Genomic DNA, 56583 nt, shown 5'->3' with positions numbered 1-56583 from the left:
GATGCCCACCGAATACGGCGTGTCGAAGGCGCGCTGCTCGAAGCCCTTGCCGGTGACGACCACGGGCTCCAGCGTGGTCATGGAGGGGCCTTCGGCATCCTGGCCCAGGGCCGCCGTGCCCGGCAGGCCCGCGATCAGCGCCATTCCCAGGGCTTTGCGCATGCGTGCTCCTCGATCTTGTTCTCGATGATGAGAAGCACTCTAGCGAGGCCTCGACGCCGCACCGCTACAGAAAATCTGCAAAGCGCGGGCGGGTAAGCCCGGGCTTGAGCCAGCGCAAGCTCAGGGCTCGCGCGCCTCGAGCTTGATCGAGGCGTACCACGCCGCGAGGTTGGCGATGTCCTCGTCGCTCAGGCCCTTGGCGATCACGCCCATCACCTCGTGGCGGCGCGCGCCGCTGCGGTAGGCGCGCAGCTGCGCAGCGAGGTAGATCTCGGGCTGGCCGGCGAGGTTGGGGGCATCGGGCGCCGTCGCCAGGCCGAGCGGGCCGTGGCAGGTGGCGCACATCGCCGCCTTCGCGCGCCCGGCCGCCGGCGAGGCGGCCTGCGCGAAGGCGCCGGCGGCGCCGCCCGCGAGCAGCGCCGCCAGCACGAAGGCACGGCTACTTCGCGTCGGCCGCATAGGTGACGCGGTAGATCGCGCCGGCGTAGTCGTCCGAGATCAGCAGCGAGCCGTCCTTCATCACGGCCACGTCGACCGGGCGGCCGCGGAAGGTGCCGGTCTCGCCGTCGAGCCAGCCGCTGGCGAAGACCTCGGTCTTGTCGGCCGTGCCGTCGGACTTGAGCGAGGTGAAGAGGACCTGGGCGCCGTTGGGCTTGGTGCGGTTCCACGAGCCGTGCTGCGCCGAGAAGATGCCGCCCTGGTACTTCTGCGGGAACTGCCGGCCCGTGTAGAACGTCATGCCCAGGTCGGCCGCGTGCGCTTCGGTGAGCACCTGCGCGGCGACGATGCTCGCCGGCAGCGGGTCCTTGTCGTAGCCGTTCTCGGTGATGCGGGTCTTGCCCTGGATCCACGGGTAGCCGAAGAACTGTCCCGCCTTGGTGATGCGGTTGATTTCGCCGTTGGGGATGTCGTCGCCCATGCCGTCGGTCTGGTTGTCGGTGAACCAGAGCGTGCCGTCCTTGGGGTTGAAATCGTGGCCGACCGAGTTGCGGATGCCGCGCGCGTAGACCTCGCGCTTGCTGCCGTCGAAGGCATTCATGCGCACGATGCCGCCGATGCCGACCTCGTCGTAGAGCTTGAGCTTTTCGCGCGGGGGTACGTTGAAGGGCTGGCCGAGCGACACGTAGAGCATGCCGTCCGGGCCGATCCTGCACACGCGTGCGCCATGGTTGAACGACTCCTCCTCGGGCGGGATCAGCTTGCCCTGCGGCACGACCTCGATCACCGCGACGTCCGGGCCCTCGTAGAAGAACTCGGCAGCCGGGAAGTTGAGCACGCGGTTGTGCTCGGCGACGATCAGGAAGCCGTCTTTCGTCCAGCAGACGCCGTTGGGCACCTTGAAGTTCAGGCTCGGCGCGAAGGGCTTGACCTCGTCGGCCACGCCGTCGGAGTTGCGGTCGGTCACCGCCCACACCGTGGTCTTGCGCGTGCCGACGAACAGCATGTTGGTGCTGGGCGCCACCGCCATGTGGCGTGCGTCGGGCACCACGGCGAACAGCTCGATCCGAAAGCCCGGCGGCAGCTTCACGCGCTCGAGGTTCTTGCGAATCGCGTCGGCGTTCTTGCCGCTTTGCGGCACGGGCGGAATGTTGAGATCGGTTCCCGAGACCTTGAACTGCTTGAGCTTCTCGATGTTCTGCTGGGCTGCAGTGGTGCCAGCCAGGGTCGCCATGGCGGCGGCCGCGACGAGCGTGACCGCCCGACGCACGTAGGTGCTGCGCATTGCTTGTCTCCTGGAGTCGTTGGTGTGCGCCCGGCCGCGCGACGCGCGGTCGAACTATCCGACTCTAGGACCGGCGCGGCGCGCCGCGCAATAGGGGCACGACAGGAGCGCCAGGGCGATCGGACCCTTGGCCTCGGATCAACCCGCCCGGCCGATGATCGACGCGGTGGCGATCAGCTCCTCGAGCAGCGCCAGCGAGACGCGTCCCGAGACGGAGAACGGGTCGAGCACCGGGCGCTCGCTGTACTTGAGCAGGATGGACTGGTTGATCTTCGCCAGGTTGACCTGGCCCATGGTCCAGCCGGCGAAGCGGCGCTCGTTGACCTCTTCGTAGTCGAGCAGCACCACGTCGCGGTGACGTGCGTCGCAGACGATCTTGCGGTAGAGGTGGTTGACGGGTTCGCGCCCGCCCTCGATCACCTGCATGAAGGTGTCGCCGCCGTGGCACAGGATGCCGGTGATGCCGTGCGCCGAGTTGTGCACGCGGCACTGGGCAAGGATGGTCTCGATCACCGCCGGCGTCACCGCCTCGGCGGCACGGCTGGCGTAGAGCAGGCGCACGAGCATTGCGGACTCCCGGTCACGACTTCTTGTTGTTGACCAGCGCGAGGAATTCGCGGCGCAGGTTCGGGTCCTTGAGGAAGCTGCCGCGCATCACGCTGTTGATCATCTTGGAGTCGAGGTCGCGCACGCCGCGCCACTGCATGCAGAAGTGGTCGGCCTCCATCACGATCGCCAGCCCGTCGGGGCTCATCTTGTCTTGCAGCAGGTCGGCGACCTGGGTCACGGCCTCTTCCTGGATCTGCGGGCGGCTCATGATCCATTCGGTCAGGCGCGCGTACTTGGACAGGCCGATCAGGTTGGAGTGTTCGTTGGGCATCACGCCGATCCACACCCGGCCCAGGATCGGGCAGAAGTGGTGCGAGCAGGCGCTGCGCACGGTGATCGGGCCGATGATCATCAGCTCGTTGAGGTGCTCGACGTTCGGGAACTCGGTCACCGCGGGCTGGCGCACGTAGCGGCCCTTGAACACCTCGGTGAGGTACATCTTCGCGACGCGGCGCGCGGTGTCCTGGGTGTTGTGGTCGCTGTCGGTGTCGATCACCAGCGCGTCGAGCACGCCGCTCATCTTGCCGGCCACCTCGTCGAGCAGGGCCTCGAGCTCGCCCGGCTCGATGAAGTCGGCGATGTTGTCGTTGGCGTGGAACCGCTGCCGCGCCGCCAGCACCCGCTCGCGGATGCGCTGCGACACCGGCACGCCGACGTCGTCTTCCTTCGCGGCCTCGGCAACCGCCACGGGCTTGGGCAGGGGGGTCACGGTCATGGGACGGAAAGGAAATCGCGCTGCGGGCCAATCATGGTATCAGCGGCCCCCAAGGCCACCTGCGCTTCAGGGTCGGTGGCCGCCGAGCAATGCCTCCAGCGAAGCCAGCGTGTCGGCCTCGGCGAGCGGCTTGTCGTCGCGGATGCGCAGCATGCGCGGAAAGCGCACCGAGATGCCGCTCTTGTGCCGCGGGCTGCGCGCGATGCCCTCGAAGCCCAGCTCGAGCACGAGGCTGGGCACGACGCTGCGCACCGGGCCGAACTTCTCGACCGTGCTGGCGCGGATCGCGCGGTCGACGCGGGCGAACTCGGCGTCGGTCAGCCCCGAGTAGGCCTTCGCGAAGGTCACCAGCTGCAGCGGCTGCGGCTCGGCCTCGCTCGGCGCCGGCGGCGCCTCGCGGCGGCCGATCGCCTCGCGCACCGCCTGCACCTCGGCGTCGTCGCGCGGCGTGCGGTTCCACACCGCGAAGGTGTAGTCGGTGTAGACGCTCGCGCGCCGCCCGTGGCCGGCCTGCGCGTAGACCAGCACCGCGTCGACCGTCATCGGCTCGATCTTCCACTTCCACCAGGTGCCGCCGGCCAGTGCTTCCTGCTTGCGCCGGCCGACGCCGTAGGCCACCTCCTGGTGCTTGAGCATGAAGCCCTCGACGCCTCGTTCGCGGCTTTGCGCGCGCAGCGCAGCCAGCGCCGCCCAGTCGGCGCCCTCGACGCGCGGAGACAGCGCGATCGCCTCGGGCACCGACGCGCCGGCTCTCGCCAGCAAGGCCTCGAGACGCGCGCGCCGCTCGCGCTGCGGCAGGCCGCGGCGGTCGACACCGTCGCTTTCCAGCAGGTCGTAGGCGATGAAGCGCGCCGGCAGCTCGGCCAGCAGCTTCTTCGTGAGCGTCTTGCGGCCGATGCGCTGCTGCAGCAGCGCAAACGGCGCCGGGCGACCGTCGCGCCAGACGACGATCTCGCCGTCGAGCACGGTGCCGTCGGGCAGCGCGCGTGCCGCTTCGGCCAGCTCGGGAAAGCGCTCGGTCACCAGTTCCTCGCCGCGCGTCCACAGCCAGGTCTCGCCGGCGCGGCGCACCAGCTGGGCGCGCACGCCGTCGTACTTCCACTCGACGAGCCAGCCGGCGCTGGCGCCGAGCCGCGCCTCGAACTCGCCGGGCGCCAAGTCGATGGGGTGCGCGAGGAAGAACGGATAAGGCTGTCCCGAAGGCGCGCTGCCTTCATGCGCCGGCGCGACGAGGCCGCGAAAGCGCGCCGCGTCGACGGTGGCGCGGATGTCGGTGTAGCCCATCATGCGCTGCGCGACGAGCTTGGCGTCCAGGCCCGCATGCTCGGCCAGCGCACGCTGCACCAGCAGCTTGCTGACGCCGACGCGAAAGCCGCCGCCGATCAGCTTGACGAACAGGAAGCGCTCGCTCGCGTCGAGATCGTCCCAGGCCTCGCGCAGCGCCTTCGCCTGCGCCTCGGGCGGCTGGCCGCGCAACGGCCGCAGCCGTTCGACGACCCAGTGCGCGAGGCCGGCGTCGCTGTGCCGCAGCGGTGGCGGCAGCACCAGCGCGATGGTTTCAGCCAAGTCGCCCGCGGCCTGGTAGCAGGCCTCGAACAGCCAGTCGGAAATACCGGCGGCCTCGCTGGCGGCGCGGCGCAGCACCGCGCTTGGCACCGCCTGGCGCGGCCTGCCGCCCGCGAGGAAATAGACGGCCCAGGCCGCGTCCTCGGCGTCGGCCTCGGCCAGGTAGCGGCGCAGCGCGGCGACCTTGTCGTCGATGCCGGTGCTGGCGTCGAGCTCGGCGTACAGGCGGGCGAAGGCGCGCATTGCCCAAGGTTAAGCGCCCTCTTCCTACAATCGCCGCCCATGAGCCTCACCCGACTCCCGCGCCGCGCGTTGATCGCGGCCCTGCTCGCGCTGGCGGCCGGCGCGCATGCGCAGGACGGCAAGCCGCGCATCGACCAGCCCTGGATCCGCGCGACGCCCGCCGTGGGCGCCGGCTACCTCTCGATCACCGGCGGCGCCGCGGCCGACAAGCTGGTCGGCGCGAGCAGCGATGCGGCCGCGTCGGTCGAGCTTCACACGCACAAGGTCGAAGGCGGCGTCGCGCGCATGCGCCAGGTCGACGACGTGCCGGTGCCGGCCGGCCAGAAGGTCGAGTTCCGGCCCGGCGGCCTGCACCTGATGCTGGTCGGCCTGAAGCGCCCGCTCAAGGACGGTGAGCAGGTCGCGGTGACGCTCCGCTTCGAGAAGGCCGGGGCGATGCCGGTGAACTTCGTCGTCGACAACCAGCGCGCCGCGCAGCCGACCGCCGCGGCCGACCCGCACGGCGGACACAAGCATTGAGTCAAGGAGCAGTGTCGAACTGCTCGTTGCCGTACTCGGTTCGCAACGAGTCCGCATCGAGCCCCTGCTCTCGCAGCCAGCGCACCATCACGGCTTCGTAGCCGTGAGTCACGATCACGCGCTCGGCGCCGCAGGCGGCAATCGCGGCCTGCAGGCCGGGCCAGTCGGCGTGGTCCGAGAGCACGAAGCCGCGGTCCACGCCCTGGCGGCGCCGCGCGCCGCGCAGCTGCATCCAGCCGCTCGCGAACGCGTCGCTCGCGTCGTCGAGGCGGCGCGCCCAGGTGCTGCCCGAAAGCGCCGGCGGCGCGACGATCAGGGCGCCGGCGAGCGCGGCGCGCTCGGTGCGATCGTCGAGCAGCCGCGTCGGCGGCAACACGATGCCGGCCTCCCGGTAGGCGCGGTTCACGAGCTCGACCGCCGGGTGCACGACGATCGGCCCGATCGACGCATCCACGCCCGCCAGCAGGCGCTGCGCCTTGCCGAAGCTGTAGCCCATCAGCAGGCTCGGGCGGCCGGCAGCGGCGTTGGCGCCCCACCAGGCGTCGATCTCGTCGAACACCTCGCGCTGCGGCCGCCAGCGGTAGATCGGCAGGCCGAAGGTCGATTCGGTGACGAAGCAGTCGCAGCGCTGCGGCTGGAACGGCGCACAGGTCGGATCGGCTGGTTCGCCGGGCGCGAAGCGGTAGTCGCCTGACACGACCCACACGCGTGCGGCATGTTCGATGCGGACCTGCGCCGAGCCGAGCACGTGGCCGGCCGGATGCAGGCTCAGCCTCACGCCGCGGTGCTCGATGACCTCGTCCCAGGCCAGCGGCTGCAGGCGGATGTCGCCCAGCCGCGCGCGCAGCACGCCGGCGCCCTGCGCGCTGGAGAGGTAGTGGGCATGGCCGGCGCGTGCGTGGTCGGCGTGGGCATGCGTGATCACGGCACGCGACACCGGCCGCCATGGGTCGATGAAAAAGTCACCGGCCGGGCAGTACAGGCCCTCGGGACGCGCGATCACGAGGTCGCCCTCGCGTGGGCCTTGGGTATGCTGGTCGGACATCAAGTCACGCGAGGGAGTCTGGAATGAACGATGCAGCCGGCGGCGCCCAAGGCCGCTTCGACGCGCCGATGACGGTGCCTCAGATCCTGTTCGGATTCAAGGGCCGCATTCCGCGCAAGACCTACTGGATCTGGGGCGTCGTCGTGCTGGTCGCGTTCAGCGTGTTCGCCTCGCTGTTGCTGGGGATCCTGGGCATCGACGAATGGGCCGCCAGCGTCCTGGTGAACCTGGCCATCCTATGGCCGGCGTTTGCCGTGTCGGTCAAGCGCTGGCACGACCGCGACAAGTCCGGCTGGTGGTTGCTGATCAACTTCATTCCGCTCGTCGGCTGGATCTGGGCGCTGGTCGAGAACGGCTTCCTGCGCGGCACGGCCGGCGCGAACCGCTTCGGCGACGACCTGACCGAACGGTTCTGATTCAGTAGCGCACCGCCGCGCCGGCGACGCGCAGGTACACGCTCGCCACCCACGCCACGAAACCTCGGCGCAGCCACTTGCGCCAGCCGGCCAGCGGCCGCGGCGCGAGCACTTCCTGCGCGCCTTCGAAGTCGCGCTCGAGCTCGCGCGCCAGCGTCGCGACAAAGCCGCGGTCGCGCACGACGACGTTGGCCTCCAGGTTCACCAGCAGCGACAGCGGATCGATGTTGGAGCTGCCGATCGTGGCCCAGTCGCGGTCCACGCGCGCGACCTTGGCGTGCAGGAAGGCCGCCTGGTACTCGAAGATGCGCACGCCACGCGCGAGCAGCTCGTCGTAGAGCACGCTCGCGGCCAGTGCGGCGAAGCGGTAGTCGACGCGCCCTTGCAGCAGCAGGCGCACGCGCACGCCGCGCTGGGCGGCGTTGCGCAGCGCGCGCCGGAACGCCCGCCCCGGATAGAAATAGGGGCAGACGATGTCGATCTCCTCGCGCGCCGACTGCAGCGCGTCGATGTAGGCGCGCTCGATCGTGCGGCGCTGGCGGACGTTGTCGCGCACGACGAAGGCTGCGCGCACCGGGATCAGCACCGCCATGGGCAACCCGGTGTCGACCAGCGCACGCGGCGGCGCGAGGCGCACGCGGCGCAGCAGCCTTCGCATGCGCGTGATCGGCCGCTGGTGGCGCACGATGTCGCGCACCTCGTCGCGCCAGTCGTGGCCGAACCAGGAGCGCGTCCACATCGCGCGCACCGTGTGCTCGACCGGCGCGACCGCCGGGCCGCGCAGGCGCACCGCGTAGTCGAGCCGTGGCGCGTCGGACCAGCCGTGGTGCAGGTCGTGGCGATCGTCGATGACATTGATGCCGCCGACGAAGGCCACGTCGCCGTCGACCACGCACAGCTTCTGGTGCAGGCGGCGCAACTGGCCGGGCTGCAGCCAGGACCACCAGCTGGACACCGGGCGAAACACCGCGAAGGCGACGCCCTGCGGCGTCATCGCCTCCTGCAGCGCCGCCACGGTGGCCTGCGAGCCGAAGCCGTCGACCACCACGCGCACGCGCACGCCGCGCGCGGCCGCCGCGCGCAGCGCGCCCATCACGGCCTGGCCGGCAGCGTCGAGCTCGAAGATGTAGGTCGCCAGCCAGACCTCGCGCAGCGCGCGACCGATCGCCTGGACCATCTCGGGAAACAGCGCGTCGCCGCCGCGCAGCAAGACGACCTCGTTGCCACCGCTGAACACGGGGCGCGGATGGCGATACCAGTCGAGGCTGGCGGCGAGGTCGCGGCGGACGGAAGAAGCCGGCTGCCCGCTCATTCAATGCGACGCCGGCACGAACTCGGCCACCAGCGGCAGGTGATCCGACATGCGCGCCCACATCGTGCCGCGCGGCACCTGGATGTCGACGCAGCGCAGGCCGCGCGTGTAGATGCGGTCGAGCGCGAACACCGGCGCCAGCGACGGGAAGGTGCGCGCCGGCGCGCTGCCCGGCGCGACCGCACGGCGAAGCCGCATCGAACCCATCAACGGGTCGAGCTTCTCGCTCCAGTCGTTGAAGTCGCCGGCCACCAGCAGCGGCGCGCCGGCGGGCACGTGGCGCGCGATGAACTGCGCCAGGCGCTCGGCCTGGCGCACGCGACTGGCATGGATCAGCCCGAAGTGGGCCACGATGGCATGCAACTCGCCCCAGGCGAAGTTCACCGGCACGTGCAGCAGGCCGCGCTGCTCGAAGGCGTGGTCGGAGACATCGGCGTGGCCCACCTCGCCGATCGGCCAGCGCGACAGCAAGGCGTTGCCGTGCTCGCCGCCGCGCGTGACGGCATTGGTGCGGTAAGCGGCCACGTAGCCCTCGGGCGCGAGGTAGTCGGCCTGCGGCGCGTCGGGCCAGCCGAGATGGGTGCGCTGGAAACGGCGCGCCTCGCCGCGGTGGAAGCGCCGCACTTCCTGCAGGCACACGAGGTCCGCGTCGAGCGCCTCGACGCCGAGGCCGAGGTTGTGGATCTCGAGCCGCTTGCGCGGCCCCACGCCGCGCACGCCCTTGGCGATGTTGTAGGTGGCCACGCGCAGCCGCGTGTCGTCGCGCGGCGTCGAAGGCAGGTTGCTGGAGTGAAGCGGGTTCATGCGGCGAAGCGCGGCAATTGGAGGACCGCCTCGGCATTGCTCGGCGAGAAGCAGCGGTCGGCCGCCTCGCGCCACGGCAGCCACACGTGCCGCAGGTGCTCGCGCGGATTGAGCGTCACCGGCGTGCCCACCGGCACGCGCAGCCCGAACACGTGCTCGGTGTTGTGCGTGACGCCCGGCGCGTAGCGGTGGCGCCAGCGCGGGTAGATCTCGTAGACGTTGGCGAGCCGCCAGTCGCGCAGCCCGGACAGCGGCACGGCGGCGGAGCCGATCGCGATGCCGGTCTCCTCGGCGACCTCGCGCACGCAGGTCTCGAGCAGCGGCTCGTCGGCCGAGTCCTTGGAGCCGGTGACGCTTTGCCAGTAGCCGGGCGCGTCGGCGCGCTCGATCAGCAGCACGTCGAGCGCGGCGGTGTGGATCACCACCAGGACGGATTCGGGGATCTTGTGGGGCCGGGCGGCCGCGGTCGGCTCGGTCATGCGCCGAGCATAGCCCGGCGCCCGCGCGGTGTTCCTGCCCTCAGCGCGCGCGTCGTGCGCGCACCGCGTCGGCCAGCGTCTGGAGCACCGGCACGGTGTCGTCCCAGCCGAGGCAGGCGTCGGTGATCGAAATGCCCGGCTCGAGCGCACGGCCGGCGACGAGGTCCTGGCGGCCTTCGCGCAGGTGGCTCTCGACCATCAGGCCGATCAGGCGGCGGTCGCCCGCGGCGATGCGGCGCGCGACGTCCGCGGCCACCTCGATCTGGCGGCGGTGCTGCTTGGCCGAGTTGGCGTGCGAGCAGTCGACCATGACCTGCTCGCGCAGGCCGGCCTTGCGCAGCACCGCGCAGGCGGCCTCCACATGCTCGGCGTCGTAGTTCGGGCCCCTGCCGCCGCGCAGGATGACGTGGCAGTCGTCGTTGCCGCGCGTCTCGAAGATCGCGGCCACGCCCATCTTGGTCATGCCCATGAAGGCGTGCGAGGCGCGCGCGGCCTGCAGCGCGTCGGCGGCGATCTGCACGCCGCCGTCGGTGCCGTTCTTGAACCCGATCGGGCACGACAGGCCCGAGGCGAGCTGGCGGTGGCTCTGGCTCTCGGTGGTGCGCGCGCCGATCGCGCCCCAGGCGATCAGGTCGGCCAGGTATTGCGGTGACAGCAGGTCGAGGAACTCGGTGCCGGCCGGCAGGCCGAGCGCCGAGATGTCCAGCAGCAGCTGGCGCGCGCGGCGCAGGCCTTCGTTGATGCGAAAACTCCCGTCCAGGCGCGGGTCGTTGATGTAGCCCTTCCAGCCGACCGTGGTGCGCGGCTTCTCGAAGTAGACCCGCATCACGACCACCAGCGCGTCGGACAGCGCGTCGGCCTTGGCCTTCAGGCGGCGCGCGTAGTCCATCGCCTGGTCGTGGTCGTGGATCGAGCACGGGCCGACGACGACCACGAGGCGGTCGTCGCGCCCGTGCAGCACGCCGGCGATGGCGTCGCGCGTGCGCTCGACCAACAGCTCGATGGCCTCGGTGACCGGCTGCTCCTCGAGCAGCACCGCCGGCGCCACGAGCGCGCGCACCGCAGCGATGCGCGTGTCGTCGATGCGCGTGGTGTCCAGCGTCGCGTCGCGCGAGCCGGCTTCGTGGTCGTGGGCCGGATCGTCGATGCGGGCGGGACTCATCTCACGACTCCGGTCAGGCGTTCGCTTGCGGATTGCGCAGGCGGATGTGCAGCTCGCGCAGCTGCTTCTCGTCCACGAGGCTCGGCGCGCCGGTCAGCAGGCACTGCGCGCGCTGCGTCTTCGGGAACGCGATCACGTCGCGGATCGACTCGGCCTTGGTCATCAGCGTGACCAGGCGATCCAGGCCGAAGGCCAGGCCGCCGTGCGGCGGCGCGCCGTACTGCAGCGCGTCGAGCAGGAAGCCGAACTTGACCTTGGCGTCCTCGGGCGTGATCTTGAGCGCGGAGAAGACCTTGCTCTGCACCTCGGCGCGATGGATACGCACCGAGCCGCCGCCCAGCTCCCAGCCGTTGAGCACCATGTCGTAGGCCTTGGCGACGCAGGCACCGGGGTCGGTGTCCATCAGGTTCTCGTGGCCATCCTTGGGCGCGGTGAACGGGTGATGCACCGCATTCCAGCGGTCTTCTTCCTCGTCGTGCTCGAACATCGGGAAGTCGACCACCCACAGCGGCGCCCAGCGGTCCTCGAACAGGCCGCGGGCCTTGCCGAACTCGCTGTGGCCGATCTTCACGCGCAGGGCACCGATCGCGTCGTTGACCACCTTGGCCTTGTCGGCGCCGAAGAAGATCAGGTCACCGGTCTTGGCGCCGGTGCGCGCGAGGACCTCGGCCACCGCCTTGTCGTGCAGGTTCTTGACGATCGGCGACTGCAGGCCTTCGCGGCCCTTGGCCAGATCGTTGACCTTGATCCACGCCAGGCCCTTGGCGCCGTAGATCTTGACGAACTCGGTGTAGCCGTCGATCTCGCCGCGGCTCATCTCGCCGCCGCCGGGCACGCGCAGCGCGACCACGCGACCGCCCTTGGTGGTGGCGGGCGTCGAGAAGACCTTGAAGTCCACGTCGGCCATCACGTCGGTGAGCTCGGTGAACTCGAGCTTGACGCGCAGGTCGGGCTTGTCCGAGCCGTACAGGCGCATCGCATCCGCATACGTCATCACCGGGTAGTCGCCCAGGTCGACGTTCAGCGCCTTCATGAAGACGTGGCGGATCATGCCTTCGGTCAGGTCGCGGATCTCCTGCTCGGTGAGGAAGGAGGTCTCGATATCGATCTGCGTGAACTCAGGCTGGCGATCGGCGCGCAGGTCCTCGTCGCGGAAGCACTTGGTGATCTGGTAGTAGCGGTCGAAGCCCGCGACCATCAGCAGCTGCTTGAACAGCTGCGGCGACTGCGGCAGCGCGAAGAACATGCCGTCGTGCACGCGGCTGGGCACGAGGTAGTCGCGCGCGCCTTCCGGCGTGCTCTTGGTGAGCATCGGCGTCTCGATGTCGACGAAGCCGTGCTCGTCGAGGTACTTGCGAACCTCCATCGCCACGCGGTAGCGCAGCATCAGGTTGTTCTGCATGTACGGGCGGCGCAGGTCCAGCACGCGGTGCGTCAGGCGCGTGGTCTCGCTGAGGTTCTCGTCGTCGAGCTGGAAAGGCGGCGTGACGCTGGGGTTCAGCACCTCGAGCTCGTGGCACAGCACCTCGACCTTGCCGCTGACCAGGTTGGCGTTCTCGGTGCCCTGCGGACGCGGGCGCACCTTGCCCACCACCTTGAGGCAGAACTCGTTGCGCACGCCCTCGGCCGTGGCGAACGTCTCGGCGCGGTCGGGGTCGCAGACGATCTGCACCAGGCCTTCGCGGTCGCGCAGGTCGATGAAGATCACGCCGCCATGGTCGCGGCGGCGGTGGGCCCAGCCCATCAGCGTCACGGTCTGGCCCAGCAGCGCTTCGCTGACTTGGCCGCAGTAGCTCGTTCTCATCGGGTCACACTCCAGGAATCGGGTCTCGGTGGCGGCGCGCGCAGCGCCGCCGTCGTGAGGCGAAGGCGGGGCCGGGGGGCCCCGTCAATTTCGTTCGGTCGCGAGCGCCGGTGCCGTGGCCGGCGGCGGCGCGACCACGCCCATCGAGATGATGTACTTCAGCGCCTCGTCCACGCTCATCGCCAGCGGCACGACTTCGGCGCGCGGCAGCATCAGGAAGAAGCCCGAGGTCGGGTTGGGCGTGGTCGGAACGTAGATGCTCAGGTGCGTCTCGGCGTCGAGGTGGCGCGCCACTTCGCCGCCAGGCCGGCCGGTCACGAAGGCGATCGTCCACGAGCCCTGGCGCGGGTACTGCACCAGCACGGCCTCGCGAAACGCCTGGCCGCTCGACGAGAACAGCGTGTCGGAGACCTGCTTGACCGAGCTGTAGATCGACTTGACGATCGGAATCTGGTGCAGCAGCCGGTTCCACTGCCTCAGCCACCACTGGCCGACGATGTTGGTGACGAACATGCCGGTGAGCAGCAGCAGCAGCGCCATCACCAGCACGCCGAGGCCGGGAATCTTGCGCAGCGCCTCGATCGTTGATTCGGCACCGGCCGGCAGCACGGCCTGGGCGGCGCTGGCCAGGCCGCCGAACACGCCGTCGAGCAGGCCGACGAACCACAGCAGCACCCAGACGGTGATCGCCAGCGGCAGCCAGACCAGCAGGCCGGCGATGAGATGCTTCTTCACGCGCGGCTCAGTGGCAGGCGCACGAGCCGCCGCAGCCGCCGGCGCTCGACCCGCCCTCGCCGCCCGAGGCAGACGACGCCGAGGCCGGCGCGGCGGGCGCCTCGGCCTTCGAGCTCGCTTCGGCGGGCTTGGCCGACGGCGCGGCCGACGCGCCGCCGCTTGGGTTGCGGAAATCGGTCACGTACCAGCCCGAACCCTTGAGCTGGAAGCCGGCCGCGGTGAGTTGCTTGCGAAACGTGGCGGCGCCGCAGGCTGGGCACTCGCTCAGCTGCGGATCGGACATCTTCTGGAGCACGTCCTGCGCGTGACCGCAGGACTCGCAGCGGTAGGCGTAGATCGGCATGTGGGCCCCTGCAAAATCGAACCCGCGATTATAGGGAGGCCTTGCGCGGCCCCTGGGTTGGCGCGGCCTGGCGCCCGTGCCGGGCGCTTCAGATCGTGCCGGCCGGCACGTGGTGCGTGGCTTCCTGGCGGTTGCGCATTACCTGCGGGGCGAGCGAGCCGGCGATCATGCCGACGAAGCCGGCGATCAGGCCGGCCAGCTGGCCGGGGAATCCCTCGCCCAGCGAGCTGATCTGCGGGAAGAACACCAGCCAGGTCAGCACGCCGGCGGCGATCGAGACGATCGCGCCTTGGGTGGTGGAACGCTTCCAGTACAGGCCCATCACCAGCGGCACGAAGGCGCCGACCAGGGTGACCTGATAGGCCGACGAGACCAGGTCGTAGATCGAGGTGCCGCGCATCGCGATCGCGTACAGCAGCACCAGGGTCGCGAACACGACGATGGTCACGCGCATCGCGACCAGCGACTGGCGGTCGCTCATGTGCGGGCGCAGGTTCTTCAGGATGTTTTCGACGAAGCTGGTCGACGGCGCCAGCAGCGTCGCCGACGAGGTGCTCTTGATCGCCGACAGCAGCGCGCCGAAGAACAGGATCTGCATCACCAGCGGCATCTTCGTCATCACGAAGGTGGGCAACAGCCGCTGGTAGTCGTTCTTGGCCAGCTCCATCGCGCTGTCGCCCATCGAGACGACCGCCGCCGCGACGACGAACATCGGCACGAAGGCGAACAGGATGTAGCTCACGCCGCCGATCACGGCGCCGTTGCGGGCGGTGTCGGCGTCCTTGGCCGACATCACGCGCTGGAAGACGTCTTGCTGCGGGATGCTGCCCAGCATCATCGTGAGCCCGGCGCCGACGAAGAAGGCCATGTCGGTGAAGGTGGGCGCCGGCAGAAAGTTCCACAGCTCCTTCTGCGCGGCCATCGCGAACACCTTGTCGGCGCCGCCGGCCACGTCGGCCGCGAAGATGGCGATCACGCTCAGGCCGACCACCAGCACGATCATCTGGATGAAGTCGGTCCAGGCCACCGCCAGGAAGCCGCCGATCACGACGTAGATCAGCACCGCCAGCGTGCCGACGATCATGCCGGTGGTCTCGGACATCGCGCCGTCGGTCAGCACCGTGAACACGAGGCCCAGCGCGGTGATCTGCGCGGCGACCCAGCCGAGGTAGCTGAGGATGATCGCGCCCGAGCAGAACACCTCCACGCCCTTGCCGTAGCGCTGGCGGTAGAAGTCGCCGATGGTCAGCAGGTTCTGCTTGTAGAGCTTGGTCGCGAAGAACAGGCCCACCAGCACCAGGCAGGTGCCGGCGCCGAACGGGTCTTCGACGATGGCGTTCAGACCGCCCTGCACGAAGCGCGCCGGGATGCCCATCACCGTCTCGGCGCCGAACCAGGTCGCGAAGGTGGTGGTGACCACCATGATCAGCGGCAGTCGGCGTCCGGCGATCGCGAAGTCGGTCGTGTTCTTGATGCGGGTGCCGGCCCACACGCCGATGGCCAGCGTGCCGACCAGGTAGATCACGACGAAAGCAATGAGAGTGGCGTTCATGGGACCTGGCACCCCGAGGGCGGCTGGCAGCTGGTGACGTGCCCGGACGGCGGCCGCCCGGCGAAAGCGGGCGCGATTATGGCGGCATCATGACGGCGCCGGCACTCAGCCGATGCCCAGCAGCCACAGCCGCGCCGCCAAGGCGCCAAGCACGAAACCTGCCACCGCGAGCAGCAGCCCGCGCAGCAACCGGTTGTGGCTGCGCTGCTCGGCCAGCATGGCCTCCAGCACCGCCACCTGTCCGATGCCGGCTTGTTCGCCGTGCGCGGCGCGCGCCAGCGCGTCGTGCAGCAGCCGGGGCAGCTCGGGCACCAGCTTGGCGAAGCGCGGCGCCTCGTCGCGCAGGCGGTCGACCAGCGCGCGCCAGCCGATCTGCTCGTTCATCCAGCGCTCGAGGAAGGGCTTGGCGGTGCTCCAGAGATCCAGTTCGGGGTCCAGCTGGCGGCCCAGCCCCTCGACGTTGAGCAAGGTCTTTTGCAGCAGCACCAGCTGCGGCTGGATCTCGACGTTGAAGCGTCGCGAGGTCTGGAACAACCGCAGCAGCACCTGGCCGAGCGAGATCTCCTTGAGCGGTCGGTCGAAGAAGGGCTCGCACACCGCGCGCACGGCGGCCTCGAGCTCGTCGACGCGGGTCGTCGGCGGGACCCAGCCGCTTTCCACGTGCAGCTCGGCGACGCGCTTGTAGTCGCGCCGGAAGAAGGCGATGAAGTTGTGCGCCAGGTAATCCTTGTCGACCTGGGTCAGCGTGCCGATGATCCCGAAGTCCAGCGCGATGTAGCGCCCGAACGTGGCGGCGTCGACGCTGACCTGGATGTTCCCCGGGTGCATGTCGGCGTGGAAATAGCCGTCGCGAAACACCTGGGTGAAGAAGATCGTCACGCCGTCGCGCGCCAGCTTGGGGATGTCGACGCCGGCCGCGCGCAGCCGATCGACCTGGCTGATCGGCACGCCCTTCATGCGCTCCATCACGATGACGCCCGGCGTGCACAGGTCCCAGATCATCTCCGGCACCATCACCAGGTTGAGGCCGGCCATGTTGCGCCGCAGCTGCGCGGCGTTGGCGGCCTCGCGCACGAGGTCGAGCTCGTCGTGCAGGTACTTGTCGAACTCGGCCACCACCTCGCGCGGACGCAGGCGGCGGCCATCCGCCGAGTAGCGGTCGACCCAGCCGGCGGCCGTGCGCAGCAGCGCGAGATCGCCCTCGATCACCCTCAGCATGCCCGGGCGCAACACCTTGACGGCGACCTCGCGCCCGCCCGGCAGCACGGCGAAGTGCACCTGGGCGATCGAGGCACTGGCCACCGGCTCGCGCTCGAAGCTCGCGAATACCTGGTCGATCCGGCGGCCGAAGGCCTGCTCGATGATGGCCATCGCCGTTTCGGGCGGGAACGGCGGCACCCGGTCCTGCAGCCGGGCCAGCTCTTCGGCGATGTCGGGCGCGAGCAGGTCGCGCCGCGTCGACAGCACCTGGCCGAACTTCACGAAGATCGGCCCCAGCCGCTCGAGCGCTTCGCGCAGGCGCTGGCCGCGCGGCGCATCGAGCCGCCGTCCGACGGCAACCACGCGCGCCAGCCCGCGCAGCCAGCGCTGGCGAAAGCTCGACAGCGCGAGCTCGTCGAGCCCGTAGCGCAGGAAGACGAAGCCGATGTAGGCCAGCCGCAGCAGATGCCTCATTGCCGCGCGGCTCCGGCGGCACGCGCGGCCAGGCCGCGCAGCGCGGAAGCCACGGCGCGCCCGGCGCGCTCGAGTTCGTGCGCGACCGCAGGGCCGACCCAGCGCTCGAGGTCGCCCGCCATGTCCCAGCGCAGGTTCTCGATCAGCCAGCCGGCATCGGCGGCAAGTTGCGCGTCGCCCTCGATGCTGACCTGAGGTGCCTGGCCCGAGAACAGCCGCTGCGCAGCGGCCAGCGGCGCGTCCATCGGCAAGCCGAGCACCAGCGCGGCGGGGCCGCCCTCGGTCGGCGCCAGCGGCTCGAGCAGCCCGACTGCGCTGATGCGCCAGCGCGCCGGGGGCAGCTCGGGCAGGCCCGGCAAGGGCGTGCCGCTCGGGCGCAGTTCGACCAGCTTGCCGGCATGCGGCGCCAGCCGCGCGCAGGCACGCGGCTCGCCGGCGAGCACGTGGTTCAACGCCAACGTGAACCGCTCGTGCAAGGCGGGCGCAACGGCTGAAGTCCATTCGTGAAACATGGCGCGGATTGTAGGTTGGGGGGTCTCACACCCCTCGCGTGGGCGGTGAGGGCTCGCCGACCCCTCTGCCACAATGATTTTTCGTCGTTGGAGCGCCAGTGGACGCTCGCCCCTCCCCGGCGCGAGTCCTCACCTAGCGTCGACAGGTCACAAGGCCGCCACGGCCCGGCAAGCACGAGATGTTCGAGAGCCGAGAGTACAAGCGCACGTTCTACAGCGCTCCCCAGTCGGTGCGTTCGATGGTCGCTGCGTTCCTGGAGCCGACCATCACCGCGGGCGCGCTGCTGTTCGCGACGCAGTCGCTCGATCCGCCGATCACGCGCGCCGAGCTGGTGCTGTGCCTGCTCGTCTATGCGCTGACCTTCCCCGGCCGCAATCGCTTCATGGACCGGCCGCTCAACGCTGCGGTCGACATCGTGCTGTCATGGCTGTCGCTGCTGGCGATCCTGGCGCTGTGCGGCTACGCGACCAACAGCATGCACCTGTTCAGCCGCAACGTGCTGATCGAGTGGGCCATCGTGACCCCGCTGCTGCAGTGGTTCGCCGTGCTGCTCGGGCGCGCGGTGATCCGCCACAACGCGCTCCAGCCCAACGCGCGTCGCACGGCCGTGGTCGTGGGTGCCGGGCCGCTGGGCGTGAAGGTCGCGCGCGCGCTGACGCAGCAGGACACCGCCAACGTCGAGGTGGTCGGCTACTTTGACGACCGGCTCGACGACCGCCTGGACAGCGCCGCGTCCTCGCGCCGCCTCGGCGGCCTGGCCGAGGTGGCCGACTACGTGCGGACCAAGGGCGTGCGAGAGGTCTACATCACCTTGCCGCTGGGTTCGCAGCCGCGCATCCAGCAGCTGCTCGGATCGCTGCAGGGCACCACCGCATCGCTGTTCTTCGTGCCCGACGTGTTCGGCGCCAGCATCATCCAGGGCCGCCTGCAGGACGTGAACGGCGTGCCGGTCGTCGGCATCTGCGAGACGCCCTTCACCGGCACCAACGAGCTGACCAAACGCATCTCCGACATCGTGCTGGCGAGCATCATCCTGGTGCTGATCTCGCCGCTGCTGGTGGCCATCGCCATCGGCGTGAAGCTGAGCTCGCCCGGGCCGATCATCTTCAAGCAGCGCCGCAACGGCCTCGACGGCGAGGAGATCGTCGTCTACAAGTTCCGCTCGATGCGCGCGCTCGACGACGGCGCGGTGGTCAAGCAGGCGACGCGCGGGGATCCGCGCATCACCCGCTTCGGCGCGTTCATCCGCCGCACCTCGCTCGACGAGCTGCCCCAGTTCATCAACGTGCTGCAGGGCCGCATGAGCATCGTCGGCCCGCGCCCGCATGCTGTGGCGCACAACGAGCTTTACCGTGCGCTGATTCGCGCCTACATGGTGCGCCACAAGGTCAAACCCGGCATCACCGGCTGGGCGCAGGTCAACGGCCTGCGTGGCGAAACCGAGACGATCGAGAAGATGCAGGCCCGCGTCGAGTACGACCTTGAGTACCTTCGCAACTGGTCGCTCGGACTGGACCTGCAGATCATCGCGCGGACCGTCTGGTTGGTGCTCGCGGACCGCCAGGCCTACTGAACTGCAGCCTGCAGCGAGCGCCGCCGCCCTTCGTCGACCACCACGAGCACGAGGAGAACCACGATGACGATCCGCTCCCTTGGCACCTCGCCCCGCGGCGTACCGTTTGCGCTCGGCACGCTGGCCGTTGCCGCGCTGGCGGCCTGGTCCGGCGCGGCACGCGCGCAGAACTTGCCGCCGCCGCTGCAGCCGGGTCCCGAGAGCTCCAGCCCCTACTACCTGCGCGTCTCGGAGACGCTGACCTACGACTCGAACGTCTTTCGCGTGCCCGAGTCCTTGGGCGAACGCCGCGATGGCATTTCGTCGACGGCCCTGACGGCGGGCCTCGACCAGCACCTCGGCCGCCAGCGCCTGCTCGGCATCGCCACCGTGCGCGGCAACGTCTTCAAGAACAACGACCAGCTCAACAACACCGGCTACGACCTGGGCGCGCAGCTTAACTGGGAAGCCGCCTCGCGCTGGGCCGGCGACGCGCGCGTGAACTTCTCGCAGACGCTGGCGCGTTTCGAAGACTACGGCTCGCAGACGCAAGTGACCTCGGGCAAGAACCAGGAAAAGGTCGCGCTGGCCGCGCTGCGCGCGCAGTACGGCCTGTTCTCGCTGTGGAGCATCGAAGGCACCTACAACCACTTCGATATCAACTACTCGGCCGACACCTTCGCCAACCGCGAGCGCACCAGCGACCAGGCCGGCCTGGGTGTGAAGTTCCGCCCCAGCGGCCTTTGGACCTTCGGCCTGAACTGGCGCGAAACGCGCGGCGAGTATCCGCAGTACCGTGAGGTCGGCGGCGTCACCGAAAAGGACGAGTACGACCGCACCGACATCGACCTGACCGCACGCTACTTCGCGACCGGCCTCAGCACCTTGTCCGCGCGGCTGAGCCACACGTCTGAAGAGCACTCGATCGACAGCACGCGCGACTTCAGCGGCGTCACGGGCGAGATCCGCTGGGACTACCAGGCCACCGGCAAGCTGGGCATCTCGACCACGCTGGCGCGCGAAACCGGTTCGGGCTCGTCTTCGAGCAGCTTCGGCGACACAACGAGCTACCTGACCGACAGCCGCCTGACCAATCGCCTGACCGTCAATGCGCGCTGGAATGCCACGGCCAAGATCCAGGTGCGTGCCGGCGCCATTCTTGCGCGCGACAAGTTCGACGATCAGTTCACCTCGATCACGGTGAATGGCCAGGTGGTCAGCGCCAGCGGCCAGACCGCCGACTCGCGCACCTACAGCCTGTCGGCCCTGTACGCCGCCACCCGCAGCATCAACTTCGAGTGCGGCGCGCGCTACCAGAAGCGCGACCCGATCATCACGTCGGGCTCGACCTTCCTTGGCTACACGGCGAACACGGCCTACTGTGCCGGCGCCCTCACCCTCCAGTAGGACGCATGACGAAAATCCTGCTGACCGGCGCCACCGGCTACATCGGCTCGCACACCTGGCTGGCCCTGGTCGACGCCGGATTCGAAGTCGTCGGCGTCGACGACTTCTCCAACAGCGCGCCGGCCGTGCTGCCCCGCATCGCCCGGCTCTCGGGCCGCGAACCGGTGTTCGAGCGGCTCGATGTCGGTGATACGGCCGCGCTGAGCGCGCTGGTCGCGCGCGAGCGCATCGATGCGGCGGTGCATTTCGCGGCATCCAAGGCAGTGGGCGAGTCGATGGAGCAGCCGCTCGCCTACTTCCGCAACAACCTGGGCGGCCTGATCTCGACCGCTCAGGCGCTGCAGGCCAATGGCGTGCATTGCTTCGTGTTCAGCTCGTCGGCCACGGTGTACGGCACGCCCGAGGCGCTGCCGATCCCCGAGAGCGCGCCGCTGTCCACGGCCAACCCCTACGGGCTGACCAAGCTGCACGGCGAACAGTTGCTGCGCGAGCTCGAGCGCTGCGACCCGCGCTGGCGCATCGCCTACCTGCGCTACTTCAACCCCGTCGGCGCGCACGAAAGCGGCGACATCGGCGAAGACCCGCGCGGCACCCCGAACAACCTGATGCCCTACGTGGCCCAGGTCGCGATCGGCCGCCGCGAGCGGCTGCAGGTGTTCGGCGGCGATTACCCGACGCCCGACGGCACCGGCGTGCGCGACTACGTGCACGTCATGGATCTCGCCGAAGGCCACGTCGCGGCGCTGCGTCGGCTGCTCGACGGTGCCGACTCGATGACGGTGAACCTCGGCACGGGCCGCGGCCACAGCGTGCTGGAGGTCGTGCGCGCCTACGAGCGCGCCAGCGGCCGGCGCGTGCCCTACGACATCGCGCCGCGGCGCCCCGGCGACGTGGCCGCCTGCTATGCCGATGTCGGCCTCGCCGCACGCCTGCTGGGCTGGCGCGCGCGCCGCGACCTGGCGGCGATGTGCGAAGACTCCTGGCGCTGGCAGTCGAAGAACCCGCAGGGCTACGCCTGACGGGCGGGCCGAAGCCCGCGCTCAGGCGGGCGCGGCCTGGGCGGGCGCGACAAACCGCTGCGCGAGCCGGTGGCCGGTGCGGCGCATCGGCCGCTCGACAAAGTGGTACGACGCCATCGACAGGGCGAGCATCATCGGCACCGCGATCAGCGCCACCTGCGGCCAGCTGTCGTTCGGGAAGGCTTCGCGCACGACCGACACCGCGAACCAGTGATAGAGGTAGAGCGAGTAGCTGATCTTGCCGCAGTAGACCATCAGCGGCTGCGTCAGCGCCGCGTTGAGCAGCCCGCTGGGCGGCCTGGCGAACAGGTGCGCAAACACCGGGATCAGCGCGAGCCCCTGGATCGAATAGCGCCAGGTCTCGCGGAACGTCGGGTCGCGGTACAGCAGCGAGAAAAGCATCAGGCCCGCACCGCCGACGATCACCATCGGCCACGACCCCAGGCCCCGCACGATCCTGGCCGCCGCCGCGGAGTTGGTGGCGTTCGAGACCGCCAGGAACACGGCCACCAGACAGCCGTAGGCGATGGAATCGATTCGCGTGTCGGTGGCCTCGGACGTGCGGATTGTGTTGAGCTGCTCGATGCCGATCGCGCTCACGACCGCGAAGCGCCACGCCAGCGCAACCACGCACACGCCGACCAGCACGCCCAGCAGCAGCTTCAGACGCCGGCGCAGCAGCAGCACGATGAACGGGAACAGGATGTAGAAGTGCTCCTCGACCGCAAGCGACCACATGATCGACAACGGCTGTTCGACGGTTTGGTCGCCCCAGTTGAAGTAGATGTGGTAATAGTTCGCGAAGTACAGCAGCGCAGCGACGACGTCGCGACCAGGGATCGGATTGCCGAGCGCAGCGAAAGCCGCGACGGTGAGCGCGAGGTAGACGAACAGCGCCGGCGCCAGCCGGAACACGCGCCGCGTGTAGAACGCGGGCAGCGAGATGTCGTCGCGCGCCTGGGCTTCGCGCAGCAGCATGCGCGTGATGATGAAGCCCGAGATGAAGAAGAAGATGGTCACGCCCAGGTTGCCCGGCACGATGCGTTCGAGCCCGAGGTGCGAGAACACGACCAGCAGGATCGACACCGCCCGCAGTCCGTCGAGCGCGGGAAGGTACTCCTCGCCCGAGCTGCCGCCCCCGCTGCGGCGGGGAAGCGAAGCGGCGCTGGGCTGCGACAGTGAAGCGGGGGGCAGGACGATGCTCATGATGCTGAGGCACGCGGCGTCTGAGGACGGGCGGCACTGTGAGGTCTGTGCCGAGCACACGACCGGGACCGCGACCGTTGTCGGTGTAACGGATCGAATCAGGGATCGCAATCCCGTGGCTCAGCGAGCCGGATGCCGGTGGCGCGCCCTGCGGGTCAGTCGGGCGCCGGTGCCGCGCCTTGGTCGGCGGCCGGAGCCATGCGCCGGCGCCAGCGCGTCTTGACCCAGTCGACGAGGCCGAAGCGCGCCAGCAGCTTGCGGCCGCCGTTGTGCAGGCCGACCGTGGCCAGTCTCATCAGGCGCAGGTAGGCGCCCTTCAGGCTCGGCACGAAGAGGTAGACGTCCGATTCGTCGATCACCTCGCTGGACAGGCGGCGCTTGTACTCCGCGTCGCCGCTGCCGAAGTCGATCCTCGTCGCGTCACGCGAGGCGCACAGCGACTCGATCAACTGGATCCAGACGTAGATGCCGACGCGGTCGTCGCGGTACTGTGGATCGAAGGCGGTGGTTTCGCCGAAGAACGTGCCGCCATAGGCGTGGCCGGCGACGTAAGCGCAGGGCACACCGCGCACCCGCAGCACATAGACCCGCAGCCAGCCGCGCTCGGCGGCGGCCAGCCACCACGCACGCGTGTGCGGGGTCGGTTTGAACCCGACGCCCAGCGTGCGCTGGTAGCTCAGCCGCGCCACGCTTTCGACCGCCTGCATGGCCTCGTCGACCTGTTGCGCGTCGCGGTAGCAGACGACGTCGAACTGCCCGTCGTACTTCTTGCGAAAGCGACTCAGCGTGCGCTTGATGTCGCGCTTGCTGGCGTCGCTGCGCTGCGCGAGATAGGCCTCGAAAGACTCGGGCAGGTCCAGCCGGTAGTGGATGTGCGGCACGATGAACGGGTCGCGCGCGAGCCATCCGGGCTCGGTCGAGACGGCTCGATAGAAGCTCGAGCCAGTGGACAGGTGGGTCAGCTTGACGACGTCGGCGCCCCGTGCCGGCAAACGGCGCAGGCATTCGCGCCAGAGGAGGCTGGACGCACCGGGGTCCGGCTCGCCGACGACGCCTCCGTTGGCGACGGTGAGCACGCGCGAGCGCGTGGTCCATAAGCGCAGGTAGCCGATGCGCCAGCGAAACTCGGTTTCGGCAACGTGACCGGCCAGCATCGCGACCGGGCTACCGTTGCGCAGCATCGCCATGAACCACGGCTGGCCGGATTCGCCGGCTGCCGCGGCGTGGCCGATGGCGTCGACATCGGCCTCGACATGCGACTGCGCGCTGCGGTAGTAGCCGAGCAGGGGCCCGAGCTCTTCGGGCGATGTCGCGCAGCGGAACTCGACGCCGGTTGCGTCGGGCAGCGACAGGGGCATGGCGGCAGTCGTCACGGGCAAGGCAATGAGTGGCGCCGGGGCCTGCGCCCCGACCGAAAGCATCACGCTATCCGCCTCACGTCGCCGTCGCAAGCGCCCACATGCGGGCCTCATGGCGGGGGTCAACTGCAACCGATTGCAACCAGCGACGCCTCTGCCGCGGCAATTCCATCGATTGGTTCCCCTTGAACATGGGGGAGGACGCGACCGACTGGGCCTCTGTGAAGGCATGCAAAGCCCGCCAAACATCCCGTAACGAAGCGCGGCGTTCGTTTACGGCGGCCGCTCCGGCCGCCCGTAGTCTTCGCTCCCGAAAGACAAGTTGTCTTCGGTGCCTAGCGCTCAGACCCCGGTCTGACAACACCGATAGGCAGTGCATCGCGGTCTACGTTCCCCGTCACACCGACAGTCGTCGGTCTCTCGCCTCAAGCACTGCGAAGCCCCGTCGGGACAGCCCGACGGAGACCCTTTCTGAATTCGCAAGAAGCGAGAGCCAAATGACGACGACTGCCTACCAACGTACCAAACGACTCGCCGCGCTGGCCCTGGCCTGCGCCACCCTGGCCGCCTGCGGCGGCGGCGGCGGGGACAGCACGGCCACCGAAGACGGTGATGGCCGCGGCAAGCCGAGGCCTACCAAGCCGTCGGCCCCTGCGCCCGCTCCGGCCCCTGCACCCGCTCCGGCCCCTGCACCCGCTCCGGCCCCTGCACCCGCTCCGGCTCCTGCGCCCGCTCCGGCTCCTGCACCCGCTCCGGCTCCTGCGCCCGCGCCGGCTCCTGCGCCCGCTCCGGCTCCTGCGCCCGCCCCGGCTCCGGCCCCCGCCCCGGCTCCGGCCCCCGCGCCCGCTCCGGCCCCCTCGGTCAAGCAGATCGCCTCGTCGGACATCTTTGCGCAGGTCAACCCGGCCAACACCTTCTCGACCTACTCGTACAACGTCTCTCACGAGTGCGCCGGTCAGACGGGCACCTTCGCCAATCTGTCCGAGACCGGCATCCACGCCTCGCTGCTGAGCGACCTCTACGGCTCGCTGCGCTTCGGCAAGGTCGCTGACCCGACCGACAGCAGCCGCAAGGTTCTGGCTGTGCGCGCCAACGTGAACGACCCACTGATCTACAGCGCTCCGCGTTGCGAAATGAGCTGGGCCTCGTCCAACACGGCGACCCGCCTGCAGATCGGCCAGGATGTCTGGTTCGCGTTCGGCCTGAACCTGCCGAACTGGACCACGACCACCGAGGAAGGAATCATTGCCCAGTGGCACGAGTCCGGCCCGACGGTCAACCCGTTCATGGCGATCGCGGTCAAGGGCAGCCGGCTCAAGCTGACGATTCGCTACAACGCGAACACGTCGCCGACGCAGTCCACGAACACGGTCCAGGTCTTCGACCTGCCGGGCGATCTGCCGATCAACAAGTGGTCTTACTACGTGGTCAAGGCGAAGGTGTCCTGGGAGGACAGCAAGAACCCGTACATGAAGATCTGGCGCGACGGCACGCAGATCTTCGACTACAAGGGCAAGATCGGCTACAACTCGACGGCCACGCCGTTCATGAAGTTCGGCCTGTACCCCTGGGGCTACAACACGTCGAGCAACCTGTGGACGGCGTCGGTCCCGACCAAGACGCTGCTGTTCCGCACGCCGACCTACGTGCGTGACCTGTCCGGCGTCTACACGGAAGCCGACATCCGCGCCCACGTCGCCGCGCGCTGACCCGAGGCGGCCCCGCCGCCAGGCACATCACGCCACCCACGAAATCGGCCGCTCGCGCGGCCGATTTTTTTTGCCCGGGCCGCCGGGTGTCAGGCGACCGCGGTTTCGACCGGCGGCGTCTGCTCGGCCGGCCGAGCCGCCCACAACTCGTCGATCAGCGCCTTGGTCTGGCGGATGTTGCCGCGGCTGGATGCGCCGAATACCACCGATTCGATGCGCGGCTGGCGCGCCACGTACTCGATCGCCTCGCGCGGCGCAATCGCGCCCGAGGCCAGCACCGACATCGCCACCGGCCTGAAGCGCCGCGTCGCGATGGTCTTCTCATAGAGCTCGATGCCACCGCACATGCGAAAGCCGATCTTGTTGATGTTGGCGCAGACGATCGGGTTGTCGACGCCCACGCTGTCGAGCGCGTCGAGCAGCTTGGGCACGTTCATCGTGATGAAGCCCGGCTCGGCGCCGTAGCGGTTGCGCACGTGGTCGTGAAAGATGCGCAGGCACTGGTTCATGCCCAGACCGAGCAGCAGGTCGGTGATGACGTTCTGGATGAAGATCACCGGCGTGCGCAGGCCGCGGAACATCTTCATCTCGGCGTCGATCAGCAACTGCATGATCGCCTCGACGTCCTTGTTGGCGAGCGCCACGCCGCCCTTGAACATGGCCGAGACCGCCCCGTCGTCGGGCAGGAAGCGGCGCAGCGCCTCGATCATGCCGTGCTCCGTCAGCGCGTTCGCATACTTGTGCGCGTACGGCATGCACGGATAGAACTGATAGTCGGGGTAGCGCTCGGGATGGGCGCGAAAGTGCTCGCAGATCTCGGCCACGCGATCGTGCGTGGTGCACATGAAGGTGCGGATGCCTTCGGCATAGGCCGCGTCCAGCACTTCGATGATGGCCGACAGGTCCTGAAAGCGCATCTGCTGGGCGCGCGCCTTCTCCTCCGACATGTGGTTGACGCCGAAGAACTGGTTGTCACCGAACAGCACACGATCCATGGACGAAGGCTTTCATTGAAGGAAGGGGAGAAACGAGTGGGCCGCTCGGCGCCTCGCTGACGCCCGCGGACGCCGCCGCGTCGCGCGCGAGATAGCTGCGATAGGTCACCAGCCGCTCGGCGATGCCGCTGGCGATGAACGCCTCGATGCAGCGCAGCGAGTATGGCGTGAGCATCTTGGGATGGCCGATCACGACGAAGTCGTCCTTGCCCTGCGCACGGTAGCGGCGCGCGGCCGAGGCGACCAGGCCGGCCATGTAGCCGTCGAGCGAGACGGCCTGCTGGCTGGGAACAAGCAAGCGGTGCACGAGATCGCGCCGGCGCATCGGCGACAGGCCCTGGCCGTCGCCGAAGCTGTGGTGCGTGCGGCCGCCGAGCTTGCGCGCGGCTGCCAGGCCCCAGTACGACCATGGCCAGACCCGGTGGCTTGCGATCGGCACTTCGAGGAAAGGCCCGTCAGGCCGCTCGTGCAGCGGATCGTCGTCGAAGCGCCAGCGCGAGGCCTGCGGCGCGGCTCGGAAGTCGAAGTGGTGAACCGCGCCGTCGGCGAAGCCGCCGCGGTAGACGGAGCTGTCGATCACGACGCCGTGCGCCGCCAGCGCCTGGCGCAGCTTGGCGAACGGCTGGATGACCCAGCCGCCGGCGCGGTACGCGAAGGCATGGCCGGCGCCGGCAAGCTCGCGCAAGACGTTCGTGTAGCGGCCGACGATGTCGTCGATCTGCTCGCAATCGAAGTCGTGCAGCGCGTAGCGCCGCGTGTCGATGCGCCAGCCATCGCCGTCCCAGGTGGAATCTTCCCAGTGCGGGTGGATGTGCAGCTGGATCTCGTGGCCGTCGGCGGCCAGCTCGGACACCTGGCGGCACACCGCATCGTGGTCGGCCGCCAGGCGGGCGCTGCGATGCATCTCGGACCGCGCGCGCAGGATGAAGCCGGCATCGACGAAGAACACGAACTTGACGCCGTGCCGATCGGCCAGCGAGCGCAGCGCCGCGGTCGGCTCGATCATGGTGCGGGCCACCGTTCCGGTACATCGACCGAAGAACAGCTCGTAGTCGAATGTCAACAGCGCCTGCATCCGGAACTCCCCCGTGTCGCAGCGGCTCTCCTGGCAACTTCGACACCGCATGGCAGTCTAGCGAGCGCCAGGATCGCCACGGCCCCCCGGAACACAGGGCTGTGGGTCACCCAAACAGGCGTGACAGCAGGCCCTTTCTGCCCTGCTCCACCGCCGCGCCCGCCGCTTGCGCGGTCACCGCCTCGGGCGTCGGCGCGAGGCCGAGGATCATCTCGACCACGCGGTCGGCCTCCAGCGCCGAACGGAAACTGTTCTCGCCGTCGCGCCGCCCCTGCGCGATGCTCTGGACGAAATAGTCGATCTGGGCAGAGTACTCCTCGCCGCGCAGGTAGTACCAGACCTCGTCGGTCAGCTCGGTCGTGTAGCGCACGGTCCAGCCGGCGCGCGTGCCGGCCAGGCCGTCGTGCGTCTGGCGCAGGTACACCTGGCATTCCTGCCGGTCCGCGGTGACGCGACCGTTGGTACCCCATACCGAGATCTTGGTCGACATCTTGCGAAAGCTCTCGTCGCTCCAGTTCACGCACAGCTGGCCGCTCGCGCCACCGGGGTAGTGGAAGGTGCAATAAACCTCGTCCTCGACCTGGCGCGAGAAGACGCCATTGCGCACGACCCCGGACACCGCCTGCGGCACGCCGACCGCGAAGTTCGCCAGGTCGATCGCGTGGCAGGCGTAGTCGTACAGCGCGCCACCGCCTTCGTCCTTGGCCGAGCGCCAGGTGCTGCCCTTCGGGCGCAGCACCACCGGCCCGTAAGCCTCAATGCGCACGTGATGCACCTGGCCGAGCGCGCCGGAGCGCACGATCCGCGCGGCTTCCTGGAACGCACCGACGAAGCGGTAGTGGTAGCCCACCTGGGTGACGAGGCCCTTGCTCGCGGCGAGCTCCACCAGCGGCTGGCCCTCGGCCACGTTCATCACGAAAGGCTTCTCGCAGAACACGTGCAGGCCGCGGTCGAGCGCCTTGCGAACCATCGCGGCGTGGAACTTGGAGGGCGTTGCGATCAGCACGGCATCGAGCGGCACCTGCTCGAGCATGCGGTCGTAGTCGTCAAAGCACTTCAGGCCGGCGTACTCCTGGAGCACATCGGTCAGGTAGCCGTTGGTGTCGCACACCGCGGCGAGCTCCACCTGCGGGTGAGCGCGCACGATCGCCAGGTGGGACAGCCCCATCTTGCCGAGGCCGACGATGCCGAATCGAATCACTGCGTTCCCTTCCATGCGAGGCTGGTGTCGGTGCGCTGACCAGCGGACACGATGTGCTGCTTGATCAGCTCATAGGCCTGCCGGCCCTTGGCCAGCAGGTCGAAGTTGGGCGGGCGCCGCGTCGCGGCGTCCAGCAAGGCGAGCGCTTCGGCGGCTGTGAGCGCCGGCCGGTGCTCGAAGGCGCCGCACGACAGCAAGTAGCGGTCGACGTCGAGCAGCTCGTCCTGGTAGACGGAGATGGTGGGAATGCCCAGCACCGCCATCTCTCGCGTCATCGTGCCGCCAGCGCCGATGAACAGGTCGCAGTCGGGCGCGATGTCGGCGATGTCGAGCGCGGTATCGACGATGCGAATGCCCTCGAAGCGCGCATCACGATAGTGCTCGGCCTGGGCCTTGCCGCGCGGCAGCAGCGTCACGTCGACGGCGTGCTTCATGCCCAGCAGCAGCTCGTCGAGGAAGTTGCTCGCGCCCTGGTAGTACTGGGCTGTCCAGGGCTCGGGCCGCACGTAGACGCGACGCCTGCCGGCGTCCCGCGCGCGCTGGCGCTGCGCGAGGCGCTCCTGCAGCTCCCAAAGGTACATGCCTTCCTTGACGCCGGGATAGTTGACGACCTTGCGCGGGTTCGCCCACTGCTTGCGCAGCTTTTCGGCCGAGAGGAACTCGGGGACCATGATGGTCGTCGCCGCCAGGAAGGCCGGGATGTTGCCTGCCGCGTGCTCGTTGTCGTTCATGTAGATCGAGGGAACGCCCAGCAGGCGCGCGACGACCGGCGAGTGGAACGAACTCTGCGACACCGCAACATCGATGCGCTGCGGCTTCAGGAACCGGCGCAACTGCCAGACGCGCACGGGATAGCCGAAGACCTTGGCGCTGAGCTTCTTGCCGTAGTGCTCGCCGACCACGGTGTAGGGCAGCTTGTGCAGCTCGAGCAGGTCGACCGTGTTGGCCAGCGGCCGGCACGTGATCACCACCTCGTGCTCGCGCTGCAGCTCGCGGATCATCGCCGCGAACATGTTGATGTGCGGCGAATTGGACAGGTCGAACCAGATCTTCATGGACTGCCGCCCTCCTCAGCTCATCCAGCCACGGTACAGCGCCCGCAGCTGCGCGGCGATGCGGTCGATCGCGTAGATCGCCTCGATGCGCGCCCGGCCGCGCTGGCCCATGGCGCGGCGCAGCGCCGGATCGCCGGCCAGGCGCACGAGCGCGGCGGCGAGCGCATCGACGTCGCCGGCATCGATCAGCAGGCCCTCGCGCTCCTCGCGCACCTGCTCGGGAATGCCGCCGACGCGCGTCGACACGACCGGCAGGCCGTGCGACATGGCCTCGAGGATGCTGACCGGCAGGCCCTCGAAGTGCGAAGGCAGCACGTAGAGATCGGCCTGCTGGAGCAGCTGCTCCTTGGCCGCGCCCGCCACCCAGCCGGGAAACTCGACCGCGTCGCCGAGGCCGAGCTCTTCGGCGCGCGCGCGCGCCTTGTCGACCTCGCCGCCGCCGCCGGCGATCAGGCGCAGGCCGGGCACCTGTGCACGCGCCTTGGCGAGCGCCTCGAGCAGGTCGTAGACACCCTTGCGATTGCCGATCTCGCCGAGGAACAGCATGGTCACGCGGCCGTCGGGCTGCGCGGCGCGCTCGCGCAGCGGCGCCAGTGCGACGCCGTTCGGAACGACGTGCAGCTTCGCGCGCGGTTCGATGTCGTAGATGTAGGTGCGCCAGCTCTCGGACAGCACGATCACCGCGTCCGCGCTGCGCAGCTGGTGGCGGATCAGCGCCATGCGCCAGCCGGGCTGCGCGGCGAAGAAGGTCTTGGTGTTCGAGCCATGCAGGTGCAAGACGGTGGCCGCGCCGAACAGCCGTGCGATCGACGCGAAGACCGCCTTGCGCCAGAAGCTGCCGCCGTAGGACACATGGCAGTGGACCACGCGCACCTTGCCCGTCAGCAGCATGCCGAGCAGACGCGCCAGGGCCTGGGCGAAGAGCCCCAGACGCACGGCCGCGCCGCTGTCGTCGTGGGTGTGCAGGTGAACGAGCGGCCACGGGGCGAACACGCGGTCGCGCTCGTAGCCTTCTTCCACCGAGCGCATGCCACCCTGCGAGCGCGTGTTGAGCATCACGATCGCTCCGCGCGACGGGGCGTCGCCTTCGGCAGCGCCCGGGGCCGGAACTTGTCGATGTGTCATGACTGAACGGACTCCGCGTTAGCCATCCCAACCCTCTTCTTGTTCATTCGTTCGTCTTCGGCGACCGGCGCAGCGCGCTGCGCAGCAAGGCCAGTTCCGATTCGTCCAGCACGCGCAGGCGCCAGCCCAGCGCCAGCGCCCCGGCTGCCAGCAGCACCGAAGTCCCCAGAAGGGACAGCAGCGACATCCTCGCGGGCAGCGCGAGCCAGACGGCCAGTCCGATGCCCACGCAAAGCGCCACCGTCAGCGCGGAACGTGCCAGGGCGACCCGGTAAGGCCACTGACGCACGTGCAGGCCGTGGACGATCAAGCCGTTGGTGCCGATCTCGCCCGCCAGCATCACCGCGACCAGCAACTCGGCGCCGGCGCCAAAGTGAAGCAGCACGGCCGCCAGCGGCAGCACCAGGCAGGAGGCCAGCGCGGCACGCAACCACAGATCGGCGCAGTCGACGGTGTTGATCACCATCTCCAGCACGCGTCGCTGCGTGAAAGGCACCAGCAGGCACACCATCAGCAACAGCAGGACGTGCGCATTGTCGGTCTTGCCGCCGGTGATCAGGTTCAGCCAAGCCCCCCCCAATCCGGCGGCAATCCCGAGGATGGGCAGCAAAGCGACCAGGCTGGTCTTGTAAAGCGACTGCGCCTGGCGATTGAGTGCCGCGAAGTCGCGGCTCAGTTCATACGACGCGATGATGGCCGGGCGCAGCACGCCGACAAACAGCTCGGAAGGTAAGTAACGTCGCAGCTGGTTGGCGAGATTGCGCGCGACGCCGAATGCCGCGGCCCCATCGGGCCCGATCGCGCGATTGATCAGCATCGTGATGCCGTCGCCGCCCGAGATGTACATCAGCAGCACCCCAACATAGTTCGGCCACGCCAGGCGCACCAGGCGCGCCAGTTCCGGCGGCGACCAGCCGGGTTGCGGGGTCGCCTCGCGGCGGGCCAGCGCCTGCAGCAGCATCCCCAACGCGAGCAAGGCCGATGCCAACGCAGCGCCGAGCTCGATCAGCAGCACGGTGCGCAGGTCCAGCGCCGCGCCGAGCTGCCACCAGGCCAGCGCCAGCAAGCCTGCAAACAGCACCGTGCGGCACATGTTGGCAAGCTGAGCCCTTCCTTGCAGCAGCAATGACTGCAGCACGACATCGCGCACGAAGCGCCCCAGCCCGTCGACCGCGAGCAAGGCCGCGGCCACGCCGATGCCCGCGACGTAGGCCTCGAGGCCGGCCATGCGGGCCGCGACGGCCGCGAACTGCCACAGGATCAGCGCCACCACCCCCAGCGTGAGCGCGCGCGCGGCGATCACCAGCAGCGTGATGCGCGACAGCGCCGCCTGGGTCGCCGCGACGGCGTAAGCCGGCAGGAATCGCGTCGCGACCCAGCTGATGCCCAGGTCCGACAGCGCGATCGCGATCTCGATGATGGCCAGCGAGGTGACGTAGGCGCCGTAGTCCGCCAGCGGCATCCAGCGCACCAGCATCAGCAGGATCAGGAAGGTCAGCGGCGCCGTGATCCCCTTGCCGGCCAGGAAATGCAGCAGCGCGCGGCGCAGGCGCGACGCGTCAAGGAAGGCGTGGCCGCCGGGGCTCACGCTGCACGTACCGACTGCATCGCTCGCGCGACATGCGCGGCGATCGAGTCGTAGCCGCGATGGCGCAGCACCCACTCGCGGCCGGTGCGGCCCATCGACGCGGCCTGCTCCGGTGCCTCGACGAGCCTCACGATCGCCTCGGCCAGCGCCGGCGCGTCGTGCGTGGTGCACAGGCCGCCGCCGCTTTGCTCGATGACCCAGGCCTGGTCGGGCTGGTCGTTGGCGACCACCGGCAGGCCTTGCGCGAGGTACTCGACCAGCTTGGTCGGCGAGGCCACGTCGTGCAGCGGCCCGCGCGGAACGGTCGACAGGCCGATGCGCGCCTCGCGCACCAGACGCCAGGCCGAGGCGGTGTCGAGCCAGCCGGTGAAGATGACGTGCTCGGACAGGCCCAGCGAATCGACCAGGGCCTTGAGCTGCACCATGTCGGTCGGCTCGAAGGAGTCGCCGATCAGGACCATCAGCAGGTCGGGCCGGCGCCGTCGGGCGAGGTCAATGGCCTGGACGGCGATCTCCATGCGCCGGCGGCGCTCGAGCGTGCCGAGATAGACAACCGCCGGCCGCGCGCGCATCGCGGCCAGCCAGGGCTCGATGCGCGCGTCGCTCACGCTGGACGAGGCATCGGCTGCCTCGTGGTCGACCCCCATCGGCACGGCGACCGGGCGGCGCATGCGGATGCCGCGCGACTGCAGGTCGGCCACCATCGCATCGCTTTGCAGGAAGGCAATGTCGGCCTGCGGCAGCACGAAGCGGTAGAGCGACCACGAGCACAGGAAGCCGCGCGCATAGGCCACGGCCAGGCGCACGACGCCGATCGACAGGCCGCGCTCGCGCGCGAACGCGAAGTGCGATTCGGGCATCGGGAACGACATCCAGTAGCCGAAGGGCACCCGGGCGATGCGCGCGGCGATCAGCGCGAAGCTCGCGAAGATGGGCTTGTCGCGCACGATGACGAGGTCGTAGCCGCGCCGCAGCCGCAGCAGCGCGCGCCAGTCGTTGGCGATCGACTGCAGGTGCTTTCCGAGGCGGCCGCGCGACTGCGTCGGGCCGAAGACCTGGCCGCCGCCCCAGGCCGGCGCCTCGCTGCGCGTGACGGTGACCATGTCGGCCTGCACGCCCAGGCGCGGCAGGTACTTGCCGAACAGCACGGCGACGTCGGGGCGGAAGGTCGGATGGACTTCAGGGGCGAACAGCAGGGCGCGCAAGCTCAACGTGGCCTCTTGGTGGGGATGCAGCAGCGGGCAACTCCTGGCGGGGCAATCGGCAACCCAGCATCGCCAAGCCGAACAGCAGCGCCTCGATCGCGCCCTGGCTGGGCCGCGAGACGCTGGCATCGCTGTAGAAGAGCAGGATGAAATCGACGACGATGCCCGCCTCGACGACGCACAACATCGCGCCGAAGCGCGTGCCGCGATGGCGCTGCACGGCCTTGCGCACGCAGCGCCACGAGAGAACGAACACCAGCGTCAGCAGCGTGAAGCCCACCGCGCCGAGGTCCCACAGAACCGTCGTCGCGGTGGTCAGGCCGATGCCCATGTTGGGATAGCGGCGCGCCAGGTAGCCGGGCACGAGCGAGCCCTCGCCGTCGTAGGAGGCGCCGAGGCCATAACCGAAAGCCGCCGCCAGCGGGTCGGACCAGCTTTGCTGATCCCACCAGAACGTCAGCGCGGTGGTGCGGTTGAGCATGATGCGCCCGGCCGCATACGGCGCATCGCCGAAGTTGTAGGCGATCGCACCCTCGACGCCGCGCCACAGCGACTGGCCGTGGGGCGTCATGATCAGCAGGTAGACGTAACCCAGCAGCACGGTCGCAGCGCCGGTGAAGCCGATGATCAGCGCGCCGCGAAACGGCCGCTCCATCAGTTCGAGGCGCAGCGCCAGCAGGATGGCCACCGGCAGGATCACGACGACGATCTTGGTCTCGCCCATCGCCAGCGGCGCGCAGGCGATCGGCAGGTAGAGCAGGAAGCGGCTGGTCTTGAGCCCGCCGCTCAGCCAGCGCTTGACCAGGTAGGCCGCGGCCATCACGAGCAGGAAGGCCATGACCGAGCTCGAGCCGCCGCCGTAGAAGTTGGCTTCGAAGGTGCCGGAGACCGCATCGATCGGCACCACGCCGAAGCCCATGCCGCGCCGCGCCGGCACCCACACCAGCAGCTGATAGATGGCGAACGGCAGCTGCGCGAACACCGCGATGATCAGCACGCGGCGCAGCTTGACGATGTCGTCGAACGTGAACGGCAGCACCGCGAGCGCGAACATGATGCCGATCGACTGGTAGTAGCGCTTGAAGCCGGCGAAGACAGGCCCGATGGTCGGCGAGAGCCACAACGTGATGACCAGCGCGTAGCCCAGCAGCACCAGCGCGGCATAGGCCGGAGGCTGAAGATTCAGCGTGTCCCGGCGCACCAGGATCAGCAGCACCGAGTAGCCAAGCAGCATCAGGTTCACCGCCGCGAACAGCCAGCTCGACCTCGCCATCTCTGGCGGCTGGAACTGCACCAGCGGTCCGGCCACCAGCAGCGCACCGACCACGCCGATCCAGAAGGCGACCTTCGGTCGCATCATCAGCCCCGCGCCGAGGATGCCGCCGACGATGGGCGCGATCAGCAGCGGGTTGGCGCTGGCGCTGAGCACGCCGACCAGGATCGCGATCATGGGCAGCAGCACGCCGACGAGCGCGATGCGCAGCCACGCGGACGACTGGCCGACAGGTGGGTGAAGGTTCACGGTCATGGCCCCGTGCCGGCCAGCTCGCCGACGACGCGCCGCTGCTGGGAACCGTCGAGCACCGCCAGCAGCCCGGCGACGAAGAGCTCGTGCGTTCGATAGGCCTCGGCCACATCGGCCGTGATCGTCGACAGGCGAATGAGCATGCCGTCGGGCACCAGACCGCGCAGGCCGTAGCGCAGCTGCGCGACCTTGTGCTCCGGCCCGCCGGTGACGATCTGGTCGCCGACGACGACCCAGTAGGTGATCGGCTCGACGCGCGGGCCCATGCGCGCGACCAGCCGGCGCACCGGCATCGGCTGGCCATGCACCGCGAGCGTGGACTTGCTGTTGGCGATGACGTCGAAGCCCTGCGCGGGATAGCAGACCTCGGGATAGTGCACGCGTACGCCGTCGGACTGGTCGCCGCCATAGGCCACCGACAGCATCACGCGCCGCCCCTCGGCATCGACATAGGCGCGGCTGAGCACCTGGTCGTAGAGGCCGGCGAGCTTGGCCTGCACATCAGGTGACGGCACCACGACCGGCATGCGGCGATCGACGTCCCAGCCGCCGAAGCGCTCGGGAAACAGCCGCTCGAGCTTGACGCGCTCGCCGACCGCGGCGAGGTGGTGGCGCGGCGTCATCAGCGCGGCGGCGCCGGCGGCCGCCGCCATGCAGCCGAACACGATGCTCGCGCGACGCCGCGGGTTCATGACGGCCGGCCTCCGAACCGGCGCATCGCCAGCACGATCAGCGCGTCGACCACGAGCATCAGCGCCAGCGCGACTCCGAACAGCAGCATGCCGGCAAAGCCGTGGATGAAGCCTTGCGCGGCCTCGTCGCCGAAGTAGTAGGTGATCAGCACCAGCGTCATCACGCGCACGACGTTGGCGCTGAAGGCGATCGGGATGAGCAGCACGGCGAGCAGCCCGTAGCGCAGCGGCGAACGGATCTGCATCAGGTTGAGGTACAGCAATCCGAGCGCCTCCAGCGTGAACATCGTGTTCAGTCCCGCACAGGCATCGGCCACGAACAGCTGGTACTGCCCGACAGTCAGCATCACCCCGGCCCGCCCGACGGGATAGCCGACGTGATAAAGCACGGTCGCGGCGACAGCCGACACCGCGGCCTTGAGCGGCCCAGTGATCTTGGCCACCAGGGCTTCCGGCAGCGGCACCATGAACAGCAGGAAGAACAGCGGGAACCACGCCATGCGCACCGCTGCCCAGCCGCGGTACATCTGCAGCAGGCCGGCGATCATCGCGATCATCGAGCCGACTTCGAACAGCCAGATGGCCTGTGACCGGCCCACCGCGTACATCAACAACGCGAAGCCGAAGATCAGGCGCCCCGACCAGGTGCTGCCCGGCACGGGCAACGCCGCCAGGCGGTCTCGCATGCGGTAAAGCAGCCACAGCCCGACGCCGAAGACGATCGGCCCGTGGCCCTGCTCGTCCTGAGGCCACAGCACGGCGGCCAGGCCCCAGATGGTGGGCACGTAGAGCAGCGCCAGCCCGCCGAAGACGAGCGCGGCCGCGACGGGGTCGGTGCCGACAGGCAGCAGCTTGTCGAGGAGGCTGCGGCTCGCCGCAGGCTTGACGGCTGCACTGCCCATGGTTCAGTGATCGTTGACGACCACTCCGGCCAGGTTGGTGTGGGTATCGTTGAGCGAGGCCACCAGGCTTTGCAGCGAGCCCACGCGCGACTCGTTGCGCCGCGCGACGACCAGCGCCGCACCGCACTTGGCCGCGATGACCGTGGCATCGGCGCCGAACGCGGCGGCCGGCGTGTCGACGATGACGTAGTCGAACTTCGAGGTCATCTCACGCATCAGCAGCCCGAAGGTGGGGCGCTCGACGAGCTCGAGCGGATTCGGTGGCGACACGCCCACCGGCAGCAGGAACAGCCCCGGCACCGAGGTCAGCTGCTGGATCACCTGCTCCTCCGCGCGCCCGCTCAACACCCCCGACAGGCCGCGTTCGTTCTCGATGCCGAAGACCTCGTGCTGGCGCGGACCGCGCATGTCGGCATCGACCAGCAGCGTGCGCCCGCCCAGCTGCGCCAGCATCACCGCCAGGTTGGCGGCGAAGTAGGTCTTGCCGTCGCCCGGGTCGGCGCTGACCACGGCCACAGCCCGGCGCGCCTCGCCCGGATCGGAGAACAGCCGTTGCAGCACCTGGCTACGGATCGCACGCAGCGCCTCGGCCTGGAACGAGAACGGCTGGTTGAGCGCGATCAGCTCCGGGCTGAGGTTGCGCCGCTCGCGCGGTGCGTACGGGTACTGGAACTGCTGCGACAGCGCGAACAGCACGTCGTCCTGCGTCACGAGCTCGAGCGAGACCGCGATCTCGCCGAAGCGCCCGCCCTTGTCGCGCTGGTGCTGGAGAACGCGCTCGACGTCCTCGCTGGTCATGCGGCCCAGGCCGACCAGGATCTCGCCGATCAGGCCGCTCGGGCCACGCGGCGTGAGCTCGCGCGCATCGCTGACGACGGCGCTGTCGTCCTGATCGTGGAGGGTGGAATTGCGAAACCGCGCCATCACGCCAGCCTTTCAGGCGAGGGCAGCCGGGCCGGCGCACGCGTCAGCATCGGCGGCAAGCGATGCTTGCGGTTCGAGTCGACGCGCATAGCCGCCCCGGGCAGCACGCCGATGACCGGCAGATGCACGCTTTCGGTCACGTCCTCGGGCACGCGCACGCGGCGGTCCATGGATTCGATCAGCAGCGCCGCGCCGACGGCCAGCAAGCCGCCGATGAACAAGGCCAGCGCGGTGTTGAGCACCAGCTTGGGCGAGGCGTGCTTGGTCGGTGGCACCGCCTTCGACAGCGAGAAGATGTTGCTCTGCGTGGTCTGGCTCTCGAGGCTGGTCTGGTTCAGCCGGTTGAGCACCGCGTCGTAGGCGCGCTGCGCGTTCTCGAGGTCGCGCTGCAGCACCGAGCCGGCGTCGCGCGCGGCGCGCAGCTTGGTGACCTTGGCGCGCTGGGTCTCCAGCGCGATGCGCACCTCGGCCTCGCGCTGACGGTTGATCTGGTTGGTGACGCTGACGCCGCCGGTCACGCGCGCCGTCTCGGCGCCGAGACGCGAACGCAGCTCGCGGATGCTGGCCTTGGCTTCGACCACCTGCGGGTGGCTGTCGCCCAGGCGCGCATTCAGCTCCTGCAGGCGCGCCTCGGCGCGCGAAAGATCCGACTTCAAGCCGGCGATCACCGGATTGCTCAGCACCTCCTGCAGCTTGTCGGCGCTGGCACCGCCGGCTTGCGCCGAGCGGCTGCCCGATTCGGAGGCGATGGCCTGCAGCGTCACGAGCTGCGAGGACAGCTCGTTGAGGCGAGACATCTCGACGTCCATGCGCTCGTCCGACACGATGATGCCGTTCTCGCGCTGGAACTCCGCCAGCTTGACCTGGGCCCGCTCGACGTTCTCGCGCAGTTCCTTCGAACGCGAGTCGAAGAAGCTGCTGTACTCGCGCGCCGGCGAGACGCGCAGCTCCAGCGTCGTGTCCAGGTAGGCCTGCACGAAGGCGTTGGCCATGCCGGCCGCGAACAGCGGGTCGGTCGCCTTGTACGAGACGTTGATGACGCTCGATTCGCGCGACGGGCTGACGTCGAGGTCTTCCTGGAGCGCCGCGGCCAGCCACGATTCGATGTTGCCCTGGCCGCCCGCGGCCAGCCACTCCTCGCGCACCGCCGGGTTCTCGGCGAGCTTCTGCGAACGCACGACCTGGCGCGCGACGCGGTCGCTGCGGATCACGTCGACCTGCGTCGCCATGTAGGCCGGCGATGTCACCGGATAGATGATGTTGGCGATCGGATCGGGCTTGACGTCGATCACGACGGCCGCAGTCGCGACATAGCGCTTGGGCAGGATCAGGCTGACGATGACGGTCGTGCCGACGGCGAACGCCAGCACGATCATCATCAGGCGCCAGCGCGCCCTGAGGATGGAGAGGAACTGAACGAGCCGCATGGCCTTGCTCCGTCAGAACAGGCTCTCGCGCACGTAGACCACATCGCCGTCGATCAGGCGGTCGTCCATCGCGGGCTGCAGGGCCTGCACCTTGCCGTCCGGGCCGCGGCGGTGCACGCGCAAGCCCTTTTCCGTACCGCGCAGCGTCAGGCCACCGCCCGTTGCCAGGGCCTGCAGCACCGTCATGCCGCGCTCCAGCCGCAGCGCCCCAGGGCGCTGGACCTCACCATAGATATAGACCATCGGCTGGCGCTCGACCCAAATGACGTCGCCGTTTTGCACGATCAGGTCGTCGCCACGCTTGCCGGCGCCGAACACCGTGGGCAGGTCGACCACGGTGCGAAACGGCTGTCCGCTGCGCGTGCCGACGATGGTGACGTAGTCGCTGCCGGTCGCAGCCACGCCGCCGGCCATCGCCAGAAGGTCGGTCAGGCGCAGTTCGGCGACCTCGAGCGGATAGCGCCCGGGCCGGTTGACCTGGCCAAGCACCGAAGCCTGGTTGCCGCGCACCTGCAGCACGAGGATCGACACCTGCGGCTGCTTGACGAAGTTGCCGTCGCGCAGACCGTCGGCGATGCGCTTCTCGGCCTGCGTGATGGTCAGGCCACCCAGGCGCACGTCCTTGAGCAACGGAAAGCTGACCTGCCCGGCTTCGGAGACGCGCGCCTCGGTGGTGAGGTCGGGGTTCTGGTAGACGGTGATGCGGATGCTGTCGCCTGCACCGAGCACGTACTCGACCTTGGGCGCGGGTGGCGGAGGTGCCGTGTTCTGCGCGCCCGCGACGACAGGCGCCACCAACGACATCATCGCCGCCAGGACCGCGGCACAGATACGGTTGAACAGGTTCATCTGAGTCCCTTCACGCCCCGCGAAAGCGCGTCCGAGGCCATGCCAGCGACCGGCTCGGCAGCCGAGGCGGCCGGATCGGCCCCCGTGGCCGCCGCTTCGGCGAAGTTGCCGACGTACTCGATGCGGGCCGACTCGCGCAGCGCCTTCATCTGCTGCGCCACCACCTTGCGGCGACTTTCGATCGCCAGATAGCGCTCGATCGCCGGACGAGCAGTCGCCTCGTCGACCGGCGCCGACTTCGAGCCGATGAGGTAGACGATGTGCGCACCGGTGGGTGTAGGCGTCACCAGCGCCTCGCCATCGCGCAGCGCGGCCAGCTGCGGCAGCATGCCGATCGGGATCTGCTCGGCGGACTTGGTGGCCTGGCCGCCGGCGAAGCGGTAGCCGGCCTGTTCCAGCGACTGCGTCAGTTCGTTGGCCGAGCGCGCGTTCTTGACCTTGGTGCGCACATCATCGATGCGCTCCGGCTTGGCCTCGACCGACATCTCCTGCAATGCATAGATGCGCCGCTCCTTGAAGAGGGCCGGATTCGCGTCGTAGTACTTGTGGATCTCTTCTGTGCCGGGCTTGGTCGCGGTGTCGCCCGCCGAATCGATGAAGGCACGCGCGAGGACATCGCGACGCGCCGCCTCGAGCGCCTGCACGACCTTGGGATCGCGATCGAGCTCGAGCTCCTTGGCGCGCTGCACGGCGAGCTCCTGGTCGATCAGTCGCTCGAGCGCGCTCTTGCTCGCGGCGTCGAGCTGGTCGGTCGACAGGCCGGACTGGCGCTGCAGCAGGTGGTTGATCTGGTGGACCGAGATCTCCGACTTGTTGACGCGCGCGGCCACTTGCGTGGCGGCCTTCGCCGCGTTGTCGGAGCGGCCCGAGCACGCACCCAGCAGCAAGACGCCGGACAGTGCGCACAGCGTGGAGATCAACAGGGTAGGCGTACGTGGCCGGCCAGCAAAGGAGCGCCCGGAATTGCCATCGAATCGCACCATCGGCCTGTGCTCCTTCAATCGTTCTCGCCCCGTGAGCGGGGCGTCCCAACGTTGGCCGCTTGAAGTCGCCAGCCTGTGCCGGAAAGTGTACCCAAGGGTCCTTTTTGCCGAGTCCCCTTGTTGAGGGGCAGATCGGCAGGCCAGACGTCAGGAATCCCGCATGGTGCGGGGGCCCCGGCTCAGGCCTTCAGGCCCCAGTGCAAGGCCACGACGCCGCCCGTGAGGTTGTGCACATCGACGTGGGCAAAGCCCGCCGCTTTCATCATGGCCTTGAGTTCGGCCTGACCCGGATGCATGCGGATCGACTCGGCCAGGTAGCGGTAACTGTCGGCATCGCCAGCCACCAGCTGGCCGAGCCGTGGCAGCACGCGGAAGGAATACCAGTCGTAGACCTTCTCGAGCGGCTTGGCCACCTTGGAGAACTCGAGCACGAGCAGGCGCCCGCGCGGCTTGAGGACACGCTGCATCTCGGCCAGCGCGAGTTCCTTGTGGGTCATGTTGCGCAAGCCGAACGCGACGCTGACGATGTCGAAGCTGGCGTCGGGAAACGGCAGCTTCTCTGCGTCGCACAGCGCGGTGGGCAGGATCAGGCCCTCGTCAGTGAGGCGATCGCGGCCCTCGCGCAGCATGGCCTCGTTGATGTCGGTGTGCACCACCATGCCGCGGCTGCCGACGCGGCGCGCGAACGCGCGCGCCAGATCGCCCGTGCCGCCGGCGATGTCGAGCACCCGGTCGCCCTCGCGCACCTGCGACGCGGCGATCGTGTAGGTCTTCCAGACGCGGTGCAGCCCGAGCGACATCAGGTCGTTCATCACGTCGTACTTCGACGCGACCGAATCGAACACGCCGCGCACGCGGCGCGCCTTGTCCTGCTCGTCGACGCTCTGGTAGCCGAAATGGGTCTGGGTCATGGCTTTGGCCTGGTGGGATCTCAGTGGTGATGACCGCAGGCATGACCGCCGGCCTCGGGCATCGGCGCATCGCGATCGACGCCCGCTTCGGCCAGCCGGTCGAGGTAGGCCTGCCACAGCGCCTCCTGGTTGGCGCCGAGCCGGTAGAGGTAGTCCCAGGCGAACAGGCCGGAGCTGTGGCCGTCGGAGAACGTCGGCTGCACCGCGTAGTTGCCGACCGCCTCGATCGAGACGATCTCGACATCGCGCTTGCCGGTCTGCAACACCTCCTGCCCCGGCCCGTGGCCCTGCACCTCGGCCGACGGCGAATAAACGCGCAGCAGCTCGAACGGCAGGCGGAAGGTCGCGCCGTCGGCATAGCTGATCTCGAGCACGCGCGACTGCTGGTGCACGGTCAGCGCGATGGGGATCGGGGTGTCTTTGTCGAGGCCGGCCACGTAACGCCTGGAGATGAATGGACAACCCCAGGAGTTTAGTGGGCGCAGGGCCGGGCAAACATACAAGGCTAAGGCGACAACACCCGGCCCATGGCGGTGGCGAAAGCCGGCTCGAATCGGGCCACCTGCGCGCTGGCCAGGTGGTTGGCGTCGGCGAACAGCGCCTGTCCGTTCACGATGTAATGGCAGTGGCCGTCTCTGCATTGATGCAGGTGGGGCTGGATGAAGGTCACGTCCTGCCGCCCAGCAAACCGTGCCAGGACGCTTGACCACTTCTGTAGGAAGCGGTCATGGGGCAAGCCGGTGGCTACGTCGAGAGGCCGGTCGAAGGCCAGCTTGCGGCTGAGCACCGAGGCCACGTCGAAGCCCGGCTCTGCCAGCGGACCGACGATCACCACCTTCTTGCCCGCAGACCGCAACGCGCCGAGCAACCGCTCGAGATCCTCGCTGACCGCCTGAACGCCGTCTTGCTCGATCGCGGTTCCGTCGCGCCGCAGCATCGGCTCGTCCACCGCGCTCCAGCGCAAGGCAATCACGACCACCTTTGCCGACGACATCGACTGAATGGTCGAGACGCCCTGCTCGACCGACGCCAAGCAGGCCACGCTCAGGTTGCGCTCGCTCGACGGCAGGCAGCCATAGGCCGACATTGCCAGGCCGCTCATGCCGTGGGCGCGCAGGAGGCGCTCGAACACAGGCGCGTACATGAGGGCATGAGAATCGCCGAAGATGACCACTTGAGCCTGCGACGCCTGCCCCGCCTGGCTGTTCAGCAAGCAGCCGTCCAGCTGGCCGATTCGTCGCATGCTGGCAATCGGGCACCGGAACGTGTCCCCGACCACGCTGTTGATCCGCGCCGCGTCGGCATTCAGGCGCGCGGGAAACCCGTCCCTGGCGACGATCGCCACGCCGACCGCGACGAGCCCCAGCGACCCGATCGCATACGCCGCGGCCAGGCCGGCCAGCGAGCAGCGACCGCTGCGAAACGGTCGCTCGATCCAGCGCCACGACAAGGTGGCAACAGCGAGGGAGATGGCACCGAGGGCCAGCGATTCGATCAGCGCAAGCTCCCTCACGATGTAGTACTTCGGCAAGACGATGATCGGCCAGTGCCAGAGGTACAGCGAGTAGGAGATCAACCCGACGGCCACGAAGGGTCGCCACGACAGGCACCGGCCAACCGGCGTCAACCCGCCTTGCGAGGAGCCGATCAGCAGGGCCGATCCAAGGCACGCTGCAAGCGCAGCAGGCCATGGCGCTGGCGCGATCGCATCGCCGAACAACAGGCTCGCCAGCACCAGCATCAGTCCGACGGCGCCCAGTGCGGCCCGCGCGCGAGCGCCCAGGCCGAGCCCAGGCGCAACCGCCAGCAGGCAGCCCAGACCAAGCTCCCAGGCGCGTGTCGGCAGCAGATAGAACGCCGTCGTCAACTTGCGCGCGTCGATGGCGAGGACGTTGATCGCCAACGAGACGGCGACGGCGAGCAGCAGCGTCCGGAAGAGCTTGAGCTTCCATCGGAAGCACGCAGCGAGCAGCAGCGGAAACAGGATGTAGAACTGCTCCTCGATGCCGAGCGACCACGTGTTGAGAAGCGGCTTCTCTTCGGCCAGGCGCGAGAAGTAGTTCGAGTCGCGCCAGAAGTAGATGTTCGAGACGAAGGCCAGCGTCGAGATGAGACTTCTCGCGTAGCCCACCAGGTCCAGCGGCAGCAAGACGAGCATCGCCGCCACCGTCGTCGCCGCGAGCACCGCCATCAGCGCAGGCGCGAGGCGACGCAGCCGGCGCTCGTAGAAGCGCAGCAGCGAGAAATCGTGGCTTTGATGTTCCCGAACAAGAATGCTGGTGATCAGGTACCCCGAAATCACGAAGAAGATGTCGACGCCGAGATAGCCGCCCGGCAGCAGATCCTTGAACAAGTGGAAAAGGAGCACCGACAGGACTGCAATGGCTCGCAGACCGTCGATGTCCGGTCGGTAGTGCTCGCTGGCGGCGCACGCACGTCTACTGTCTTGCACGGATTTCCTCCCTCTGGATGCCGCCCCAGCGTCGATTGCTGTCCCCGACCGGTCTGCTGCCGGTCGTTTGGTTCTCGCTGACAGCCTCGGCCCGCGCGCTGAAGCGCCGGCGAGTCTAGGAACGGCTCGCGGAAGCGAAGCCGCAGTTGCCCCCGGGTTCCAGTGGCAACATCGTGCGAAGCACAGAAGCGCGCCGCCCGTGGCCAAGGCCGGCCACAGGAGTCGATCGGAATCGGAATTACGACAGCGAGTTCAGCGCTGCCGCAACGGCTTCGTCGAGTTCCTGAAGCGGCATGCCGAGGCGCTGCAACGGTGCAGGCTCCACGGTGCGCTGCGCCGCCGCCCACACCGGCTGCGGCCAGTGGCTGTCCCAGTCGAAGCGCGCGATCACGTGCCAGTGCAGGTGCGGCACCACGTTACCGAAGGCCGCGAGGTTGATCTTGGTCGGCGACAAACGCTGCCGCAGCACCCGCTCCACGGCCTCGACCACCGCCATGCAATGCACGCGCGCGGCCGCGTCGAGGTCGCCGAACTCGGCCACGTGCTCGCGCCAGACCACGCGGTAGAACGCCGGGAACGAGGCATCCTCGGCGCGGATCACGCGCCAAAGGCGGGACTGGGCAATCGGCGTGCCGCCCGGCGCCTCGCACAGCGGGCAGCCGGGCTGCGGTTCATCGGGCGGTAGGAAGCTCACGGGCGTGGGGATCAGTCGCCGCCGGGCCGCCCCAAGGCGACTGCGTCCCTACGGAGGGCGGCGAACAAAGTGAGCGTGGGGGCTGCGTTCACACCAGCACGCGCTCGATGCCGCCGGCGTTCGCACGGCCAACGTAGTCCTCGAGCCAGGTCGCGCCGAGGATCTTGCGCGCCATCTCGACGACGATGTAGTCCGCCTCCAGCAGGCCGCTTTGCAGATCGCCTTCGTAGCGCGACAGGCCTTGCAGGCAGCTCGGGCACGAGGTCAGGATCTTCACGTTGGCCTGCGCCGCGGCCGACGGCGCCAGCTGGCGCAGCGTGTCGACGTTCTTGCGCAGCTCTTCTTCCTTGCGAAAGCGCACCTGCGTGGCGATGTCCGGCCGCGTGACGCCCAGCGTGCCGCTTTCGCCGCAGCAGCGCTCGGCCTTGATCACCTGATCGCCGACCAGCGCCTTCACCGTCTTCATCGGCTCTTGCTGCTTCATCGGGCTGTGGCAGGGGTCGTGGTAGAGATAGGCCGCGCCATCGGCTTGCAGCTTGATGCCCTTTTCCAGCAGGAACTCGTGGATGTCGACGATGCGGCAGCCGGGGAAGATCTTGTCGAACTGGTAGCCCTGCAACTGGTCGTAGCAGGTGCCGCAGCTGACCACCACCGTCTTGATGTCCAGGTAGTTCAGCGTGTTGGCCACGCGGTGGAACAACACCCGGTTGTCGGTGATCATCTGCTCGGCCTTTTCGTACTGGCCGCTGCCGCGCTGCGGATAGCCGCAGCACAGATACCCGGGCGGCAGCACCGTCTGCACGCCGGCATGCCACAGCATCGCCTGCGTCGCCAGGCCCACCTGCGAGAACAGCCGCTCCGAGCCGCAGCCCGGGAAATAGAACACCGCCTCGCTTTCGGACGTGGTCGCGTTGGGGTCGCGGATGATCGGCACGTAGGCCTTGTCCTCGATGTCCAGCAGCGCGCGCGCAGTCTTCTTCGGCAGGCCGCCTGGCAGCTTCTTGTTGACGAAGTGGATCACCTGCTCCTTGATGGGCGCGGTGCCCACCGTCGCCGGCGGCTGCGCCGTCTGCTTCTTCGCGATGCCCTTGAGCACGTCGGCCGCCAGGCGCTGCGCCTTGAAGCCGACGTCGATCATCGCGGCGCGCGCGAGCTTGATCGTCTGCGGGTTGGTCGCGTTGAGCATGAACATCGCCGCGGCATTGCCGGGTCGGAAGCTCTTGCGGCCCATCTTGCGCAGCAGGTTGCGCATGTTCATCGACACGTCGCCGAAGTCGATCTTCACCGGGCAGGGCGTGAGGCACTTGTGGCAGACCGTGCAGTGGTCGGCGACGTCCTCGAACTCCTCCCAGTGCGCGATCGACACGCCGCGGCGTGTCTGCTCCTCGTAGAGGAAGGCCTCGATCAGCAGCGAAGTGGCGAGGATCTTGTTGCGCGGGCTGTAGAGCAGGTTGGCGCGCGGCACGTGGGTCGCGCACACCGGCTTGCACTTGCCGCAGCGCAGGCAGTCCTTGACCGAATCGGCGATCGCGCCGATGTCGCTTTGCTGCATGATGATCGACTCGTGCCCCATCAGGCCGAAGCTCGGCGTGTAGGCATGCGAGAGATCGGCGGCGTGCACGTCCTGCGCGAAACGCCCGCGCAGCAGCTTGCCGCGGTTGAAGCGGCCCTCGGGGTCGACGCGGCGCTTGTAGTCGGCAAAGGGCTGCAGCTCGGCGTCGCTCAGGAACTCGAGCTTGGTGATGCCGATGCCGTGCTCGCCGGAGATCACGCCGTCGAGCCGGCGCGCCAGCGCCATGATGCGCGCGACCGCCTCGTGCGCGGTCTGCAGCATCTCGTAGTTGTCGCTGTTGACCGGGATGTTGGTGTGCACGTTGCCGTCGCCGGCATGCATGTGCAGCGCCACCCAGACGCGCCCGCGCAGCACCTCCTTGTGGATGCGGCGGCACTCGTCGACGATGGGCGCGAGCTGCGCACCCGTGAACAGCGCCTGGAACGGCTTGAGCAGCTGCGTCTTCCACGAGGCGCGCAGCGTGTGGTCCTGCAGCTGCGCGAAGAACGTGCGGCCGCTTTGCGCATCCACCTGGTCGAGCCGCTCCAGCCAGCCGCGCCACTGCGCACGCGTCTCGCGCAGCAGTGCGAGCGCCTGCGCGACACGGTCTTCGAGCAGTTCGGCGCTGGTGATCTCGCTCGCGTCGTCGGTCTTGCCCAGCGGCAGGCTGCCCTGCGCGATGAACGCTTCGAGCCGGTCGACGAGCTGCAGCTTGTTGCGCAGCGAGAGCTCGATGTTGATGCGCTCGATGCCCTCGGTGTACTCGCCCATCCGCGGCAGCGGAATGACGACGTCCTCGTTGATCTTGAACGCGTTGGTGTGGCGTGCGATCGCCGCGGTGCGCTTGCGGTCGAGCCAGAACTTCTTGCGCGCCTCGGCGCTCACCGCGACGAAGCCCTCGCCCGAGCGCGAGTTGGCGATGCGCACGACCTCGCTGGTCGCGCGCGCCACGGCCGCGTCGTCGTCGCCGACGATGTCGCCGACCAGCACCATCTTCGGCAAGCCGCCGCGCTTGCTCTTCGTGGCGTAACCCACCGCCTTGAGGTAGCGGTCGTCCAGGTGCTCGAGGCCGGCGAGGATCGCACCGCCCGGCCTGGCGGCCTCGGCGAACATGAAGTCCTTGATCTCGACGATCGACGGTACCGCGTCCTTGGCATTGCCGAAGAACTCCAGGCACACGGTGCGCGTGTGCGCCGGCATGCGATGCACGACCCAGCGCGCCGAGGTGATCAGGCCATCGCAGCCTTCTTTCTGGATCCCGGGCAGGCCGGCGAGGAACTTGTCGGTGACGTCCTTGCCCAGGCCCTCCTTGCGGAACGCGGCGCCGGGGATCACCAGCGTCTCGGTGCGCTCCAGCGTCTTGCCGGCGGCATCGAAGTAGCGCAGCTCGAAGCGCGCCTCGGGCGCGTCGTGGATCTTGCCGCGGTTGTGGTCGAGGCGGACCACCTCCAGCCACTTGGCGTCGGGCGTGACCATGCGCCAGCTCGCCAGGTTGTCGAGCGCGGTGCCCCACAGCACGGCTTTCTTGCCGCCGGCGTTCATCGCGATGTTGCCGCCGATGCAGCTCGCCTCGGCCGAGGTCGGGTCGACCGCGAACACGTAGCCGGCACGCTCGGCGGCGTCGGCCACGCGCTGCGTGACGACGCCGGCCTCGGTCCAGACGGTGGGCACCGGGCCGTCGATGCCGGGTAGCGCGACCAGCTCGACCTCGGTCATCTGCTCGAGCTTCTCGGTGTTGATCACCGCGCTCTTCCAGGTGAGCGGGATCGCGCCGCCGGTGTAGCCGGTGCCGCCGCCGCGCGGAATGATGGTCAGGCCGAGCTCGACGCAGGCCGCCACCAGCCCGGCCATCTCGGCCTCGGTGTCCGGCGTCAGCACGACGAACGGGTACTCGACGCGCCAGTCGGTGGCGTCGGTCACGTGCGAGACGCGCGACAGGCCGTCGAACTTGATGTTGTCGCGGGCCGTGTGGCGGCCCAGCGCCTTGCGCGCCGACTTGCGCAGCGCGGCCACCTGCTCGAAGCTGGCCGCGAAGCGCTCGACCGCCTCGCCGGCCGCGACCAGCAGCTCGCCGACCATCGCGTCGCGCTGCGGGTCCTGCTGGGGCGTGCGGCGCTTGCCCACTTCGGCCAGACGGTGATGCAGTGCCTCGATCAGCGCAGCGCGGCGCTTGGGGTTGTCGAGCAGATCGTCTTGCAGATAGGGATTGCGCTCGACGACCCAGATGTCACCCAGCACCTCGTACAGCATGCGTGCCGAGCGCCCGGTGCGACGCTCCTCGCGCAGCTGGTTCAGCAGCTCCCAGGCCCGCGAGCCCAGCAGCCGCACGACGATCTCGCGGTCGGAGAACGAGGTGTAGTTGTAGGGAATCTCGCGCAGGCGCACGGGGCCTGCGTCGGCGTCGCCTTCGGCGGCGGCAGCGGGGAGCGCGCGATGGATCGGCAGGGGTGCGTTCATAGGTGCCCGGCGCCTGGGTGGCCGAAAAGGCGGCCTGGACGCAGCAGGACTGTCGATGCTATCGCAGTGCAGCAAGGCCCCATGGTCTCGGGGTGGCAGACGCCCCGGCGGGCGAGCGTGCCGCGGCGCGCATCGCTAGCATGGACGCCAACGATGGACGCTCCCTGGCCCTACCCGTTCTGGATCGCGCACCGCGGCGCCGGACGCCTGGCGCCGGAGAACACGCTGGCGGCGATGCGCGTGGGCCTGGCGCGCGGCTGGCGCATGGCCGAGTGCGACCTGACGCTGTCGGCCGACGGCGTGCCCTTCCTGCTGCACGACGAGCGCCTGGAGCGCACCACCAACGGCCGCGGCGTGGCCGTCGAGCAGCCGTGGTCGGCGCTGGCGGCGCTCGACGCCGGGGCATGGCATTCGCCGGCCTTCGCGGGCGAGCGGCTGGCCCGGCTGGACGCGCTGGCCGCGCTGGCGCTGGAAGAAGGCCTGGCGCTCAACCTGGAACTCAAGCCCGGGCCGGGCGACGAGCTGCGCTGCGGCCGCCTGGCCGCGGGCGAGGCCGCGCGGCTGTGGGCCACCGCGGCGCTGCCGCCGCTGGTCAGCTCGTTCTCGACCGAGGCGCTGGCGGCCGCGCGCCAGTCCGCGCCGATCCTGCCGCGCGCGCTGCTGCTGTCGTCGCTGGCGCCCGACTGGCGCGAGACCGCCGAAGCGCTCGGCGTGGTGGCGGTGGTGATCTCGTGCAAGGTGCTCGACGCCAACGTGATCGACCTGGCGCACGACGCCGGCCTGCGCGTGCTGAGCTATACGGTCAACACCGATGCCGATGCCGAGCGGCTGATCGACGCCGGCATCGACGGCCTGATCACCGACGCCATCGATCACTTCGACCCTAGAGCTTGACCACCCCCGAAGCGCCTTCGGCGCCTCCCCCTCGAGGGGGCGACGCCAGGGGACCAGCGAAGCCGGATCCGCGGCGTCCGCTGAGGGCGGCCGGCCTGCGGCCAGCGCCGACTCGAACAGGAGGCTTCCAAGATGGACGTGGCGACATGTGAGACCTTCGAAGGCGGCTGCACCTGCCGTGCCGTGCGCTATCGCCTGACCTCGCGCCCGCTGTTCGTGCACTGCTGCCACTGCCGCTGGTGCCAGCGCGAAACCGGCAGCGCGTTCGCGCTCAACGCGATGATCGAGACCGCGCGCCTCGAGCGCCTGCAAGGCGAGGTGGAGACGGTGCTCACGCCCACGCTCAGCGGCAAGGGCCAGAAGATCGTGCGCTGCGCGAACTGCCGCATCGCGGTGTGGAGCCATTACGCCGGCGGCGGCGATGCGGTCGCCTTCGTGCGCGTGGGCACGTTCGACGAGCCCGACCGGCTGCCGCCGGACATCCACATCTTCACCGAGTCCAAGCAGCCCTGGGTCGTGCTGCCGGCCGGCACGCCGGCGGTGCCGCAGTACTACAAGGCTTCCGAACACTGGCCGGCGGACAGCCTGGCGCGCCGCGCCGAGCTGATCGCGGCGACCCGGCGCTGAGGCCTCAGTCCGCCACGGCCCACAGCTCGCGCATCGCCCGCTCGAAGCGCGCGGCGATCGCGGCCTCCTCGGGATGGCGGCCGCCGCGCAGCGACCAGCGGCCGGCGACCATGACATCGCGAAACGGCCGCCCGGGGCTCGAGAACACCAGCGCGTCCAGCGTGTTCGCCGCCGGCACGCCCAGCAGCGGCGCATCGGCGCCGTCGACGACGAGCAGGTCCGCGCGCGCGCCGGCCTCCAGCCCCCAGCGCGGCTGGCCCGCCGCCGCGCCGCCGCCCACGCGCACGCGCTCGAACAGCCGCGCGGCGGTGGAAGGTTCGCCCGCGGCCGGCGCTGCCGAGACGTTGCGCTGGCGCAGGTGCAGGCGCTGGCCGTAGTCGAGCAGGCGCAGCTCGCTCGGCCAGTCGCGCGTGACCTGGCTGTCGGAGCCGACCGAGATCGGCACGCCGCGCGCGAGCCAGCGCGGCAGGTCGGGCAGGCCGTCGCCGAGGTTGGCCTCGGTCGCCGGGCACAGCACGACGCCGGCGCCGCTGGCGGCGACCGCGTCGATCTCGGCCGGCGTCGCATGCGTCGCGTGCACGAGCTGCCAGCGCGCATCGAGCCAGCGCTGTGCCGCCAGCCATTCGATCGGCCGCAGGCCGGTGCTGTGCAGGCAGTCGTCCACCTCGGCGGTCTGTTCGGCGACGTGGATGTGGATCGGCCCGTCGCCAAGATCCTCGACCAGGCGCGCGATCGACGCCGGCGCCGCCGCGCGCAGCGAATGGATAGCGACGCCGGCGTCGAGCAGCGGACGCCGCGCGGCACGCACCGCGTCGCGCATCGCGCGCACCTGGGCGGCGTCGGTCGCGAAGCGGCGCTGGTCGGCGCGCAGCGTGGGCTGCGCAAAGCCGGCGCGCTCGTAGAGCACCGGCAGCAGCGTCAGGCCCAGGCCGGCGTCGGCGCAGGCGTCGGCGAGCGCCCAGGACATTTCGAGCGGGTCGTCGTGCACGCTGCCGTCGGGCTCGTGGTGCAGGTAGTGGAACTCGCACAGCTGCGTGTAGCCGCCGTGCAGCAGCTCGACCGCGAGCTGGGCGGCCACGGCGCGCAAGGCCTGCGGCGTCAGCGCCAGCGCGACGCCGTACATGCGGTCGCGCCACGACCAGAAGTCGTCGTGCTCGCCCTCGCGCCGCTCGGCCAGGCCGGCGAACGCTCGCTGGAAGGCGTGGCTGTGCGCATCGACCAGGCCGGGCAGCGCCGGGCCGTCGAGGCGCAGCGCATCGGGCCCGACCGCGACGCCGGGCGCGATCTCGGCCCAGCGGCCCTGCGCGTCGATCGCCAGGCGCACCGAGGCCTGCCAGCGTCCGTCGACCCAGGCGCGCGGCGCCCACAGCACGCGGCCGCGCAGGTCGGCCGTCGCGTCGTCACCGCTCATCAGGCCTCCACGCCAGCATCCGTTGCACCAGTTGCTGAAGCAGCGGCCGCACGCCGCCGGCCAGCGCCTCGTTCCAGGCCCACGGCGGGCTCTCGTCCATGTAGCAGCGCCAGCACATCTCCAGCTGCACCGCATGCACGCCCGCGCCTGGGCGGCCGTAGAAGCGCGTGATGTGGCCGCCCTTGAAGCGGCCGTCGACGACGTGGCTGAAGCGCTCCTGGCCGGCGAGCACGGCCGCGAGCGCCTCGCGCAGCGAGGGCGCGCAGCTCGCGCCGGCGGCAGTGCCGAGGTTGAGTGCCGGAAGCTGCCCTTCGAACAGCCACGGCAGCTCGGACTTGATGCTGTGCGCGTCGAACAGCACGGCGTGGCCGTGCGCATCGCGCAGTCGCTGCAGCTCGCCGGCGAGCGCGGCGTGATAGGGGCGCCAGTAGCGCTCGACGCGGCGCGCGATCTCCGCCTCGTCGGGCGCGGCGCCCTCGCGGTAGATCGGATCGCCGGTGAAGTGGCGCGTCGGGCACAGCTCGGTGTTGTTGACGCCCGGGTACATCGGCGCGTTCTCGGGCGGGCGGTTCAGGTCGATCAGGTAGCGCGAGTGGCGCGGCACGATCAGCGAGGCGCCCAGCTCGCGCACGAAGTCGTAGAGCCGGTCGAGGTGCCAGTCGGTGTCCTCGACCTGCAGCGCGCGCTCGGTGTAGCGCGCGCGCTGGTCGGCCGGGATCGCGGTGCCGCAGTGCGGCACGCTGACCAGCAGCGGCCGGCTGCCGCGATGCAGCGTGAAGAAGTCGTCGCTCATGAAGTGCTTGCCTCCTCGGCGCCGAGCACGAGCCGGCGCAACGGGTTGACGCCGAAGCGGTAGGCCAGCTCGCGCGGGTGGGCCAGGTCCCAGACCGCGAAGTCGGCGCGCTTGCCGGTTTCGAGCGTGCCGTGGCTGGCCGAAAGGCCCAGCGCGCGCGCGCCGTTCACCGTGAGGCCGCGAACGGCTTCCTCGGGCGTCAGGCGAAACAGCGTGCAGGCCATGTTGATCATCAGCAGCGGCGACAGCGTCGGCGACGAGCCCGGGTTGTGGTCGGTGGCCAACGCGATCGGCACGCCGGCGTCGCGCAGCGCCTGCACCGGCGGCAGCGTCGTGTCGCGCAGGAAATAGTAGGCGCCGGGCAGCAGCACGGCCACCGTGCCGGCGGCCGCCATCGCGGCGACGCCCTCGGCGCTCAGGTGCTCGAGATGGTCACAAGACAGCGCGCCGAACGAGGCGGCGAGCTGTGCGCCGCCCTGGTCGCTGAGCTGCTCGGCATGCAGCTTGACCGGCAGACCGAGCGTGCGCGCGGCCTCGAACACGCGGCGCGTCTGCGCCGGCGTGAAGGCGATGCGCTCGCAGAAGGCATCGACCGCGTCGACCAGGCCTTCGGCGGTCAGCTGCGGCAGCCACGAGACGACGGCGTCGACGTAGTCGTCGGCGCGGCCGTCGAACTCGGGCGGCAGCGCGTGCGCGGCGAGACAGGTGGTGCGCACCGTCAGGCCGGTCGCGGCGGCCACGCGGCGCGCGGCGCGCAGGCAGCGCGCCTCGTGCTCGAGGCTCAGGCCGTAGCCGGACTTGACCTCGACGGCGGCAACGCCTTCGCGCATCAGCGCGCGAGCGCGTGCCGTCGCCAGCGCGAGCAGCTCGTCGTCGCCGGCCGCGCGCGTGGCCGCGACGGTCGAGCGGATGCCGCCGCCGGCGCGCGCGATCTCCTCGTAGCTCGCGCCCTGCAGCCGCAGCTCGAACTCGCGCGCACGGTCGCCGGCATAGACGAGGTGCGTGTGGCAGTCGACGAGCGCCGGCGTCACGCAGGCGCCGCCGAGGTCCACCTCGCGCGTCACGCGGCGCGCCAGATCGGCCGGCAGCGCCGACCCGTCGCCGACCCAGGCCAGGCGTTCGCCCTCGGTGACGAACGCGCCGCGCTCGATCCAGCCCCAGGGCGTGGTGGCGGCATCGCCGGCCATCGTCGCGAGGCGGGCGTGGCGCCAGAGGGTGATCGTGCTGCTCATGCGATGTCGTCGAAGGTGATCCACCAGGCGCGCGGCGGCGCGGGCGCGTCGATCGCCCAGCGCGCGGCCAGGCCCTCGGTGTGCCATGCGAGGCTTCCTGCCGGCAGGTCGATCGGGGCGTCGCCGGCCAGCAGCGTCGCCATGTCGGCCGTGTAGAGCGCGCGCAGCGTCTTGGCGGCGGGCGCCGGTTCGCCTAAGCCGGCGCGCTGCATCGCGCCGCGGCCGCGCGAGAGCATCAGGTTCAGGTCGCGCGTCGGGCCGCCGATCAGCCGGCAGCCGGGCGCCTCGGCGCCGTCGAAACGCAGCACCGCGTCGCCGCGGCGGCAGAGGCGCTCGCCGCCGGCGAACTGCAGCGCGACGCCCTCGCCGTCGATCACCGCGAACCAGCGTTCGATGCCCGCAAAGGCGGAAAACGGGCCGTCGCGCTCGATGTCGGCCACGCTGATGCGCAGTGCCCAGGCCTCGGCCCGAGGCCAGGCGAGCAGCTCGCGCGTGCGCCCGCCGCCGTTGCGCCAGGCGCTGGGCGCGATGTCGTCCAGACGCACGATCTTCATGGCTTGAACGCCCCCTCGACGAGGTAGCGCGTGCCCGGATGCACCAGGCGCGCGATCGTCACCGGCGTGCCGCGGCTCACGGTGCGGCGCGTGACCACGAGGCAAGGCTCGTCGCGGCCGACGCCCAGCAGCCGGGCCTCCTGCGCGGTCGGCGACGCGGCCTCGATCTGGAACTGCGCTTCCCACAGCGGCGCGACCTCGAGCAGGTAGTGCGTCGGCGTGGTCTGCGTGAAGTCGACCTGCAGGTACTTGGGCGCGCAGGCCGGGTTCACGTAGCGGTCTTCGCATTGCAGCGGCACGCCGTTCTCGTGGTGGACGATGAGCGTGTGGAAGACGCGCGCACCCGGCGCGAGGCCGAGCCGTTCGGCCAGCGCGGCCGGCGCGGTCTCCTCGCGCGCGAGATGCACCTCGGCATGGTGGTGGTGGCCGCGCGCGGCGATCTCCTCGTGCAGGTCGCGGATGGTCAGCGTCGAGGCGACGCGATGCAGCTGCGCGGCGAAGGTGCCCACGCCCTGCACGCGCTCGACCAGGCCTTCGGCCTGCAGCTCGCGCAAGGCGCGGTTGACCGTCATGCGGCTGACCCCGAACTGCGCCACCAGCTCGGCCTCCGAGGGCATCAGCGCACCGGGCGGAAAGCGACCGCGCGCGAGCTCGTCCTTCAGGTGGTGCTTGACCTGGGCATAGGGCGCCAGCGGCGATGCGGCGGATGTCGAGGAGGTGGCCATCTCGGGTTCGATCCTACTTGCCTAAGCTTGTATAGACAAGTAGAGTGATCCCCAGCACCTCGCCGATGCCCGTCCATTTCCCTTGAATGCGGAGCCCGCCATGACCGACCTGTCCGCCCTACCCCAGACCGCCCGCCCGCGCCCCGTGAAGGCCCCCACCGGCAGCGCCCTCACCTGCCGCAATTGGCTGATCGAGGCCGCCTACCGGATGATCCAGAACAACCTCGATCCGGCCGTCGCCGAGAACCCGGATGCGCTGGTCGTCTACGGCGGCATCGGCAAGGCCGCGCGCGACTGGAACGCCTTCGAGGCCATCCTGGCTTCGCTGCGCGAACTGAAGGAAGACGAGTCGCTGCTGATCCAGTCGGGCAAGCCGGTGGGCGTGTTCCGCACCCATGCCGACGCGCCGCGCGTGCTGATCGCCAACTCCAACCTGGTGCCCAAGTGGGCCACGTGGGAGCACTTCCACGAGCTCGACCGCAAGGGCCTGATGATGTACGGCCAGATGACCGCGGGCTCGTGGATCTACATCGGCACCCAGGGCATCGTGCAAGGCACCTACGAGACCTTTGCCGAGGCGGCCCACCAGCACTACGGCGGCAGCTTCCAGGGCAAGTGGATCCTCACCGCCGGACTGGGCGGCATGGGCGGCGCGCAGCCGCTGGCGGCCTCGTTCGCCGGCGCGTGCTCGCTGAACATCGAGTGCCAGCAATCGCGCATCGACTTTCGCCTGAAGACGCGCTATCTCGACGAGCAGGCCCAGGACCTCGACGACGCGCTCGCGCGCATCGCCAAGTACACCGCCGAAGGCAAGGCGATCTCGATCGGCCTGCTCGGCAATGCGGCCGAGATCCTGCCCGAGCTCGTCAAGCGCGCGAAGTCAGGCGGCATGAAGCCCGACCTCGTGACCGACCAGACCAGCGCGCACGACCTCGTCAACGGCTACCTACCCGCCGGCTGGAGCCTCGATCGCTGGCAGGCCGCGCGCGCAGACGCCCAGCAGCACGCCGCGCTGCGCGACGCCGCTGCGAAGAGCTGCGCGGTCCACGTGCAGGCCATGCTCGACTTCCAGGCGATGGGCATTCCCACCGTCGACTACGGCAACAAC

52 protein-coding genes (2 of these 52 only partly in view) are annotated in these 56583 nt (G+C 69.6%); 9 read left to right on the top strand and 43 right to left on the bottom strand.

What is annotated here, in order from left to right; genetic code table 11:
• The 6 genes from ACO2TI_RS06375 to ACO2TI_RS06350 all read right to left on the bottom strand — a co-directional run.
• Positions 1 to 162 carry the 5' end (the start) of a TonB-dependent receptor family protein gene (locus tag ACO2TI_RS06375; protein ID WP_423282853.1) on the bottom strand. It extends 2043 nt beyond the left edge of the window, so 162 of the gene's 2205 nt are visible here — the first part of the coding sequence; the start codon lies at positions 160 to 162; its stop codon lies beyond the left edge, outside the window.
• A 120-nt stretch (positions 163 to 282) separates the two neighbouring features.
• Positions 283 to 591 (bottom strand): c-type cytochrome, encoded by a 309-nt coding sequence (locus tag ACO2TI_RS06370; protein ID WP_423282852.1) that lies wholly within the window; start codon positions 589 to 591, stop codon positions 283 to 285.
• Positions 592 to 601: 10 nt separating this feature from the next.
• Positions 602 to 1885, bottom strand: coding sequence for a PQQ-dependent sugar dehydrogenase (locus ACO2TI_RS06365; RefSeq protein WP_423282851.1), 1284 nt, complete (start codon positions 1883 to 1885; stop codon positions 602 to 604).
• 138 nt (positions 1886 to 2023) lie between these two features.
• Positions 2024 to 2452, bottom strand: coding sequence for a BLUF domain-containing protein (locus tag ACO2TI_RS06360; RefSeq protein ID WP_423282849.1), 429 nt, complete (start codon positions 2450 to 2452; stop codon positions 2024 to 2026).
• Between the two features lie 13 nt (positions 2453 to 2465).
• Positions 2466 to 3209: a GTP cyclohydrolase I gene (gene folE / locus ACO2TI_RS06355; protein WP_423282848.1), complete on the bottom strand. Its 744-nt coding sequence runs from the start codon at positions 3207 to 3209 to the stop codon at positions 2466 to 2468.
• Positions 3210 to 3275: 66 nt separating this feature from the next.
• Positions 3276 to 5018: an ATP-dependent DNA ligase gene (locus ACO2TI_RS06350; RefSeq protein ID WP_423282846.1), complete on the bottom strand. Its 1743-nt coding sequence runs from the start codon at positions 5016 to 5018 to the stop codon at positions 3276 to 3278.
• A gap of 39 nt (positions 5019 to 5057) precedes the next feature.
• Between ACO2TI_RS06350 and ACO2TI_RS06345 the strand changes: the two genes are divergently transcribed.
• Positions 5058 to 5537, top strand: coding sequence for a copper chaperone PCu(A)C (locus ACO2TI_RS06345; protein WP_423282845.1), 480 nt, complete (start codon positions 5058 to 5060; stop codon positions 5535 to 5537).
• A 1-nt stretch (position 5538) separates the two neighbouring features.
• Here the strand turns inward: ACO2TI_RS06345 and ACO2TI_RS06340 are convergent, their stop codons facing one another.
• On the bottom strand, positions 5539 to 6582 hold the full coding sequence (locus tag ACO2TI_RS06340) for a ligase-associated DNA damage response exonuclease (protein WP_423282843.1): 1044 nt from the start codon (positions 6580 to 6582) through the stop codon (positions 5539 to 5541).
• A gap of 23 nt (positions 6583 to 6605) precedes the next feature.
• Between ACO2TI_RS06340 and ACO2TI_RS06335 the strand changes: the two genes are divergently transcribed.
• Entirely contained in the window at positions 6606 to 6998 is a 393-nt protein-coding gene (locus ACO2TI_RS06335; protein WP_423282841.1) for a DUF805 domain-containing protein, read from the top strand.
• Between the two features lies 1 nt (position 6999).
• Here the strand turns inward: ACO2TI_RS06335 and clsB are convergent, their stop codons facing one another.
• The 10 genes from clsB to ACO2TI_RS06285 all read right to left on the bottom strand — a co-directional run bounded on the left by clsB (position 7000) and on the right by ACO2TI_RS06285 (position 17375).
• A complete protein-coding gene (gene clsB / locus ACO2TI_RS06330) occupies positions 7000 to 8310 on the bottom strand; it encodes a cardiolipin synthase ClsB (RefSeq protein WP_423282840.1) in 1311 nt (436 codons plus the stop codon).
• On the bottom strand, positions 8311 to 9114 hold the full coding sequence (locus ACO2TI_RS06325; protein ID WP_423282839.1) for an endonuclease/exonuclease/phosphatase family protein: 804 nt from the start codon (positions 9112 to 9114) through the stop codon (positions 8311 to 8313).
• Complete coding sequence (gene nudB / locus ACO2TI_RS06320) at positions 9111 to 9593, bottom strand: dihydroneopterin triphosphate diphosphatase (RefSeq protein WP_423282838.1); 483 nt, start codon at positions 9591 to 9593, stop codon at positions 9111 to 9113. The genes ACO2TI_RS06325 and nudB overlap by 4 nt, the downstream gene beginning before the upstream one ends.
• Positions 9594 to 9633: 40 nt before the next feature.
• Positions 9634 to 10755: a 3-deoxy-7-phosphoheptulonate synthase gene (locus tag ACO2TI_RS06315; protein WP_423282837.1), complete on the bottom strand. Its 1122-nt coding sequence runs from the start codon at positions 10753 to 10755 to the stop codon at positions 9634 to 9636.
• A gap of 13 nt (positions 10756 to 10768) precedes the next feature.
• Positions 10769 to 12559 (bottom strand): aspartate--tRNA ligase, encoded by a 1791-nt coding sequence (gene aspS, locus ACO2TI_RS06310; protein ID WP_423282836.1) that lies wholly within the window; start codon positions 12557 to 12559, stop codon positions 10769 to 10771.
• Positions 12560 to 12643: 84 nt separating this feature from the next.
• The gene (locus ACO2TI_RS06305; RefSeq protein ID WP_423282835.1) at positions 12644 to 13294 is read right to left on the bottom strand and encodes a DUF502 domain-containing protein; all 651 of its coding nucleotides are present in this window, start codon (positions 13292 to 13294) and stop codon (positions 12644 to 12646) included.
• Between the two features lie 7 nt (positions 13295 to 13301).
• Positions 13302 to 13637, bottom strand: a complete 336-nt coding sequence (locus tag ACO2TI_RS06300) for an FmdB family zinc ribbon protein (RefSeq protein WP_423282833.1) — start codon at positions 13635 to 13637, stop codon at positions 13302 to 13304.
• A gap of 88 nt (positions 13638 to 13725) precedes the next feature.
• A complete protein-coding gene (locus tag ACO2TI_RS06295; protein ID WP_423282831.1) occupies positions 13726 to 15189 on the bottom strand; it encodes a sodium:solute symporter family protein in 1464 nt (487 codons plus the stop codon).
• Between the two features lie 105 nt (positions 15190 to 15294).
• Positions 15295 to 16863, bottom strand: coding sequence for a ubiquinone biosynthesis regulatory protein kinase UbiB (ubiB, locus tag ACO2TI_RS06290; protein ID WP_423282830.1), 1569 nt, complete (start codon positions 16861 to 16863; stop codon positions 15295 to 15297).
• A complete protein-coding gene (locus ACO2TI_RS06285; protein ID WP_423282828.1) occupies positions 16860 to 17375 on the bottom strand; it encodes a hypothetical protein in 516 nt (171 codons plus the stop codon). Before ACO2TI_RS06285 ends, ubiB begins: the two co-directional genes overlap by 4 nt.
• 179 nt (positions 17376 to 17554) lie before the next feature.
• Between ACO2TI_RS06285 and ACO2TI_RS06280 the strand changes: the two genes are divergently transcribed.
• The 3 genes from ACO2TI_RS06280 (at position 17555) to galE (ending at position 21354) form a co-directional block, all read left to right on the top strand.
• Positions 17555 to 18949 carry an undecaprenyl-phosphate glucose phosphotransferase gene (locus tag ACO2TI_RS06280; protein ID WP_423282826.1) on the top strand — a complete coding sequence of 465 codons (1395 nt, stop codon included), beginning with the start codon at positions 17555 to 17557 and terminating at the stop codon, positions 18947 to 18949.
• A gap of 63 nt (positions 18950 to 19012) precedes the next feature.
• Positions 19013 to 20335 (top strand): hypothetical protein, encoded by a 1323-nt coding sequence (locus tag ACO2TI_RS06275; protein WP_423282824.1) that lies wholly within the window; start codon positions 19013 to 19015, stop codon positions 20333 to 20335.
• 5 nt (positions 20336 to 20340) lie between these two features.
• Complete coding sequence (gene galE / locus ACO2TI_RS06270; RefSeq protein ID WP_423282823.1) at positions 20341 to 21354, top strand: UDP-glucose 4-epimerase GalE; 1014 nt, start codon at positions 20341 to 20343, stop codon at positions 21352 to 21354.
• A gap of 21 nt (positions 21355 to 21375) precedes the next feature.
• On the opposite strand, the gene ACO2TI_RS06265 is transcribed toward galE, so the two are convergent.
• On the bottom strand, positions 21376 to 22560 hold the full coding sequence (locus tag ACO2TI_RS06265; protein ID WP_423282821.1) for an acyltransferase family protein: 1185 nt from the start codon (positions 22558 to 22560) through the stop codon (positions 21376 to 21378).
• 155 nt (positions 22561 to 22715) lie between these two features.
• Entirely contained in the window at positions 22716 to 23918 is a 1203-nt protein-coding gene (locus ACO2TI_RS06260; protein ID WP_423282819.1) for a GNAT family N-acetyltransferase, read from the bottom strand.
• A gap of 497 nt (positions 23919 to 24415) precedes the next feature.
• On the opposite strand from ACO2TI_RS06260, the gene ACO2TI_RS06255 reads away from it, so the two are divergent.
• A complete protein-coding gene (locus ACO2TI_RS06255) occupies positions 24416 to 25627 on the top strand; it encodes a heparin lyase I family protein (RefSeq protein WP_423282818.1) in 1212 nt (403 codons plus the stop codon).
• 89 nt (positions 25628 to 25716) lie between these two features.
• On the opposite strand, the gene ACO2TI_RS06250 is transcribed toward ACO2TI_RS06255, so the two are convergent.
• The 19 genes from ACO2TI_RS06250 to ACO2TI_RS06160 form a co-directional block, all read right to left on the bottom strand.
• Complete coding sequence (locus ACO2TI_RS06250) at positions 25717 to 26622, bottom strand: hypothetical protein (protein ID WP_423282816.1); 906 nt, start codon at positions 26620 to 26622, stop codon at positions 25717 to 25719.
• Positions 26600 to 27628, bottom strand: a complete 1029-nt coding sequence (locus ACO2TI_RS06245) for a hypothetical protein (RefSeq protein WP_423282814.1) — start codon at positions 27626 to 27628, stop codon at positions 26600 to 26602. Before ACO2TI_RS06245 ends, ACO2TI_RS06250 begins: the two co-directional genes overlap by 23 nt.
• 175 nt (positions 27629 to 27803) lie before the next feature.
• Positions 27804 to 28913 carry a Gfo/Idh/MocA family protein gene (locus ACO2TI_RS06240; protein WP_423282813.1) on the bottom strand — a complete coding sequence of 370 codons (1110 nt, stop codon included), beginning with the start codon at positions 28911 to 28913 and terminating at the stop codon, positions 27804 to 27806.
• Entirely contained in the window at positions 28895 to 29953 is a 1059-nt protein-coding gene (locus ACO2TI_RS06235) for a DUF354 domain-containing protein (protein ID WP_423282812.1), read from the bottom strand. Before ACO2TI_RS06235 ends, ACO2TI_RS06240 begins: the two co-directional genes overlap by 19 nt.
• A 15-nt stretch (positions 29954 to 29968) precedes the next feature.
• On the bottom strand, positions 29969 to 31009 hold the full coding sequence (locus ACO2TI_RS06230; RefSeq protein WP_423282811.1) for a glycosyltransferase family 4 protein: 1041 nt from the start codon (positions 31007 to 31009) through the stop codon (positions 29969 to 29971).
• A 112-nt stretch (positions 31010 to 31121) separates the two neighbouring features.
• Positions 31122 to 32666 carry a lipopolysaccharide biosynthesis protein gene (locus tag ACO2TI_RS06225; protein WP_423282809.1) on the bottom strand — a complete coding sequence of 515 codons (1545 nt, stop codon included), beginning with the start codon at positions 32664 to 32666 and terminating at the stop codon, positions 31122 to 31124.
• On the bottom strand, positions 32663 to 33877 hold the full coding sequence (locus ACO2TI_RS06220; protein WP_423282808.1) for a glycosyltransferase: 1215 nt from the start codon (positions 33875 to 33877) through the stop codon (positions 32663 to 32665). Before ACO2TI_RS06220 ends, ACO2TI_RS06225 begins: the two co-directional genes overlap by 4 nt.
• Positions 33846 to 35399, bottom strand: coding sequence for a hypothetical protein (locus ACO2TI_RS06215; protein WP_423282806.1), 1554 nt, complete (start codon positions 35397 to 35399; stop codon positions 33846 to 33848). Before ACO2TI_RS06215 ends, ACO2TI_RS06220 begins: the two co-directional genes overlap by 32 nt.
• Positions 35396 to 36088 carry an exosortase-associated protein EpsI, B-type gene (epsI, locus tag ACO2TI_RS06210; protein ID WP_423282804.1) on the bottom strand — a complete coding sequence of 231 codons (693 nt, stop codon included), beginning with the start codon at positions 36086 to 36088 and terminating at the stop codon, positions 35396 to 35398. The genes ACO2TI_RS06215 and epsI overlap by 4 nt, the downstream gene beginning before the upstream one ends.
• Complete coding sequence (gene xrtB / locus ACO2TI_RS06205) at positions 36085 to 36990, bottom strand: exosortase B (protein WP_423282803.1); 906 nt, start codon at positions 36988 to 36990, stop codon at positions 36085 to 36087. The genes epsI and xrtB overlap by 4 nt, the downstream gene beginning before the upstream one ends.
• Before the next feature lie 3 nt (positions 36991 to 36993).
• Positions 36994 to 37914: a polysaccharide biosynthesis tyrosine autokinase gene (locus ACO2TI_RS06200; protein WP_423282802.1), complete on the bottom strand. Its 921-nt coding sequence runs from the start codon at positions 37912 to 37914 to the stop codon at positions 36994 to 36996.
• On the bottom strand, positions 37914 to 39341 hold the full coding sequence (gene epsF, locus ACO2TI_RS06195) for a chain length determinant protein EpsF (protein WP_423282801.1): 1428 nt from the start codon (positions 39339 to 39341) through the stop codon (positions 37914 to 37916). The genes ACO2TI_RS06200 and epsF overlap by 1 nt, the downstream gene beginning before the upstream one ends.
• A 12-nt stretch (positions 39342 to 39353) precedes the next feature.
• The gene (epsE, locus tag ACO2TI_RS06190) at positions 39354 to 40190 is read right to left on the bottom strand and encodes a polysaccharide export protein EpsE (protein WP_423282800.1); all 837 of its coding nucleotides are present in this window, start codon (positions 40188 to 40190) and stop codon (positions 39354 to 39356) included.
• Positions 40187 to 41110: an EpsD family peptidyl-prolyl cis-trans isomerase gene (locus tag ACO2TI_RS06185; RefSeq protein ID WP_423282799.1), complete on the bottom strand. Its 924-nt coding sequence runs from the start codon at positions 41108 to 41110 to the stop codon at positions 40187 to 40189. Before ACO2TI_RS06185 ends, epsE begins: the two co-directional genes overlap by 4 nt.
• A gap of 242 nt (positions 41111 to 41352) precedes the next feature.
• Positions 41353 to 42084, bottom strand: coding sequence for a bifunctional demethylmenaquinone methyltransferase/2-methoxy-6-polyprenyl-1,4-benzoquinol methylase UbiE (gene ubiE, locus ACO2TI_RS06180; protein WP_423282798.1), 732 nt, complete (start codon positions 42082 to 42084; stop codon positions 41353 to 41355).
• A gap of 20 nt (positions 42085 to 42104) precedes the next feature.
• Positions 42105 to 42521, bottom strand: a complete 417-nt coding sequence (locus ACO2TI_RS06175) for a gamma-butyrobetaine hydroxylase-like domain-containing protein (protein WP_423282796.1) — start codon at positions 42519 to 42521, stop codon at positions 42105 to 42107.
• A gap of 68 nt (positions 42522 to 42589) precedes the next feature.
• Positions 42590 to 44536 (bottom strand): acyltransferase family protein, encoded by a 1947-nt coding sequence (locus ACO2TI_RS06170; protein WP_423282795.1) that lies wholly within the window; start codon positions 44534 to 44536, stop codon positions 42590 to 42592.
• 238 nt (positions 44537 to 44774) lie between these two features.
• A complete protein-coding gene (locus tag ACO2TI_RS06165) occupies positions 44775 to 45230 on the bottom strand; it encodes an HIT family protein (RefSeq protein ID WP_423282794.1) in 456 nt (151 codons plus the stop codon).
• Between the two features lie 88 nt (positions 45231 to 45318).
• Positions 45319 to 49239, bottom strand: a complete 3921-nt coding sequence (locus ACO2TI_RS06160; RefSeq protein WP_423282793.1) for a DUF3683 domain-containing protein — start codon at positions 49237 to 49239, stop codon at positions 45319 to 45321.
• A 153-nt stretch (positions 49240 to 49392) separates the two neighbouring features.
• Here ACO2TI_RS06160 and ugpQ point away from each other — a divergent pair, with 153 nt between their 5' ends.
• Positions 49393 to 50133 (top strand): glycerophosphodiester phosphodiesterase, encoded by a 741-nt coding sequence (gene ugpQ / locus ACO2TI_RS06155; protein WP_423282792.1) that lies wholly within the window; start codon positions 49393 to 49395, stop codon positions 50131 to 50133.
• 132 nt (positions 50134 to 50265) lie between these two features.
• Entirely contained in the window at positions 50266 to 50760 is a 495-nt protein-coding gene (locus ACO2TI_RS06150) for a GFA family protein (RefSeq protein ID WP_423282791.1), read from the top strand.
• A 4-nt stretch (positions 50761 to 50764) separates the two neighbouring features.
• Here ACO2TI_RS06150 and ACO2TI_RS06145 read toward each other — a convergent pair whose 3' ends face one another.
• Genes ACO2TI_RS06145 through hutC form a run of 5 tightly spaced genes read right to left on the bottom strand, consistent with a single transcriptional unit; the run spans position 50765 to position 55475 of the window.
• Complete coding sequence (locus ACO2TI_RS06145) at positions 50765 to 52171, bottom strand: formimidoylglutamate deiminase (RefSeq protein WP_423282790.1); 1407 nt, start codon at positions 52169 to 52171, stop codon at positions 50765 to 50767.
• On the bottom strand, positions 52161 to 52964 hold the full coding sequence (hutG, locus tag ACO2TI_RS06140) for an N-formylglutamate deformylase (RefSeq protein WP_423282788.1): 804 nt from the start codon (positions 52962 to 52964) through the stop codon (positions 52161 to 52163). Before hutG ends, ACO2TI_RS06145 begins: the two co-directional genes overlap by 11 nt.
• Entirely contained in the window at positions 52961 to 54196 is a 1236-nt protein-coding gene (gene hutI, locus ACO2TI_RS06135) for an imidazolonepropionase (RefSeq protein WP_423282786.1), read from the bottom strand. The genes hutG and hutI overlap by 4 nt, the downstream gene beginning before the upstream one ends.
• Entirely contained in the window at positions 54193 to 54750 is a 558-nt protein-coding gene (locus tag ACO2TI_RS06130) for a HutD family protein (RefSeq protein WP_423282784.1), read from the bottom strand. Before ACO2TI_RS06130 ends, hutI begins: the two co-directional genes overlap by 4 nt.
• Positions 54747 to 55475, bottom strand: a complete 729-nt coding sequence (hutC, locus tag ACO2TI_RS06125; RefSeq protein ID WP_423282783.1) for a histidine utilization repressor — start codon at positions 55473 to 55475, stop codon at positions 54747 to 54749. The genes ACO2TI_RS06130 and hutC overlap by 4 nt, the downstream gene beginning before the upstream one ends.
• A 100-nt stretch (positions 55476 to 55575) precedes the next feature.
• On the opposite strand from hutC, the gene hutU reads away from it, so the two are divergent.
• Positions 55576 to 56583: the 5' portion of a urocanate hydratase gene (hutU, locus tag ACO2TI_RS06120; RefSeq protein WP_423282782.1), read on the top strand. Its footprint extends 726 nt past the window's final position; only the first 1008 of its 1734 coding nucleotides appear in the window; its start codon is at positions 55576 to 55578; its stop codon lies off the right edge, out of view.

Origin of the sequence: Caldimonas sp. KR1-144 (genome assembly GCF_049446155.1) — a bacterium.
GTDB lineage: Bacteria > Pseudomonadota > Gammaproteobacteria > Burkholderiales > Burkholderiaceae_C > Rivibacter.
Note: the sequence above shows the minus strand (reverse complement) of the source record. Positions and strands in the feature narration are given on the sequence as shown.

Bases quoted from the DNA above. Each gene is read 5' to 3' on its own strand.
- ACO2TI_RS06365 (WP_423282851.1), bottom strand. From the start codon at position 1,885: ATGCGCAGCACCTACGTGCGTCGGGCGGTCACGCTCGTCGCGGCCGCC.
- ACO2TI_RS06360 (WP_423282849.1), bottom strand. From the start codon at position 2,452: ATGCTCGTGCGCCTGCTCTACGCCAGCCGTGCCGCCGAGGCGGTGACG.
- folE (WP_423282848.1), bottom strand. From the start codon at position 3,209: ATGACCGTGACCCCCCTGCCCAAGCCCGTGGCGGTTGCCGAGGCCGCG.
- ACO2TI_RS06350 (WP_423282846.1), bottom strand. From the start codon at position 5,018: ATGCGCGCCTTCGCCCGCCTGTACGCCGAGCTCGACGCCAGCACCGGC.
- ACO2TI_RS06345 (WP_423282845.1), top strand. From the start codon at position 5,058: ATGAGCCTCACCCGACTCCCGCGCCGCGCGTTGATCGCGGCCCTGCTC.
- ACO2TI_RS06340 (WP_423282843.1), bottom strand. From the start codon at position 6,582: ATGTCCGACCAGCATACCCAAGGCCCACGCGAGGGCGACCTCGTGATC.
- ACO2TI_RS06335 (WP_423282841.1), top strand. From the start codon at position 6,606: ATGAACGATGCAGCCGGCGGCGCCCAAGGCCGCTTCGACGCGCCGATG.
- clsB (WP_423282840.1), bottom strand. From the start codon at position 8,310: ATGAGCGGGCAGCCGGCTTCTTCCGTCCGCCGCGACCTCGCCGCCAGC.
- ACO2TI_RS06325 (WP_423282839.1), bottom strand. From the start codon at position 9,114: ATGAACCCGCTTCACTCCAGCAACCTGCCTTCGACGCCGCGCGACGAC.
- nudB (WP_423282838.1), bottom strand. From the start codon at position 9,593: ATGACCGAGCCGACCGCGGCCGCCCGGCCCCACAAGATCCCCGAATCC.
- ACO2TI_RS06315 (WP_423282837.1), bottom strand. From the start codon at position 10,755: ATGAGTCCCGCCCGCATCGACGATCCGGCCCACGACCACGAAGCCGGC.
- aspS (WP_423282836.1), bottom strand. From the start codon at position 12,559: ATGAGAACGAGCTACTGCGGCCAAGTCAGCGAAGCGCTGCTGGGCCAG.
- ACO2TI_RS06300 (WP_423282833.1), bottom strand. From the start codon at position 13,637: ATGCCGATCTACGCCTACCGCTGCGAGTCCTGCGGTCACGCGCAGGAC.
- ACO2TI_RS06295 (WP_423282831.1), bottom strand. From the start codon at position 15,189: ATGAACGCCACTCTCATTGCTTTCGTCGTGATCTACCTGGTCGGCACG.
- ubiB (WP_423282830.1), bottom strand. From the start codon at position 16,863: ATGAGGCATCTGCTGCGGCTGGCCTACATCGGCTTCGTCTTCCTGCGC.
- ACO2TI_RS06285 (WP_423282828.1), bottom strand. From the start codon at position 17,375: ATGTTTCACGAATGGACTTCAGCCGTTGCGCCCGCCTTGCACGAGCGG.
- ACO2TI_RS06280 (WP_423282826.1), top strand. From the start codon at position 17,555: ATGTTCGAGAGCCGAGAGTACAAGCGCACGTTCTACAGCGCTCCCCAG.
- ACO2TI_RS06275 (WP_423282824.1), top strand. From the start codon at position 19,013: ATGACGATCCGCTCCCTTGGCACCTCGCCCCGCGGCGTACCGTTTGCG.
- galE (WP_423282823.1), top strand. From the start codon at position 20,341: ATGACGAAAATCCTGCTGACCGGCGCCACCGGCTACATCGGCTCGCAC.
- ACO2TI_RS06265 (WP_423282821.1), bottom strand. From the start codon at position 22,560: ATGAGCATCGTCCTGCCCCCCGCTTCACTGTCGCAGCCCAGCGCCGCT.
- ACO2TI_RS06260 (WP_423282819.1), bottom strand. From the start codon at position 23,918: ATGCCCCTGTCGCTGCCCGACGCAACCGGCGTCGAGTTCCGCTGCGCG.
- ACO2TI_RS06255 (WP_423282818.1), top strand. From the start codon at position 24,416: ATGACGACGACTGCCTACCAACGTACCAAACGACTCGCCGCGCTGGCC.
- ACO2TI_RS06250 (WP_423282816.1), bottom strand. From the start codon at position 26,622: ATGGATCGTGTGCTGTTCGGTGACAACCAGTTCTTCGGCGTCAACCAC.
- ACO2TI_RS06245 (WP_423282814.1), bottom strand. From the start codon at position 27,628: ATGATCGAGCCGACCGCGGCGCTGCGCTCGCTGGCCGATCGGCACGGC.
- ACO2TI_RS06240 (WP_423282813.1), bottom strand. From the start codon at position 28,913: ATGGAAGGGAACGCAGTGATTCGATTCGGCATCGTCGGCCTCGGCAAG.
- ACO2TI_RS06235 (WP_423282812.1), bottom strand. From the start codon at position 29,953: ATGAAGATCTGGTTCGACCTGTCCAATTCGCCGCACATCAACATGTTC.
- ACO2TI_RS06230 (WP_423282811.1), bottom strand. From the start codon at position 31,009: ATGCTCAACACGCGCTCGCAGGGTGGCATGCGCTCGGTGGAAGAAGGC.
- ACO2TI_RS06215 (WP_423282806.1), bottom strand. From the start codon at position 35,399: ATGACCGTGAACCTTCACCCACCTGTCGGCCAGTCGTCCGCGTGGCTG.
- epsI (WP_423282804.1), bottom strand. From the start codon at position 36,088: ATGAACCCGCGGCGTCGCGCGAGCATCGTGTTCGGCTGCATGGCGGCG.
- xrtB (WP_423282803.1), bottom strand. From the start codon at position 36,990: ATGGGCAGTGCAGCCGTCAAGCCTGCGGCGAGCCGCAGCCTCCTCGAC.
- ACO2TI_RS06200 (WP_423282802.1), bottom strand. From the start codon at position 37,914: ATGGCGCGGTTTCGCAATTCCACCCTCCACGATCAGGACGACAGCGCC.
- epsF (WP_423282801.1), bottom strand. From the start codon at position 39,341: ATGCGGCTCGTTCAGTTCCTCTCCATCCTCAGGGCGCGCTGGCGCCTG.
- epsE (WP_423282800.1), bottom strand. From the start codon at position 40,190: ATGAACCTGTTCAACCGTATCTGTGCCGCGGTCCTGGCGGCGATGATG.
- ubiE (WP_423282798.1), bottom strand. From the start codon at position 42,084: ATGACCCAGACCCATTTCGGCTACCAGAGCGTCGACGAGCAGGACAAG.
- ACO2TI_RS06160 (WP_423282793.1), bottom strand. From the start codon at position 49,239: ATGAACGCACCCCTGCCGATCCATCGCGCGCTCCCCGCTGCCGCCGCC.
- ugpQ (WP_423282792.1), top strand. From the start codon at position 49,393: ATGGACGCTCCCTGGCCCTACCCGTTCTGGATCGCGCACCGCGGCGCC.
- ACO2TI_RS06150 (WP_423282791.1), top strand. From the start codon at position 50,266: ATGGACGTGGCGACATGTGAGACCTTCGAAGGCGGCTGCACCTGCCGT.
- ACO2TI_RS06145 (WP_423282790.1), bottom strand. From the start codon at position 52,171: ATGAGCGGTGACGACGCGACGGCCGACCTGCGCGGCCGCGTGCTGTGG.
- hutG (WP_423282788.1), bottom strand. From the start codon at position 52,964: ATGAGCGACGACTTCTTCACGCTGCATCGCGGCAGCCGGCCGCTGCTG.
- hutI (WP_423282786.1), bottom strand. From the start codon at position 54,196: ATGAGCAGCACGATCACCCTCTGGCGCCACGCCCGCCTCGCGACGATG.
- ACO2TI_RS06130 (WP_423282784.1), bottom strand. From the start codon at position 54,750: ATGAAGATCGTGCGTCTGGACGACATCGCGCCCAGCGCCTGGCGCAAC.
- hutC (WP_423282783.1), bottom strand. From the start codon at position 55,475: ATGGCCACCTCCTCGACATCCGCCGCATCGCCGCTGGCGCCCTATGCC.